The organism is Ramlibacter sp. (assembly GCF_028291745.1).
GTDB lineage: Bacteria > Pseudomonadota > Gammaproteobacteria > Burkholderiales > Burkholderiaceae_C > Ramlibacter.
Map to the genome: position 1 here is coordinate 1 of NZ_JAQGNQ010000066.1, position 56631 is coordinate 56631.

Consider the following 56631-nt stretch of genomic DNA (forward strand, 5'->3'; position numbering starts at 1 on the left):
GTCGTTCCGGGGCGAGAGCAGCGCAAGCTGCGAGCGAACCCGGCACCCCGAGATGGGACGATGAACATCTCTGGGTTCCGGGCCTGCACCAGCCGGCTTCGCCGTCTACCGCATCCCGGAACGACAGCGATTCAGTCCCGCCCCGTCGCTACCGGCTTCCACACCAGCAGCCGGCGCTCGGCCAAAGTCACCGCCAGATCGATCAGGATGACGAAGACCGACAGCACGATCATCCCGGCGAACACGCCAGCGACGTCGAAGGTCCCCTCGGCCTGCTGGATCAGGTAGCCCAGCCCTGCCGCGGAGCCGAGATATTCGCCGACCACCGCGCCGACCACCGCAAATCCCACTGCAGTGTGCAGCGAAGAAAACATCCACGACAGCGCCGATGGCCAATAGACGTGGCGCAGCTGCTGCCGCTCACCCATGCCGAGCATTTTCGCATTGTCGACCAGCGCCCGGCTGGTCTCCTTGACGCCCTGATAGACGTTGAAGAACACGATGAAGAACACCAGCGTGACGGCGAGTGCCACCTTGCTCCAGATACCCAGCCCGAACCACAGCGCGAAGATCGGCGCCAGGATCACCCGCGGCATCGAGTTCATCGCCTTGATGTAGGGATCGAAGACGGCACTCGCCGTCGGCGCCAGCGCCAACCACAGGCCCACGGCGAGTCCCAGCACGGTGCCGATGGCGAAGGCCAGCACCGTCTCGATCAGCGTCACGCCGAGGTGCCGGTAGATGTCCGCCCGCCCCGGCAAGCCCTCCGGAAAGAAGCGGTTGGCCGCCACGTCGACGGGCACGAACCACGACCAGATGCGGCCTGCGACGCCGACCGGATCGCCGAAGAAGAACGCGCCCTGGTCGGTTCGTGAGACGAGCTCCCAGGCCAGCAGCAGCAGCACCAGCACACCGAACTGCCAGGCGCGCAGGCCACGCCGGCTGAGGCCCCGGGCGCTCACTGGACTACCCTCCGCACTACGCGCTGCGGGACTATTCGCCTTGGGGCGGCCCGGCGGCTCATGCCGCCTTGCCCAGTTGCTGCGCGTAGCCCTTGAGGACTTCGTCGCGCAGCACCGCCCAGATGCGGGCATGCAGTTCGACGAAGCGCGGGTCGCTGCGCACTTCGGCGACGTCGCGCGGCCGCGGCAGGTCGATGGCGAACTCGCCGATCGGATGCGTGCCCGGCCCGGCGGACAGCACCACGACACGGTCGCTCATCGCGATGGCTTCGTCGAGATCATGCGTGATGAAGAGCACGGCCTTCTTCTTCGCGGCCCACAGATCCAGCACCTCGTTTTCCATCAGCTGCCGGGTCTGGACGTCCAGCGCGCTGAAGGGTTCGTCCATGAGGATGATGTCGGGATCGAGCGCCAGCACCTGCGCCAGTGCCGTGCGCTTGCGCATGCCGCCCGAGAGCTGGTGCGGGTAGCGGTCGCCGAAACCGGAGAGGCCCACGCGCGTGAGCCACGCCTGGGCCTGTTCGCGCGCCTGCGCCTCGGGCACGCCGCGGTACTGGAGGCCCACCATCACGTTGGCCAGCGCGCTGCGCCAGGGCATCAGCGCCTCGGTCTGGAACATGTAGCCCGCGCGCCGGTTGATGCCGCGCAGTGGCTCGCCGAACACCCGCACTTCGCCGGACGAGGGCTCGAGCAGGCCGGCACCGACGTTCAGCAGCGTCGACTTGCCGCAGCCCGTGGGCCCGACCACGGAGACGAATTCGCCGGCACCGACGGCCAGGCTGGTGTGGGCCACCGCCGTATAGCGCGCCTGCGCGTCGTCGCGCTCGCGGAAGGTGACGGCGATGTCGTCGAATTCGAGCGCTGATGACACGGTGCGTGTCATCAGGCCTTGTACTTCTCCTTGGCGCGCCGCGCGAAGTCGTTGGTGAACGTCTTCGCCAGGTCGATGCGCTCGGGTTTGATGGCGGGCTCGAAGCTGGCCAGCGCCTTCAGCGCCGTGCGCGCGCCCTCCTCCGGCATGATCCCGTCGAGCGCGATCGCCTCGCGCACCTTGTTGAACGAGGCGAGGTACAGCGCGCGGTCCCCGAGCAGATAACTTTCGGGCACCGTCTTGATGATGTCGCTGGGCCCCGCCGTCTGCAGCCACTTCAGGCCGCGCACGACCGCATTGGCCAGGCCCTGGCAGGTGTTGGGATTGTTCTTGAGGAACTCCGCGTGCGTGTAGAAGCAGGCCGCCGGCATGGGCCCGCCGAAGACCTCGTGGGTGCCCTTGAGCGTGCGGGTGTCGCTGATGATGCGCACCTCGCCCTTTTGCTCCAGCATGGTCATCACCGGGTCGATGTTGCAGATGGCATCGATCTGCCCCGAGCGCATCGCGCTGATCGCACCCGCCGACGTGCCCACGCCGACATAGCTGACGTCGCTGGGCTTCAGGCCGGCACGCGAGAGCAGCAGGTTGGCCACCATGTTGGTGGACGAGCCCGGCGCGGTGACGCCAATTTTCTTGCCCTTGAGATCGGCGAAACCCTTGTAGTGCGCGAGCGTCTTGGTCGACACGCCCATCGCTATCTGCGGTGCGCGCCCCATCAGCACGAAGGACTGGATGAACAGGTTCTTCGCCTGCATGTTGATGGTGTGCTCGTAGGCACCATTCACCACGTCGGCGGAGCCGCCCACCAGCGCCTGCAGCGCCTTGGCGCCGCCCGCGAAGTCGGAGATCTCGACGTCGAGACCTTCGGCCTTGAAGTAACCCAGTTGCTCGGAGATCGTGAGCGGCAGGTAGTAGAACGAGGCCTTGCCACCGACGGCGATGGCCAGCTTGGTCTTCTCGAGCTTGCCTTGTGCGTGCAGCGTGGGGGCGGCGATGGCCGCGGCAGCCAGCACGGTGAAACTGCGCCGGTTCAGGGATGGTGCGCTCATGGGAGCCTCTCTTCGCGTCTTCTTCTGGGGACGCGCGCAGCTTAGAAGCCATGCTGCACAGCCGCATCGGGGCGTACCCGTGCGGGTTTTCACGTAACGCGTTCAGGAGCTCGCGCAGGCCCGTTTCTCTGCCGCACAGACTGCCATCTCAGTGCCAGCCGCTCAGGAAGATGCCGATGTTGACCAGGAAGGCGAGCGCCCAGAAAGCCGAACGCGCCGTCGCCAGGTCCGCCACGTACATCGCGATGTAGATGATGCGCAGCGTGACGAACAGCACCGCCAGGATGTCGAGGCGCGTCTGCGGGGCGCCGAGCTGGTGGGCGATGATCACCGCGCCGATGAAGAAGGGCAGCGCCTCGAAGCTGTTGGTCTGCGCCGCGTTGGCGCGCGCGCTGAAGCCCTCCTGCCGCGCCAGCCAGCCGCGCGGGTCCGCGTTGTCGTAACCGCCTTCACCGCCCCGCTTGCGAAAGCCGTGCGCCTTGGCGATGTACGAGCAGATGTATGGCAGCAGCACCGCGATCAGCACGCACCAGTACGCCACGGTGAAGCGGAAGTAGATCGTCGTGGTTGTCATCTTGTTCTCCGATCCACCAGCGCGTGCGCGATGGTGCCCAGGTCCACGTATTCGAGTTCGCTGCCCGCCGGCACGCCGCGCGCGAGCCGAGTGACCTTCAGGCCTCTTTGCTTCAGGGCTTCGGCGATCACGTGCGCCGTGGCTTCGCCTTCGGCGGTGAAGTTGGTGGCGAGGATCACCTCCTGCACCTCGCCGTTGGTGGCCCGCTCGAACAGCTTGCCCAGCCCGATCTCCTTGGGGCCGATGCCGTCGAGGGGGCTGAGCTTGCCCATGAGGACGAAGTACAGGCCGTCGAAGGCCTGCGTGCGTTCGAGCGCGGCCTGGTCGGCCGGCGTCTCCACCACGCACAGCTTGCTGCGATCGCGCTGCGGGCTGCGGCAGGTGGCACAGACCTCGTCCTCGGTGAAGGTGTGGCACTCGCTGCAGTGGCGCACGTGGCTGGCCGCCTGCTCCAGCGCGCGCGCCAGCACGTGTGCGCCCTCGCGATCGTGCTGCAGCAGGTGGAAGGCCATGCGCGAGGCGGACTTCATGCCCACGCCGGGCAGGCGCCGCAGCGCCTCGACGAGACCCTGGAGGGAAGGCTCGGCCAAATCTTAGAACGGCAGCTTCATGCCGGCCGGCAGGCCGGCAGTGAGCTTGCCCATCTTCTCCTGCGTGGTCTCTTCGGCCTTGCGCACGGCGGCGTTGAAGGCGGCGGCCACGAGGTCTTCGAGCATGTCCTTGTCTTCGCCCAGCAGGCTGGGGTCGATAGTGACGCGCTTGACGTCGTGCTTGCATGTCATCACGACCTTCACGAGGCCGGCGCCCGACTCGCCGTTGACCTCGATGAGGGCCAGCTCGTCCTGCGCCTTCTTCATGTTGTCCTGCATTGCCTGCGCCTGCTTCATCAGGCCGGCCAGCTGTCCCTTGTTGAACATGGTTTCGCTCTCTAGTGTTTGGCTGTGGGTTTGATGCTGCCAGGGACGATTCTCGCCCCAAACTCGCGCTGCATCCGCTGCACGAAGGGATCGTTGTGGATGATCTCTTCGGCCGCCTGCTGGCGCTCGTGGGCGGCGACGGCCAGGCGGCGCGCCGGGCTGTCGCTGATGGGGCCGACCTCCACCGAGAGATCGACCGGGTGGCCGGCGGCCTGCAGCGCCGTCTTCAGGCGCTCGCGGCTCACCGGCTGGTTGAGTGATTCGCGCTCCACGCGCAGCATCCAGTGGCCCTCGTCGCGCGCGACCAGTTGCGCCTGCAGCGCGAGTTCGCGCACGAGCGCCGTGACCGCCTCGCGCTCGACGAGCTGCTGCACGGTCTGCTGCCAGAAGTCGCCATCGGGCGTGGGGACCACGCTGGGCACGCCGGTTGCCGTCTCGCGCAGCGGCTCGGGTTGCACGCGCACGGGGACGCCCATGACGTCGCCGGCGGGGCGCTCGGGGGCGGCGGTGCGCGGCGGCGTTTGGCGCGGTTCGATGACGGGCAGGACGTGGCCGGGAGGGGCGGCGGGGCGTTGGGGTGCAGCGGGGATGGTGGAGTCGCTGCGCGATTCCACCCTGCGTTCGGGGGCAGATTGCCCGGTGACGGGCGCGGTGGGGTCGCTGCGCGATCCCACCCTACTCTCGGGAACGGGTTGTCGCGTAGGGTGGGATGGCGCAGCCACCCCACCGGGATCATTCAGAGTTTTTTTTTCCCCTGAAGGCTTGAACGCCAGCAGCCGCAGCAGCACCATCGTCAGCCCCGCGTATTCGTCGGGGGCGAGGCCCAGCTCCGCGCGGCCATGCAGGCAGATGCTGTAAAGCAGCTGCGTCTCGTCCGCCGGCATCATGGCGGCCAGGCGGGCGATCGCCGCCGCTTCCTCGTCGCTGCCAGCGTCCGCCTGCGGCACGGCCTGCAGCACCGCCATGCGCTGCAGCACCATGCTCATTTCCTCGAGCGCGGCGCCGGCGGACAGGCCATGCAGGCGCAGCGCCTCGGAGGTGTCGATCACCGTCTTGCCGTCGCCCTGCGCCAGCGCCTGGATCAGGCGGAACACGTGGCTGCGGTCGACGCTTCCGAGCATCGTCCGCACCGCCGCTTCCTGCAGCTGGCCACCGCCAAAGGCAATGGCCTGGTCGGTCAGCGACAGCGCGTCGCGCATCGAGCCGCGGGCGGCGCGCGAGAGCAGTCGCAGGGCCTGCGCATCGGCGGGCACGGCCTCGGCCTCGAGCACGGATGCAAGGTGTTCCTGCACCGTCTCCGGCGCCATCGGCCGCAGGTTGAACTGCAGGCAGCGTGACAGCACCGTGACCGGCACCTTCTGCGGATCGGTCGTGGCCAGCACGAACTTCAGGTACTCGGGCGGCTCTTCCAGCGTCTTCAACATCGCGTTGAACGCATGCCCCGTGAGCATGTGCACCTCGTCGATCATGAAGACCTTGAAGCGCCCTTGCACCGGCTTGTAGACGGCCTGTTCCAGCAGCGACTGCACTTCGTCGACGCCGCGGTTGGAGGCCGCATCGAGCTCGGTGTAATCGACGAAGCGGCCGGAATCGATGTCGGTACACGCCTGGCACACGCCGCAGGGCGCGGCGGTGATGCCGCCCTGCCCGTCCGGCCCCTGGCAGTTGAGCGACTTGGCGAGGATGCGCGAGACGGTGGTCTTGCCGACGCCGCGGGTGCCCGTGAAGAGGTAAGCATGGTGCAGCCTTTGCTGCTGCAAGGCGTTCGTCAGTGCCTGCACCACGTGCTCCTGGCCCACCATCTGGGTGAAGGTCCGGGGCCGGTATTTCCGGGCGAGCACGAGATACGACATGCAGCGATTCTAAAGGTCGCCTCCCCCCGAACTCGGCCTTGCATCGCGGCTACAATGACCCCTGACGGGCCTCCCCGCATGGTGAAGCGGCCAACCGGGTCAGGTGGGGAACCAAGCAGCCCTAACTGTGGAGCCAGTGCCGGGGGTAAGGCTCGTCAACTTCTTCTTGCAGGTCCCTTGCGGATCAACCAGTGGCTACGGCACTGTGACGGGTTCGGGAGATTTGTAGCACCTGGGGTGCCACGTACACAACGTGGAGCCTCCGCATGTCGCGCCTGTCCGGCCCTTTCTCCCGAGACGCGCTACTACCTACGCGCAGTCCAGACTGCTGACGCCCTGCAAAGCCGACATACCGCAACGGGTGCGCGGTGCTGTCCGTGGGAGGTGCGGCAAGTGCGAGACGATCAGCAAAGGCACGATCCTGCGCGCCGAGCATCCTCTACGTACGTGGCGCTTATGAGTCATGCGGAAGGAACGACTACGTGCGAATCTGCGCCATGTCCGAAATAGTGACAAGCATGGTTTCGGACGTGGTCACCGGCTGGGGTCCTTATCCGGTCGGTTTCGTACCGGGTACATCCGTCCACCCCTCATCGATGAAAGGAAAGCAGCACACAAGCCGCTACCATCAGGCAACGGTAAGTTCGGCTCCAGCCGTGCTTGCTGCCAAAGCTACTACAAGGGGTAGAGGTATGCAGCGCAATGAGGCTGAAATCCGAGATGCTTTAAGCTCCCGGCTAGAGTTGCTTGAGCCGGGACTTCAACTCGTTGAGATAGAGAAGTACCTCCCGAACCCGCAGGGAACCCGTGGATTCATTGACCTATTTGCGCGGGATGCAGCCGGTAGGTTCGTCCTGATCGAGCTAAAGAGAAGCGACGCGGCAAGCCGCGAGGCACTTCATGAAGTGATGAAGTACCTGGAGGCGGTGAAGGCCGCGCTAAGCGCCCGGGACTCGGAGATCCGCATTCTCGTTGTCTCGACAGAATGGCGCGAGTTGCTCGTTCCCTTCTCATCATTTGTGAGGCGAGTCACTTGTCAGGTCGAGGGCTTCAGGCTCACGGTAGACGAAAACAACATCCCAGTGTCTGCCGAGAAGGTCGCGCCCGTAGACCTCGTCGCCGACCGCCTCTTTGCCCCATGGCACGAGGTGAATCTCTACGAAGACCGTCCGGCGCTTGACGGCGGCGTTGCGGGATACGAGGCAAGTTGCGCCGCGAAGGGGATCGACAACTACGTCCTCATTGTCATGGAAGCGCAGGCGGGCTTCCATGAAGCAAGCGCTGCCAGTATCAAAGCGGCGCTTGACGCCATTTGCGGGGACGAAGAACGAAGTGCGCTGGGGATGCGCAACTCTACGGAGATTGTGGAGTGGCTTCCGGAGCACAGGTTCCTCTTGTATTTTGCAACTCTGCAAATGAGCGAAGAGGATTGTTGGGCCGGCATTCGTGCGGGCGCGGAATCTGAAGACTTAGCCGAGTTCGAGTCTTACGTTGAGGAGATGACCGGAGAGGAACGGCTATGCACACTGCACGAGAAGCTGTACGAGGTAGAACCGTCACCTCCACGAGACTACTATGAGATCGGTTACCCCGCGAAATTCGGCACCAAGTTGCTCGACACTGAAGGGTGGCAGATCTTAGAGGTGCGGCGTTACGGCACCCTTCGCTCGAATTCGCTTCTGGCCGACGACGCGATCGTCAGCGATCTTCGGGGCACCGACGGGAATAGCGCTCAGAAGTTCTCCCGAGACTTCATGCTGTCGTCGAAGGCTGAAGTTGCAGAGGTTCGCGCGGGGATCCAACGCTGTTTACGTGACAACGCGCCTTGGCGACTACAACTCCTTCGCATGATTGACGAGCTGTCGGCGAACCGACCAGAGTTGCATGCGAGGTTGCGGGTGTTCAATCCAAGCAACTTCTGCCTGACACTCTATTTGGTTGCAAGCCGTCCAGACGGAGAGAGTTACGTCCCTGACTACACGCTCGCATTGTTTGAGCCGGGAAGTGAGGAACCCGACGAAATCATTTTCGGCGCGATGCAGCCGAACGACGCCTCGCCATCGTTTACGAAGCTCCTACATGACTACTATGAAGGGGATGGGTTCAGGTTCCTCTTAAATCTAAATTGGGGAGGCTACGAATCACGGGATCCGGAGATTGCCAGAAGCTTAGGCATGAGCTACAAGACGTTCAAACTCGTCACTGCTAATGGGCAGCAGCAATACGTCGAACTGGACGAATTGGGCTGGCAGCCCCGCGGCCAGGTCGTCGATGGATTTGCGCAGTACTTCGAGAGATTCCCGGACCTCTGCCATGATGTTTGCGAGTACTACGCCACTCATTGGAATGGCGTCATGACTATGCACGATCGAGACGAGGAGGGGAATTTTCGGACGTAGCAAGTTAAAGCTACAACCGGCAGCGCCTCTTCTTACATTGGTCGCGGCCCACGACGGCGTGAGACAGCAACCAATCACGCTCTAGGGCGCAGCTAGTGAATTGCACTGCGGGACTCGTCATCCCAGCGCTGCTCTTTCAGCCGCTCCCAAGCTTTGCGCAAGTGAGGCGCCTTCAAGAGTTCACTCTTTCTCCCGCTCCAGCGATGTACCGCCGCAATAGCGGCATCGCACGAATACCTTGCCTCAGGATCGTGGCACATCACCCAATGCATTGTGCTGAGTAGCTCCATGCCATAGGCGTCCTCGTAGCCGTCAATGAGCTTCGCAACCCGCTCCATCTGCTCCTGAACGTCAGGCCGCTTAGCGAGAAAGTCGTCTGACTCCTCGATCGCATCATTGATCAACAACAGGGGCTTCTTTGGCTGGTCTTCGCCGTCCCCGAACCCTTGCAGGTAGTGCTGCTCCATCCGGATTAGGACCTGTCGGAGGTTGGTCGCATAAGGCCCGTAGTGATGGGCCTTGTAGCTAAGCTTTAGGTTGAGTCCAGCCTCTTGCATGAAGTACATCAGCTTCTGCACTTCAAGGAGGCTCACAAAAGGATCGAGCAGTCCACGACGGTACTGGTTCATGAGAGCGATAAGCGTCGCCTGCGCCAAGGTCATCTTGGGCTTTGCCGTTGCATTCGGCATGTCTGCCGCCGCAGGCGCGTCGCCGGGGGCGTAAAGCAGCACCTTGACCTGTGGCAATGCTTCAAAAGCCTTCAAGATGCGCGGCTTTACCTCAGCCCAGTCTAAGCCCCCGTTTCCACAACCTAACGGAGGCACCGCGATCGAGCGAATTTGCAGCCGTTGGATGGTCTGTACGAGTGACTTCAGTCCTTCTTCGATGTCGGCAATCCTGCTCTTGGATCTCCAGTGACCCTTGGTAGGGAAGTTGATGATCCACCGGGGTCCATCACCGATGGCTCCCAAGTCATAAACGTGCATCTCTCCCAACATGATCCGGCCGGATTTGCAGGCGTCGAGATAATTCTGGTACATGGCGGGATAGCTGTTGCGAAACTGCAGCGCTATCCCTTTGCCCATCACGCCCTCGGTGTTGACGGTGTTCACCAATGCGTCAGCCGGAGCTAAAAGCAGGTTTCCCGATGTAGGTTCGATCATCCGTAGTACCAGTGGCGATTGACAGAGATTGGGGGACGGTGAGCTTGTGTGACAAGCATTTGAGTCACAGCTGCTTGAATCTCGGCGTTATGGCAGCCGATATGCGATATCGCCGTCCACGGAAAGAAGTCTGCGACCAAGAACTCGGCGGCCTTCTGGTGAGTACGCCCACCCCATGAATTTGCCTCGATAGCGGACCAATCGAGATGCTCTAAGGCAGAAGGATCAGGGCTAAAAGTCGCGTGAGCGGCACCCGCGTTTCCATCTGAGATGGCCCACGCACGTCCGAGCGAAATGCCGGTCGCTACAGTACTAACCAAGTGCACGACGGTCGTTTGGCACCCTTTGGGTAAGCCGGTGTTGCCCATGTTGATCGTGTACAGCATCACAGACCTAGGGCAATAGTAGAAGGGGACAAACTCTCCCACAAACCGATTTCCGCAACAGTCCACGCGGAGTTGAGTCATTCTTCGCTGCTTGATATGTCCGTAGCCGATCTGCTGCGCCGGCCCACCGACTGCTGTCAAGGCAACGTCCGAGTACAAACCTCCGGACTGCAAAATTCGAGGCAAGTTCGCCACGTCCGTGATGTGATAGATCGCAGTATTAGCGGGCGTTCTTGGCATTTAAGTCGGCATGAGTAATGCACAACCGCGACTTGCGCGTCTGTCTCTGCTGCTCTGGCACCCCTGCAAAAAACGCAAGGGCCTAGGCACGCTTGGGACGTGAGAGTCGGAACGGCACCACCGTACCACTCCCGCCACTCCCGCCACTCCCGTTCCCGGCACTAGGCTCAGTCGGCTGTCGAAGGGTCGCCATCTGTACGACGTTGTCCTTCCCCTCGAAGTAGCCATCCGGCAGACCAGCCAACATCTGCACATCCAAAGCCGAAAGACCAATCTGACGCGGAATAGATTCGAGCGTCAGCACACCCGACTCGATCAGGAGATCGAGAGTGCGCCTTAGAAGACGTGGCTGCTCTGGAGGACGATCGCCATCAAAGGGTTCGGATTTCGCTCCCCAACGAGCAGAGCGCCGCTTGAAGAGCACTTGCGCCCCTTCCTCGGAAAGGATCGATAGTGCCCGAAGCCGCATCACGATTGCGCCTACTGAAACACCCCAGCGACGCTTCAGCAGAAGCAGATCGTCCAAGGTGACGGGCATGCGGATTTCAGATGCGAACGTCTCTGCCGGGAGAAGTAGCGCTCCGGAGAAGTAGTGAGCCTGCTTCTCTAGCAACTTGTGTCGGTCCCGGTCAGATGGGTCCGTGATGTGCTTGTGAAGAATGAGGTGGCCCAATTCGTGAGCCAGATCAAACCTGCTTCTATAGCCGTTGTCTTTGTCGGCAGACAGAAGGATGAATGGGCGACTCATCGCCCCGCTCCAGGCGGACAGGCCTTCGATTTGGGCGATACCGGTCTCTTCCCTCAGCAGGATTACGCCTGCCCCTTCAACAGCGAGGGCGAGGTCAGGAACTGCCGTACGGCCAAGACCCCACATGTCTCTACATTCACACGCAGCGCGTTCGATCTCCTCCGCCGTGATTTCTTCTGGGTTCCGATGCTCCCGAAAGGGCAGAAGCACGTCAGGATAGTCGACGTACTCCTCTAACGCGGCCGCAAGCTCCTGGCCCCAAAGGAGCCTCTGTTCGAGCATCGCGCGTGCTGCGACATGAGCAGACGCATTACTTCTAAAAAGCGGGGGCGATACGGCGGGCGGTGGGGGCTTCCTGGTAAACCACTCGGGGGTAACGTTCACCACCGTTGCCAATCGCTCAAGGGCGTCTGCTTCCGGGGCCTGCTGGCCCGATCGCCACTTGCTGATCGTTGCCGGCGACACGCCAACGAGTGACGCAAGCTGCACCTGACTAAGACGACGGGCAGCAAGTGCCTGACTCAAACGAGCCGCCTCGAAGCCCTGAATACCATTCCTAGCCATGACCGGTGCCGTCCTGCTCGTTCTTCTTGATAACGTTGGTCTTCAGACGCGGCACAGCGCGATCTTCAGCAGCTGCACCCGGCACTTGATGCTCGTAATGCTCAAGGAACGCCGACAGCGGTTCACGATAGAGCCAGCCGGTCATCTGCGGATTCGGCACCGCGATCTGGACGGAAACTGGCCCTTCCGGCTGGACGTGAATGGAACCAGAAAAGCAGGCAACGAAGAATGCGACTGCATCCGAAGCGGGCGAGTAGGTGTGAAACAGGCCCGGCTGAACCAGAGGCTCGATCGCCCTGTTCGCCAGCGACATTTGGCGTCGCGTCTTGCTGCGCCTTCCGTTGACCCAGAATCCTTCCGGAATGTTGAAACGCGCCAGCGTCACAACACCGGTTCGCCCGGTCACCACACTGTTACCTCGAAGCGGCGTAGGTTGCGCCTCCGCGACCGCCAGCGCTTGATGGAACGCCTCATTCATGTGGAAGTGCCGAAGCTGCCCCACGACGTGCGGCAAATGTCCATCCTGCATGCCTTTCGCCCCGGCATACGCCCGTGCAGCACCTGCGGTCAGGGCCTCCTCCACAGCGAGGACTAGCGGACGCGGCACATTACGCGCCAGTAGCGACGGAACAGTCTCGATCGGTTTAGCCACGGCAGCCTCTGAGTTTCGTGTTGGCGGATTTTATGCCTGAAATGTTTCGTTCAGCACTAGGTGTTCAAAAATAGTTTCGTTTTGGCGACACTTCGGTTGCGCGAGGTGTTGGCTGGCTAAGATTGCGCGTGGCAGAAAGTGTCTGTCCACATTTTGTCCAACCAAGATGGACAAAGCGGCATCAGAGGCACCACCTCTAGCCTTATGAATCAGCGACTTAGTGTCGCCCTGCTCACGATCTACGACATGTGCAAGGCCCTGGAGCTCGCGGCGACACGCCCCCTGTCGCCTATTTGCCATCCCCTCCCCCGGCCGATTCCCATTCCCCTCCCCCTCCCGTAGAGTCGCCCCCACAATCAAAACGAGAGGGTAGTCGGTGAGTCAATCGAGGAGAGATCCAAGCTTGCGCCAGCCCGGGGACGCGGAGCGCGCGGTGGAGGTCGTCGAGAAGGACACCGACACGGCGTGGGCCCTGTTCGAAGCCCTGCGCCTGCAGCAGCAACACGGCGTCGAGACGACGCGGCCGGGACACCTGGAACCGGCGCCCCCGGCCAACGAGCCGTCCGCCGGCGTGAGCCTGGATGACGCCTTGCTCGAAGTGCGCCGCAACAACCGCGTATGCCCCCTGCCCGCCATCTGGAAGCAGGTCTGGGACTATCTTCCGAACAAGAGCAGCACCTTGTCGCCGGTGCCCATGACCGCGGCCGAATGGGCGCAGCTGCCGGCGCTGCAGCTGCGCAGTCGCCTGCGCGAGCACCTGGTATGGGCCGACGCGCAAGGCGTGCTGCCGCAGGTACTCGGGGCGCTGCGCAAGGTGCCGGAAAAACGCTGGCACCACATCGGGGCCTGACATGTAGGTGCTGTCTGGCGTCGGGCGGGGCAGCAACCATCCATGCGGTTTCCTGCCCAGCGCACGCGAAGGCGCCACAGCCCCAATCTGGCGCGTGTCCGCCGCCGCCGCTGCCTCTGCCATCCTCCTTCTTACAAGCTACTAACGCAACTTCCCACAAACTTCCCCTTATTGCCGCGCCTAGACTGGATCGCATCACTGGGAGGTGAGTCATGGAGAAGGTCGCAGTCACCGGCCACAGCGCCGGGAGTCGTTGCCAGAAACCGCTCGCGCCTTGCGCCGCATTCGCGCTGGTGGCCCTGGGCATCGGGTGCGGGTCGGTGCAGGCGCAACAACAGAAGACCGCGGATGCGGTGGTGGCCAATGCGCGCGCCGAGCAGTCGGTGCGCGTGCAGGTGCAGACCAGCGCGCTGCCCCGCCTGGAGGCGCAAGACTCGGGCTTCCAGGCACCCCGCATCGACCTGTCGCTGTTCCCCACGGCCAGCTCCAATCTCGGCGCCGTCGTCGGGGTCAGCGGCTTCAGCAACCGGTCGCCGCTGCTGGGCCTGCCGCCGCCGCGCACCAGCGTCGACTTCGGCCTGCGCTGGAGCCAGCGCGTGCAGAGCAGCCAGATCGACATCACCGCCTGGCGCCGCATGAGCTCCGACGAAGACGCATACACGCTGGCCCAGTCGCGCGAGCCGGTTTACGGCGCCCGCGTCGAATTGAACCTCTCTCCCAGCAAGGGCCCCCTCAGCCTCGACGGCGGCTTCATCGGCATGCAGCTGGAAAGCGGCGCCCGCATCTCGGTCAAGCGCAAGGACGGCGGGCCGATGCTTTACTACCGCACCAGCTTCTGACCACGCTTCAGGCCACCGGCACCACGGTGCCCTGCGCGGTGAGGAAAGCAGTGCGCACCACCGCGCCCGGATTCGCGGCGCTCACCGCCTCGCGGTAGCGCCGCATCTGGTCCAGCAGTTGCGGCTGCCGCTGCGGCTGTGCTGCCGACTTGAAATCCAGCACCCACCACTCGCCGCTGTCGCGCCGGCGCACCAGCCGGTCCAGCCGCAGCAGTTCGCCGGCGAAGTGCAGTTCCACCTCGTTGCCGTGCCAGTCCACCTGCGCGCCATCCCAGGCCCAAGCGCCCTCACCCGCACGGATGCGCGTCGCCATCGCCAGCGCCTGCTGCGCCGCCGCGGCATCCAGGGCAAAGCGGCGCTGCGCATCGCGCAGCTGCGCGGGCGTCGGCTCGCCGCGCGCGGGCCAGGTCTCCAGCAGCCGGTGCATCGCCTCACCGAGGCGTGAGGCGCTGCTGTCCTGCGGCGCCGCGGGGCGCAGCCATTCCAGCACGCTGGCCTCGGCGGGCGCCGGGACCACGCGCAGCGCGAACACGGCCTGGCGGCCGCGATCGTCGCCAGCGGCAACGGCCTCGGGCGCCGCGATCTGCGTCGCGCAAGGCAGCAGGCGCTGCCACCAGGTCGGCGCCGCCGGCGCGGTGAGGGGCACCACCGAGGAGATCACCAGTTGCCGCTCGGCCCGCGTCATGGCCACGTACAGCGCGTTCAGTTCCTCGCGGCCGCGCGCCGCCTGCTCCAGCGCCAGGGCATCGACGCTGCAGGCGGGCGGCCGGCTTTCGCTGGCCAGGAAGGCAAAGCGCCACGGCGCCGGCGCTTCCCCCGGCCACTCGCACAGCGCGCCCATGGTCTCGGGGCGCGAGGGCGCGCTGTCGGTATCGAGCATCACCACGATGGATGCTTCCAGGCCCTTGGCGCCGTGCACCGTCAGCAGGCGCACCACATCTTGCGCGGCCACCGCCGGCCCGCGGATGCCGCCGGCCTTGAGCGCGCGCACCAGCGCATAGGGCGTGAGATAGCGGCCGCCACCGACCTGCAGGGCCGCCCCCAGCAGCGCCTGCAGGTTGGCCAGCACCGAGGCACGCAGCGGCGCCGGCGCGCCACGCGCGAATTTCGCCAGCAGGTCGCCCTGGTCGTAGATCGCCTGCAGGGCATCGTGGGGCGGCAGCACCTGCACCCAGCGCTGCCACTGGCGCAAGGTCGCGGCGATCTGCGGCAGCGGCGCGGGCAGCTCCTGCTCCTGCTGCAGCAGGTCGAACCAGCTGCGCCCGGCGTTCTCCCTGGCCCGCAGCGCCAGTGCGACCAGCGCGTCGTCGCTGCATCCGAACAGGGGCGATTTCAGCGCGCGCGCCAGCGAGAGGTCGTGGCCCGGCGAGACCAGCACGTCGAGCAGCGCGGCGACGTCCTGCACCTCGGGCGCTTCGCACAGGTCGGTCTTCTCCGGCTGCTGCGCGGCGATGTGCAGCGTGCGCAGTTCGTCCTCCAGCACCGAGAGGCGCTCGCGCCGGCGGGCCAGCACCATCACGTCGGCGGGCCTTATGCCGTGCTGCAACTGACGCGCGATCCAGGCGGCGGCCTGACGGCATTCGAGCGTGACCAGGCGCTCCTCGGGCAGCTCGCGCGGCACCGTCAGGCTGTCGCGCCAGGCGGGGCCCTGGTCGACCGGCGTCTCCTTGGGCGGGCGCGGGATCGGCGGCAAGGCCAGCACCGATCCGGCATGGTGTGACTGCGTGGTGTGCGCGCGAAAGCCCGAATAGAGGGCCTCGCGCTCGGCGCCCTGCATCACCGCGTTCACGGCGGCCAGCACCTCCGGCGCGTTGCGATGCGTGTGGTCGCAACTGAGGCGGTCGCCGCCCAGGTCGCGGGCGATGAAATCCTGCGCGGCCAGGAAGACCTGCGGCTCCGCGCGACGGAAGCGGTAGATGCTTTGCTTGGGATCGCCGACGATGAAGATCGCCGGGCCGTCGCCGCCCGCGCCGGCATAGCTGGAGAGCCAGGCATGCAGCGCCTGCCACTGCAGCGCGTTGGTGTCCTGGAATTCGTCGATCAGCAGGTGGCGCACGCGCTGGTCCAGCCGCTCCTGCACGAAGCCGGCCAGCACCGGATCCGACAGCAGCACGTGCGCGGTCCGCTCGACGTCGCTCATGTCCACCCAGCCCTGCTCGCGCTTGAGCGCGGCATAGGCCTGCAACAGCAGGCGGGCCAGGCGCGCGATGCGGCCGTGATGCAGCCAGGCCTCGTGCTGCGCGCAGGCCGCGCAGAGCTGCTGCAGTTCTTCCTCCGCCTCCTGCGCCGCCGCGAACTTGGCAAGATTGGTCTTGAGCCGGTCCTCCCTGGCCACGAACAGCGCCTCGCGCAGCAGGCGCTGGCGCTGCGCCAGGTCCTCGCCCTCGAAGGCCAGCACGATGGCGTCGGCGGCGGCCTGCGGCGTCTTCGCCTTCTCGGCGCCAAGGGCGCGAGCGCGCTCCAGCCAGCGCCGGCGCGCGCCTTCGCTGGCCAGGCTTTCCTCGGGACGCGCGAGCCCGGCAAACTGCGCAAAGCGATCGGCAAACGGCCGCACCGAATCGTCCACGACGCCGTGTGCGTCGGCCATCGCGAATTCCACGCGCTTGGACAGTGCCGACTCCAGCGCTTTCAGCGTGTTGAAGCGACCATGCGCCGCCACCGAGCATTCGTAGTCGGCACGGGCTGCGGAGTCGCGCTCCACCTCCGCATGAAAGCTACGCCAGACGCGGGCCACCGCCTCCTTGTCGTCCTCCAGCAGCTCGAAGCGCGTGGGCAGCCCGAGCGACTGCAGCACCGCCACCGGCGCTTCGCGCAGCAGCGAGGCAAACCAGCTGTGGAAGGTGCGGATCTGCACCGGCCGCCCCGATTGCAGCAGCGATGCATAGAGGGCACGCAGCGATTCGCGCAGGTCGGCATCGGCGTGCGGCACGCCGCGGGCGCGCAGGGCCTCGGCGAGTTCGGCATCGGACGCGCCGCTCCACTGCGCCAGCCACTCCTGCAGGCGTTGCCGCATCTCGCCGGCCGCCTTGCGGGTGAAGGTGATCGCCAGGATCTCGTGCGGCTGCGCGCCGGCCAGCAGCGCGCGCACGATGCGCGACACCAGCATCCAGGTCTTGCCGGCGCCGGCGCAGGCCTCGACCGCCACGTGGCGGCGCGGGTCGCAGGCGATCGCATAGAACTGCTCGCGCCTGACCGTGCGGCCGTTGTGCTCATAGGCCGGTCCGGCCGGCAGCGTGCTCATGTCACTCACTCCAGCCATCCCTGCGGCACAGGCCGCGCGCGGCGCAGAAGTCGCACACGCGCCCTTCACCGAGCGCCGGCAGCGGCGCTCCCTCGTCGATGCGGCGCAGCTCGGAGGTGATGGCCTCCTGCAGCATGTGGGCACCCAGCGCCAGCTGTTCGTGCGGCACGGCCTTCACCTCGCCGCGCTCGCTGATGTTCAGGTAGGCCGCCTGCAGGTCGGCCTGCGGCAGCAGCGCCGCATAGAAGGCGAGCTGCGTGTCCTCCAGCGGCGTCTTCATGCGGTCGCGCGTGGCCTGCAGGCTCTCGGTCTTGTAGTCCATCACCAGCGTGCCGCCACCGGCGGTGCGGTCGATGCGGTCGATGCGTCCCTGCAGCGTCACGGCGCCGAGCTGCGCCTTGTGTTCGCTTTCCGCCGATTCGAATACCGCGCCCGCGGCCTCGTGCTGCGCCAGCCACGCGAGATAGCCCTCGCGCACCGCCGGCCAGCCCGCGGCAAAAGGCAGGAACTCGCCCTCGCCCAGGCGCTGGCTGGCTATGCCGGCGCGCGCATGCCGATCCAGCATGGCCGCGCGCTCCTCGTGGCCAAGCGCGCCGCGCTGCTGCAATTCCTCGTGGAAGGACTTGAGCACGCCGTGCAGCCAGGTGCCGAAATCGCGCTTGTCCACCTCGCCCTCGATCTCGTCGGCTTCCTTCAGGCCCAGCATGCGCAGGGCGAAGAAGCGATAGGGGCAGCGGCGCAAGTCCTCGTAGCTCGTGGCCGAGAGCTGCCTGGGCGCGAGCTGCGCCGCCTGCACCATGGGCGGTGCCACCGGCACGGCCTGCTCCTCGCGCAGGGCGCGGGGGTCGTCCGCGGGAGCGCCGACGCCTTGCACCACGAGCTGCTGCACCAGCGGACTGGCCAGCGTGCGCTCGCCGGTGTCGTCGCTCGCGCGCCAGAGGATGTCGACGCTGGGCGCCTGCAATGCGTGCTGCCAGGCCGCGCGCTGCACGGCTTCGAGGTCCTCGCGCAAGGGCAGCCCCAGCAGCCGGCGCTGCGCCTGCGACCACCCCGCCGCCGGCTCGGGCGACGCAGGGAGGGTGCGCTCGTCGCACCCGGGAAGCACCAGCGCGGCGAAGGGATGCCCGAGCAACTGGCTCAGGGGCAGCACCACGACCTGCTCGTCGCCCGCATGCGGCGGCACGAAGCTCACGCCCTCCAGCACCTCGTTGACCCAGGCGGTGAACTCGCGCAGGGGCAGGCGGCGCTGCGCCAGGGACCAGCCGCTCCAGTCGGTCGCTGCGCCGTCCTCGAGGCGCAAAGCCTCGATGATCTTCAGGCCGGCGGCATCGGCGCGCAACAAGTCCCATTGACCGGTCTGCTGCAGCAGCGCGCGCGTGGCGTCCAGCCATTGCGTGAGCGTGCGGGTGGACTGCAGCAGCTCGCGCCACCCGGCCACGCGCTGCACAGCGCCCAGTGCGGATTCGGAGCCGCCCCAGTCGCCCTCGCGCAGCATGCGCCATTCGCGCTGGCCGGTGCGGCGCACGCGCCGCTCCACGCCCTGCACGGTGCCGCCCGCCAGAGCAGGCACGTTTTTCAGCCAATCGAGCACGGCATCCGCCGTTGCATCCCAGGCGCAGGCGCGCAATGCGCCCATCACATGCGCGGAGGCACGCGTGGTGGAAAGTTTCCAGCCGGTTTCGTCGTGCACGCGCACGCCTCGCGTGAACAGCAGGGCGCCGATGCGGCGCGTGAGCACGCGATCGGTCGCGGCCAGGGCGACCGGCACTTCGCCGGAGTGCAGGCGCTGCAGCACGCAGGCCGCGGCACGCTCGGCTTCTTCGGTGGCGTCGGCCGCGGCATGCAGCGCGATGGTCCCCACTGGCGCTGGCGCGGGCAGCGGCCAGGCAAGCGCGCGCTCGCCCAGTTGCTCCACCAGCGCGCGCGGCACCGGCTCGGCCTGGAAACCCTGGAGCACGAGCAGCAGGTCGACCTCGCGCGTCAAGCGGCCATCGAGCAGTGCGTCGGTCGCATAACTGGAGGCGGCCGCCCATTCGAAGGCAATGCGCGCGATCGCCGCTTCGGTGGCCAGCGCCGGCGCCTCCATGCCCTGGGGTAGTTGCGGGCGCAAGCTTTCGGCCCACGCCGCGCGATCGGCGGGCGGCACGGCGCGCGCCGCCTCGGCGGCCTGCCAGGCGGCCTCGACCAGCAGGCCGGCCAGCGCATCGGCCTGCGCGCGCAAGCCGCCCTGCTCCAGCCAGCCGCGCGCGGCCAGCAGGTCGCGGCCGATCTCGAAGGAGAGATCCAGTTCGCCCGGCTCCCAGGCGCACTGGCGCGCCCAGTTCATCGTGGTCTCGAAGCGCGGCGCGAAACCGGTGGGCGCAAGCGCGGCCCAGAATTGCCGCGCCACGGGCATCAGCTGGGCGTACGGCAGCAGCACGACGGTACGCGCGGCATGGGCGCCGCGGGCCGTGATGGCGGCCGCCAGTCGTTGCATGAGTTCGCGCCAGTGGCGCGCGGATGGATGGGGAACTGCTATCGCATCCATAGCAAAGGCCCTCAGCTCCGCGCCCGGCGAGGGGACTTGGTTTCTGTCACAATGCCCTGACTGTAGCCGTAGCGGGCGTGAGTCCCGCACATCGAGAGGAAACCATGGCCAGCGACCTGATCAAGCACATCTCCGACGCCAGCTTCGAGTCCGACGTCCTGCAGGCCGACAAGCCGGTCCTGGTGGACTACTGGGCGGAGTGGTGCGGTCCCTGCAAGATGATCGCGCCCATCCTGGACGAGGTCTCGCAGTCGTACAAGGACAAGCTGCAGATCGCCAAGATGAACGTCGACGAGAACCGCGACATCCCGGCCAAGTTCGGCATCCGCGGCATTCCGACGCTCATGCTGTTCAAGGGCGGCCAGCTGGCCGCGACAAAGGTGGGCGCCATGAGCAAGGCGCAACTGACCGCCTTCATCGACCAGCAGCTCGCGTAAGGGATTCGCCTGACACGCGACGGGGCCGGCCGGCCCCGTTTTCTTTTTTTTTGCGGCATAATCCGCACCATCACTGGTCTGCCTACCCAAGCAGGCCAATCGAAACCGGTTCGCAGGGCAGCTCTCGCCCCGCAACGAACCTCCCCAGACCTTCAAGAACATCTGCCCCGAAGGGGTCATTCCATGCACCTGAACGAACTCAAGGCGCTGCACGTCTCCGAAGTCCTCAAGCAGGCCGAAGAGCTCGAGATCGAGAACACCGGCCGGATGCGCAAGCAGGAGCTGATGTTCGCCATCATCAAGAAGCGCGCGCGCGCCGGCGAACAGGTCTTCGCCGATGGCGTGCTGGAGATCCTGCCGGACGGCTTCGGCTTCCTGCGCAGCCCCGACACCAGCTACACGGCAAGCACCGACGACATCTACATCTCGCCTTCGCAGGTGCGCCGGTTCAACCTGCACACCGGCGACATGATCGAGGGCGAGGTGCGCACGCCGAAGGACGGCGAGCGCTACTTCGCGCTGACCAAGCTTGACAAGGTCAACGACGGGCTGCCCGAAGACAACAAGCACAAGGTGATGTTCGAGAACCTGACGCCGCTGTTCCCCCGCGAACAGATGCGCCTCGAACGCGACAACCTCAAGGGCGAGGAGAACGTCACCGGCCGCGTCATCGACATCATCGCGCCCATCGGCAAGGGCCAGCGCGCGCTGATCGTCGCGCCGCCCAAGAGCGGCAAGACGGTGATGATGCAGCACATGGCGCACGCCATTGCAGCCAACCACCCGGACGTGCACATGATGGTGCTGCTGGTGGACGAGCGCCCGGAAGAAGTGACGGACATGCAGCGCTCGGTCAAGGCCGAAGTGATCGCGTCCACCTTCGACGAACCGGCCGCGCGCCACGTGCACGTCGCCGAGATGGTGATCGAGCGCGCCAAGCGCCTGGTCGAACTGAAGAAGGACGTGGTGATCCTGCTCGACTCGATCACGCGCCTCGCCCGTGCCTACAACAACGTCGTGCCCTCTTCCGGCAAGGTGCTGACCGGCGGCGTCGACTCCAACGCGCTGCAGCGGCCCAAGCGCTTCCTGGGCGCGGCGCGCAATGTCGAAGAAGGCGGCTCGCTGACCATCATCGCCACCGCGCTGATCGACACCGGCTCGCGCATGGACGAAGTGATCTTCGAGGAGTTCAAGGGCACCGGCAACTGCGAACTCCACCTCGATCGCCGGCTGTACGAAAAGCGCGTATTCCCCTCGATCCAGCTCAATCGCTCGGGCACCCGCCGCGAAGAACTGCTGCTGGCCCCCGAGATCCTGCAGAAGACCCGCATCCTGCGCCAGTTCATGTACAACATGGACGAGATCGAAGCGATGGAAATGGTCCTGAAGTCGATGAAGGCCACGAAGACGAACGTGGAGTTCTTCGACATGATGCGGCGGGGGGGCTGAGCTTTAAAAGCCAATATCCGGACGCAGAAGGCGCAGAAGTAGCGCAGAAGTCGCAGAAAACTCGAATCCTTTTTTGATGGATTCTTCTGCGGCTTCTGCGTGACTTTCGCGCCTTCTGCGTCCGGTTGCTGGTCTTTCAACGGCCTTCCACCACCACGCTATAATTGAAGGCTTCACGGAAAGTACGCCAGATGTCCTGGCGCGGCTGCCGCAACGACTAGAGGACATCCCATGAAAGACGGCATTCACCCCGGCTACCGCGACGTGTGTTTCCAGGACCTGTCGAACGGTTTCAAGTTCGTCACGCGTTCCTGCGTTTCGGCGCGCGACAAGATCACCATGGAAGACGGCCGTGAACTGCCGCTCTTCAAGCTGGACACTTCCAGCGAATCGCACCCGTTCTACACGGGCACCCAGAAGTCCGTGAACGACATGGGCGGCCGGGTCGACAAGTTCTTCAAGAAGTTCGGCAAGCCCGCCGCCAAGTAAGAAGAACGGCTCACCCCGTCGAAAGGCAGCTCCGGCTGCCTTTTTCATTGGCGCGGCGCCCCACGGCGCTGTGACAAACTCCCGCGCGTGAACCAGCCCACCCCCGCCATCGTCGCCCAGAGCGCAGTGCGCCGCCTGCCCCGACCAGCCCTGCTGCTGTTCTGCGCGGCCTACGTGCTGACTGGCTTCATCGGCCGCGAGCCCTGGAAGAACCAGGACATGATGACGCTGGGCTACATGTTCGAGCTGGCGACCGGCCATAGCGCCTGGCTGCACCCCTCCCTGCTGGGGCAGCCGCCCGAGTTCGAAGCCCTGCTGCCTTACTGGCTTGGCGCCTGGTCGATGCGGCTCGCGCCCGCGTGGCTGGCCGTCGACTTCGCCGGGCGCATTCCCTTCATCGCCTTGCTGGTGGTCACGCTGCTGGCCACTTGGTACGGCGTGTACTACCTGGCGCGCACGCCCCGCGCGCAGCCCGTGCCGTTTGCCTTCGGCGGCGAAGCGCATCCGCCCGACTACGCACGCGCGATGGCCGACGGCGGCCTGCTGGCGCTGATCGCCTGCCTCGGCCTGATGCAGCTGTCGCACGAGACCACGCCGGCGCTCGCGCAACTGGGATTCACCGCCCTCACCTTCTACGGCCTCGCGGCACTGCCTTACCGGCTCGCGTGGCCCACGGCCAGCCTGGCGCTGGGCTTGATCGGCCTGGGGCTGAGCGGTGCGCCCACCATGGCTGCCCTGTTCGCCATCGGCGGCGCCGTGGTGCACACGGCCGACAGCCCCGACGACGCGAGCAGCGGGCTGCGCGGCTGGCGCGGCACCGCGGTGATCGTCGTGGTCGCAGCGGTCGCTGCCTTGATCGCCGCCCTGCTGGACATGTGGCAGTGGCGCCTCGATCCGCTGCCCTTCGACACCGCGCACGATGCGGCTTCCATCCTCCGCCTGCTCGCGTGGTTCACCTGGCCCGCGTGGCCGCTGGCCCTGTGGACCATCTGGCGCTGGCGCCGGCAACTGGGGCGCCGCCACGTCGCACTGCCGCTGTGGTTCGCGGTGGTCAGCCTGTTCACCGCGGTGCTGGCCCCGAACTCCGACCGCGCCCTGCTGCTCAGCCTGCCGGCCCTGGCCGCACTGGCGGCGTTCGCGCTGCCCACCCTGGAGCGCAGCGTGTCCGCCCTGATCGACTGGTTCACGCTGCTGTTCTTCAGCGGCTGCGCGCTGGTGATCTGGGTGATCTGGATTTCCCTGCAGACCGGCGTGCCGCCCAAGCCCGCGGCCAACGTCGCCAAGCTGGCGCCCGGCTTCACGCCCAGCTTCTCGCTGCTGCCTTTCCTGGTGGCGCTGGCAGCCACCATCGCCTGGGTCGCGCTGGTCCGTTGGCGCACCAAGCGCAATCGCCATGCGATCTGGAAGAGCCTCGTGTTGCCGGCGGGCGGCGCTGCCCTCGCCTGGTTGCTGGTGATGACGCTGTGGCTCCCGGTACTGGATTACGCCCGCAGCTATGCCGCCGTGGTGCACCGCGTGGCCACGCGCATCGACACTCCCGGATGCGTCGAGGTGTTCGGCCTCACGCGCGCGCAGATCGCCGCGCTGCGCTACCACGGGCGCCTGGACCTGCGCATGGCGGGCGAGCCGGAAACCTGCCCCTGGCTGGTGGTGGCCGAGGACCTGGAAAAGTCGGTGCCGATGGCCTTGAACAGCCACCGATGGCGGCTGGTCGCCAAGTTTCCGCGTCCCACCGACAAGAGCGAAAACCTGCTGCTGTACCAGAAGAAGCCTTGAGCGAACGCGGAATCATCGCGCGCCACGCCGGCACCGTGCTGGCCGGGCAGCTGGCCACCATGGCCTTCGGCATCACCGACACGATCGTCGCGGGGCGCTACTCGCAGCAGGCGCTGGCCGCGCTGTCGGTCGGCTCTGCCGTCTACATCACGGTGTTCGTCGCGCTGATGGGCGTGTTGCAGGCGCTGCTGCCCACGTGGGCCGAACTGCACGGTGCCGGCCGCCGGCTGGACGTCGGCCGCTCCGTGCGGCAGGCGCTCTATCTCGCCGTGCTCGCCGCCGTCGCCGGTGTCTTCGGCCTGCTGTTCCCCAATGCATTGCTGCAAGGCACGCAGGTGCCGGCCGCCTTGCAGAGCGACGTGCGGCACTACCTCGGCGTGCTGGCGCTTGCGCTGCCGCCGGCGCTGCTGTTTCGCATGTACAGCACGCTGAACCAGAGCCTGGGCAAGCCGCAGCTGGTGACCTGGCTGCAGCTCGGCTCGCTGGCCTGCAAGGTGCCGCTGACGATCTGGTTCGCCTTCGGCGGCGCCGGGCTGCCGGCACTGGGTGCCGTGGGCTGCGCGTGGGCCACCGTGGTGGTGAACTACGTCTTCCTCGGCATCGCGTTGTGGATGGTGCGCACCGATGGCCTCTATGCGCCGTACGCCATCTGGCGGCGCATGGAACGCCCGCACTGGCCGACCATCGCGCAGTTCGCGCGCCTGGGCATTCCCGCGGGCCTCTCGATCGTGGTGGAGGTCACCTCGTTCACGCTGATGTCGCTGTTCATCGCGCGGCAAGGCACCTTGTCGTCCGCCGCCCACCAGATCGCCGCCAACGTGACCGCCGTGATGTACATGGTGCCGCTGTCGATCGCCATCGCGACCAGCGCGCGCGTGAGTTTCTGGCTGGGCGCCGGCGAGCTGAAGCGGGCCCGCGGCAGCATCCGCACCGGCTTTCGCATGGGGCTGTCGCTGGCGCTGCTGCTCTCCGGCGTGGTGCTGGCCAGCCGCCATGGCATCGCGGCGCTCTACTCCGCCGATCCGCACGTGGCGGCCGTTGCCGCCGGCCTGCTGGCGCTGGTGGCGGCCTACCACTGCGGCGATGCCACCCAGGCGCTGTGCGTCTTCGTGCTGCGCTCCTATCGCGTGGCGGTGGCGCCCCTCATGGCCTATTGCCTCCTGCTGTGGGGCGTGGGCGTGATCGGCGGCTACCAGCTCGCCTATCGCGGCATCGGCTGCTGGCCGGCGCTGCGCAGCCCTTCGGCCTTCTGGATCGCCAGCAGCGTGGGGCTGGCGCTGCTCGCCGTCATCCTGCCGTTGATCCTGTGGCGGGCAGTGCGGCGCTTTCGGCCGGCGTGAGCGACTGCGCGCGCACGCGCGCTGCCGGCAGCACGATGGTGAAGGTGGATCCCGCGCCCGGCGTGCTCTCGATCTTCAGCTCGCCGCCGTGCCGTTGCACCACGTGCTTGACGATCGCCAGCCCGAGCCCGGTGCCGCCCGTCTCGCGCGAGCGGCTGCGATCGACGCGGTAGAAACGCTCGGTCAGCCGCGGCAGGTGCTCCGCGGCAATCCCGGGACCGGTGTCGTGCACAGCCACGGAATAGCGCCCCGCGTCGCCCGGCCGCACCTGCACATCGACCGAACCACCCGCCGGCGTGTAGCGCACCGCATTGCTCACCAGGTTGGAGAGCGCGCTTTGCCACTCGGTGCCGTTGCCACTGAGCGCCAGCGCGGGCGCCGGCGCGATGACGATCCGCATGGGCTTGCCCAGGCTCGCGGCCAGCGCACGCCCGTCCTGCTCGCATTGCGCCAGCAGGCTCGCCAGCGGCGTCCACTCGCCCTCACCGGGTGGCGGACTGCCCTCGAGCCGCGACAGGGTCAGCAGGTCGCTGACCAGCGTCTGCATGCGCTGCGATTGCTGCGCCATCAGTTGGAGGTAGCGCGCCCGCTCCTCGCGCGAGAGGTCCAGGGTCTGCAGCGTCTCGACGAAACCCGCCAGCACCGTCAGCGGCGTGCGGATCTCGTGCGACACGTTGGCGACGAAATCGCGCCGCATCCCTTCGGCCTGTTCCACCGCCGTGACGTCGCGCGAGAGCAGCAGGCGCCGTCCCTCGCCATAGGGATGCAGGTGCAGCGAGAGCTTGCGCGGGCGGCTGGCGGCGCTGCCGGGGGCGGTGACCGTCACGTCCTGCGCATAGTTGCCGCCATGGTAGAAGGCCGAGAAGCCGGGGTCGCGCAGCAGGTGCACGATCTGCTGCTTGAGGTCGCGTTCGGGGTCGAGCCCCAGGTGCACGGCGGCGGTCTGGTTGCACCACTCGATACGGGCCTGCGGATCCAGCAGCACCACGCCGTTGGGCGAACCGCGGATGGCGTCGAGAAAGGCGTCGAGCCGACGCTCGGCGTCCTGAACCTGCTGCTCGCGCGCGGCCAGGGCGCGACGGGCGCGATCCGCGGCCTCGCCCCACCAGCCGCCGTGGATCGGCGCGCCGCGCAATTGCGCCGTGCGCAGCCAGCGCAGCACCCGCGCGGCGCGAAAGGTATCGATCGCAAACCAGAGTGCGGCGCCCGCTGCGATGCCGACGACAGCCCCCCGCTCTCCCTGCAGCAGCGCCCCCGCCACCAGGCCCGCAAGGAGCGCCAGCGCGAACAGCAGGACGCGTCCCGTCATTCGGAAGCCTTCGTGCTACGAACTGCGGTATTCGCCTTGGCAGCGGCCCGGCGGCTCATCGGGTCTCGGCCGTGATGCGATAGCCCGCACCGCGCACGGTTTCCACCAGCACCCCCGCGGTGCCGAGCGCCTCGCGCAGGCGCTTGACGTGCACGTCCACCGTGCGCTCCTCGATGAAGACGTGGTCGCCCCACACGCGATCCAGCAGCTGCGCGCGGCTGTGCACGCGCTCGGGATTCTTCATCAGGTAGTGCAGCAGCTTGAACTCGGTGGGGCCCAGCTTCAGCGGCTCGCCGCGCCAGCTCACGCGATGCGTGCCGGGGTCCAGCAGCAGCTGGCCCACCTGCACGGCTTCGTCGGTCTTCTCGGGGGCGCGCCGGCGCAGCACGGCGCGGATGCGCGCCAGCAGTTCCTGGGTGGAGAACGGCTTGGTGATGTAGTCGTCGGCGCCGGCGTCCAGGCCGGCCACCTTGTCGGGCTCGTCGCCGCGGGCGGTGAGCATCAGGATGGGAACGGCGCGCGTGCGGGCATCGCCCCGCCAGCGGCGCGCCAGCTCCAGGCCGCTGCGCCCGGGCAGCATCCAGTCCAGGAGGATCAGGTCCGGCAGCATGGCGTCGATCTCGCGCTGCGCGGCCTCGCCGTCGTCCACCCACACCGGCGTGAAGCCGTTGTGGCGCAGGTTGACGCACACCAGTTCGGCGATGGCGGGCTCGTCCTCGACGACCAGCACGCGGGGCAGGTGCTTCATGGTGCGCCCCTTACCGGATCGCGGATTCGATGTGCTCCATCGAGCTGTGGCGCACGTCCGCGCCCTTGACCACGTAGATGATGAACTCCGCGATGTTGGTGGCATGGTCGCCGATGCGCTCGATGGCCTTGGCCACGAACAGCAGGTCGAGGCTGCTGGAAATGGTACGCGGGTCTTCCATCATGTAGGTGATCAGCTTGCGCACGAAACCGTCGAACTCGCGATCGAGCAGGTCGTCCTCCTTCATGATCGCCACGGCGGCGGCGGTGTCGAGCCGGGCGAACGCATCCAGCACCTTACGCAATTGCGCCGAGGCCAGGTCGGCGGCCACGCCCAGCTCGCTGGCCGGCAGGTTGCGCACCATGCCGCTCTTCTCCAGGATCGACTGCACCATGCGGGCGATGCGCCGCGCCTCGTCGCCCACGCGCTCGAGGTTCGCCGTCGTCTTGGAAATGGCCATCAACAGGCGCAGGTCGCGCGCGGTCGGCTGGCGCCGCGCGATCACGCTGGACAGCTCGCGGTCGATCTCCACTTCCATCTGGTTGACGCGGTCCTCGGTGGCGATCACCTGGCGCGCCACCTCGCCGTCGAAGTGCGACAGGGCCAGGATCGCCTGCCGGATCTGCGACTCCACCAGCCCGCCCATCTGCATGACGCGGGCGGAGAGCGCATTGAGTTCGCTGTCGAACTGGGTTGAAAGATGCTTGTCTGCCATCGCGAATTCCTCAGCCGAAACGGCCCGTGATGTAGTCCTCGGTCTCCTGGCGCCGCGGCTTGAAGAAGATCTGCTCGGTCTCCCCCACCTCGATCAGATCGCCCAGGTACATGTAGGCGGTGTAGTCGGACACGCGCGCCGCCTGCTGCATGTTGTGGGTGACGATCACCACCGTGACGTCCTTCTTCAGCTCGATGATCAGCTCCTCGATCTTGCCGGTGGAAATCGGGTCGAGCGCGGAACAGGGTTCGTCGAGCAGCAGCACCTCGGGCTTGATCGCGATGCCGCGGGCGATGCACAGGCGCTGCTGCTGGCCCCCGGAAAGCCCGGCGCCGCTCTGGCGCAACTTGTCCTTGACCTCGTCCCAGAGGGCTGCCTTGCCCAGCGCCCATTCGACGCGTTCGTCCATGTCGGCGTCACCGAGCTTCTCGAACAGGCGCACGCCGAAGGCGATGTTGTCGTAGATCGACATCGGAAAGGGCGTGGGCTTCTGGAACACCATGCCCACCTTGGCGCGGATCAGGGCGACGTCCTTCTTCGAGCTCAGCAGGTCCTCGCCATCGAGGACGATCCGGCCCTCGGCCCGCTGGTCGGGGTACAGCTCGTACATGCGGTTGAAGGTGCGCAGCAGCGTCGACTTGCCGCAGCCGGACGGGCCGATGAAGGCCGTGACCTTGTGCTCGGGGATGTCGAGGTCGATGTTCTTCAGCGCGTGGAACTTGCCGTAGTAGAAGTTCAGGTCGCGCACCGCCAGCTTGGCAGCCGCGGCTTGGGGAACGGAGGTGGCTTGCATCAAGGCGTTCAGAGCTTGCTGCGCGTGAACACGCGCGCCGCGATGTTGAGGCCGAGGACGGCCAGGGTGATGAGGAACACGCCGGCCCAGGCCAGCTGCTGCCAGTTCTCGTAGGGGCTCATGGCGAACTTGAAGATGGTGACCGGCAGGCTGGCCATGGGCTGGCCCAGGTCGGAGGTGAAGAACTGGTTGTTCAGGGCGGTGAACAGCAGCGGCGCGGTTTCACCGGCGATCCGCGCCACGGCCAGCAGCACGCCGGTGACCACGCCGGCGCGGGCCGAGCGCAGCGTGATCTTCAGGATGACCTTCCACTTGGGGGCGCCCAGCGCATAAGCCGCTTCGCGCAGGCCGGAGGGCACCAGCAGCAGCATGTTCTCGGTGATGCGGATCACGATGGGAATCACGATCAGCGCCAGCGCGATCGCACCGGCCCAGGCCGAGAACTGGTGGAAGCGCGCGACCAGCACCGCGTAGACGAACAGGCCGATCACGATCGAGGGCGCCGACAGCAGGATGTCGTTGACGAAGCGCGTGCTGTTGCCCAGCCAGCCCTTGGCGTCGTACTCGGCGAGGTAGATGCCGGCCATCACGCCGATGGGCGTGCCGACGAAGGTGGCCAGCAGCACCATCAGCAGCGAACCCCAGATGGCATTGAGCAGGCCGCCGGCGTCATTGGGCGCCGGGGTCGACTGGCTCAGGGTCGCCCAGGTCAGGCCGGCGAAGCCCAGTCGCACCGTGTCCCACAAGATCCAGACCAGCCAGAACACGCCGAAGGCCATGGCGCCGAGCGACAGCGTCAGGGCGATGCGGTTGACGCGCTTGCGGCGCAGGTACATGCGCTCCTGCTGCTGCGCGCGGTCGGCAGCGCGCAGCAGGCCTTGCGACGTACTGGTGATGGTCATGACCGTGCGCCCTCGTTGCGGCGCAGGCGCGCCAGCAGCAGCTTGGACAGCGACAGCACGACGAAGGTGATGAAGAACAGCACCAGGCCCAGGTAGATCAGCGCCGCCTGGTGCATGCCCTCGCCCGCTTCGGCGAATTCGTTGGCGAGCGCCGAGGTGATGCTGTTGGCGGGCGCGAACAGGCTGAAGGGTTGGAGCTGGTTGAAATTGCCGATCACGAAGGTGACCGCCATGGTCTCGCCCAGTGCGCGGCCCAGGCCCAGCATGATCCCGCCGATGACGCCGCCCTTGGTATAGGGCAGCACCACCCGCGACACGACCTCCCAGGTCGTCGATCCCAGTGCGTACGCGGACTCCTTCAGCATCGGCGGGGTGACGTCGAACACGTCGCGCATCACCGCGGAAATGAAGGGAATGATCATGATCGCCAGGATGATTCCGGCGCACAGCATGCCGATGCCCACCGGCGGGCCCGAAAACAGCGCCCCGAGCACGGGCACCTTGCCGAAAGCCGATTGCAGCGGCTGTTGCACCCAGCTGGCCAGCACCGGCCCGAACACCAGCAGGCCCCACATGCCGTAGACGATGGAGGGCACGGCGGCCAGCAGCTCGATCGCGGTGCCGAGCGGGCGCTTCAGCCACGAGGGTGACAGCTCGGTGAGGAACACCGCGATGCCGAAGCTGACCGGCACGGCGATCACCAGGGCGATCAGCGATGTGACGAGCGTGCCGACGATCATCACGCCGCCGCCGAAGTTTTCGCTGACCGGGTCCCACACGCTGTTCGTGAGGAAGCTCAGGCCGTACTTCTCGATGGCGGGCCACGCGCCGATGAACAGCGAGACCAGGATGCCGGCCAGCAAGGCCAGCGTGAGCAGCGCCGCGGCGCATGCGGCCCAGCCGAACAGGCGGTCGACGAACGCGCTGACGCCAGCGCGCAGGTTCTGCGCGATGGAGGGGCCGACACGCGTCGGGGTCGACAGGCTGCGCTGGCCTGCGGGGGCTGTGGAGGACACTCGCTCGCTTTCGTCGATTGCGCGGCGTCGGGCCGCGCGGCAAGCGTCACTCTATGGCGGTGGGATGACAGTTCTGTGACACTGTCATCGATTCGCGCGGCAGCCAGGGCCAGCGCCCGTGAACGGGCCCTAGAAGCGCACCCCGGCCGAGAAGCGCAGGCTGTCGTGGGCGCCGGGGCTGCGCATCGGCTGCTCGTACGACAGCCGCAGGAAACTGCTGTGCAGGTCGTAGCGCAGTGCCAGCCCCAGGCGTTCCTGCCCGAGCTGGCGGGTGAAGTGCATGGACAGCGCATTGCCGTCACCGAAGCGGTAGCCGCCCCCGAGACTCATGACGTCGTTGTCCAGGCTGCGGCCGATGCCGCCGCGGGCGAACCACCGCTCGCCCGCTTCCAGCGACAGGCCGCTGCCGCTGAAGGAACTGGCCGTGGCCAGGCGCATGCCGCCCCAGGCCAGCAGCGGCGCAGCGGGCGTCAGCTCGGGCTCGCCCCGCCAGGCGGGCGCGGTGAGCGTGTAGTTGGCCGGGGCCAGTTGCGCGAATGCGGCGCCCGCGCCCAGCAGCAGGCCGGCCCAGAAGACCGGCATGAGGAGGCGGGAGTGAAGGCGGCGCATGGATTCACTCTAGACGCAGCCCGGGAATTGCGCATCTCCACTTGGTGCTTTTGTGGTGGCTGCGCGACGGGTCGGGACTGGCTCCTTCCCCCTTTGGGGGAGGGTTGGGGTGGGGGCGCTCGGGGAGTCGCCCTCACCCCAGCCCTCTCCCGCAAGCGGGAGAGGGAGCAAGTCCATGCAAGAAAGGCTCAGCCGGCGCGCACGGCCTCGACCAGGCGTTCGGCGCTGCGCTGCGCGACGGCTGCCTCGCTGGCTTCGACCATCACCCGCAGCACCGGCTCGGTGCCGCTGGCGCGGATCAGGATGCGGCCGGAGCCGGCCAGTTCCTTTTGCAGGCGATCGCACTCGGCGGCGAGCCGGTCGTTCTTCTTCCAGTCCTGCCCGGGCGCCAGGCGCACGTTGATCAGCGTCTGCGGGAACAGGGTCACGCCCTCGAGCAGTTGCGCCAGCGACTTGCCGCTGCGCACGCACGCCTGCAGCACCTGCAAGGCGCTGATCAGGCCGTCGCCCGTGGTGTGCTTGTCCAGGCAAAGCAGGTGGCCGGAGCCCTCGCCGCCCAGCAGCCAGCGGCGCTTCTCGAGTTCTTCCAGCACGTAGCGGTCACCCACCTTGGCGCGCACGAACTCCACGTCGCGCTGCTTGAGCGCGAGCTCCACCGCCATGTTGGTCATGAGCGTGCCGACCGCCCCCGGCACCCGCTCGCCGCGCTGCAGCCGGTCGATCACCATCAGGAACAGCAGTTCGTCACCGTTGAACAGGCGCCCCTGCGCATCGACCACCTGCAGCCGGTCGGCGTCGCCGTCCAGGGCGATGCCGAAGTCGGCGCGATTGGCACGCACCGCGCTGACCAGTGCCTCGGGGTGGGTGGCGCCGACGCGGTCGTTGATGTTCAGGCCGTCGGGCGAACAGCCGATGCAGAACACCTCGGCGCCCAGCTCGTGGAAGACCTTGGGCGCGATGTGATACGCGGCGCCATGCGCCGAATCCACCGCGATCTTCATGCCCTTGAGGGTGAGATCGTGGGCGAAGGTGCTCTTGCAGAATTCGATGTAGCGGCCCGCCGCATCGTCCAGGCGGCGCGTCTTGCCCAGGTTGCCGGAGTTCGCCCACTGCGGCGGCTCCAGGAGCGCGGCCTCGACGTCGATCTCCCACTGGTCCGGCAGCTTGGTGCCTTGCTCGCTGAAAAACTTGATGCCGTTGTCCGGATACGGGTTGTGGCTGGCGCTGATCACCACGCCCAGGCTCGCCCGTTGCGCCCGCGTGAGATAGGCCACGCCCGGGGTCGGCAGCGGCCCGAGCAACACCACGTCGACGCCGGCGGAGTTGAAGCCCGACTCCAGCGCGCTTTCCAGCATGTAGCCGGAGATCCGCGTGTCCTTGCCGATCAGGACGGTGGGGCGCTCCTCGGTGCGTTTGAGCACGCGGCCGACGGCGTGCGCCAGGCGCAGCACGAAATCCGGAGTGATGGGTGCTTCGCCGACCGTGCCACGGATGCCGTCGGTGCCGAAAAACTTTCTGGTCATGTCCTGCCTTCTGCCGGCCCGGCCAGGGCCTCCTGCGTCGCGCTCCATACCTTGAGCGCGGCCGCTGTCTCGCGCACATCGTGCACCCGCACGATGCGCGCTCCCTTTTCGACGGCCAGCACCGCCGCCGCCACGCTCGCCGCCATGCGGTGCTGCACCGACTCGCCCGTGATCGTTCCGAGCGAGGACTTGCGCGACCAGCCCGCCAGCAGCGGATAGCCCTCGTGCAGCAGCTCGCGCTGGCGCGCCAGCAGCGCGAAGTTCTGTTCGACCGTCTTGCCGAAGCCGATGCCCGGGTCCCAGGCGATGCGCCCCACCGAGACCCCGCGCAGCCGCAGGGCCGCGCTGCGCTCGCGCAGGAACTCGCGCACCTGCGGCACGGCATCGCCCAGCATCGGCGAGCGTTGCATGGTCTGCGGCTCGCCGTGCATGTGCATCAGGCAGATGCCGCAGGAGGCATGGACAGCGATCGCATCCAGCGCGCCCGGCCGCTGCAGCGCCCAGATGTCGTTGATGATGTCGGCGCCCAGATCCAGCGCATCGCGCATCAGCTCCGGCTTGTAGGTGTCCACCGAGATCGGCACCTGCAGGCGCACCGCCTCGCGCAGCACCGGCAGCACCCGCGCGCGCTCTTCCTCGAGCGTCACCGGCGCCACGCCGGGCCGGCTCGATTCGCCGCCGATGTCCAGGATGTGCGCGCCTTCGCGCAGCAACTGCTCGCAGTGGTCCAGCGCCGTGCGCGTGCTCACGAAGCAGCCGCCGTCGGAGAACGAATCCGGCGTGACGTTGACGATCCCCATCACCAGCGGACCGGACAGGTCGAGGGCGAAACGGGTGGTCTGCCACTGCATGGCCGGATTGTGCGTCAGCAAGGAAAGCGAAAGGGCCCGCGAGGGGCCCTTATGCACGGATCGCGGAAGTTTTACGCCGCGTTCGGCGCGGGGTCGGCGGTGACCGAAGGACCGCCCGTGCCGCCGGAATTGCCGGCGCGCGGCGTGAAGTCCTTGGGCGGGCGCGGCTCCTTGCCGGCCATGATGTCGTCGATCTGCTCGGCGTCGATGGTTTCCCACTCCAGCAGAGCCTGCGCCATGCGGTGCATCTTCTCGCTGTTGTCCTCGATCAGCTTGCGCGCCAGGGCGTACTGCTCGTCGATGATGCGCCGCACTTCGCCGTCGACCTTCTGCATGGTCTGCTCGGAGATGTTGGTGGTCTTGGTGATCGAGCGGCCGAGGAAGACCTCGCCCTCGTTTTCCGCGTAGACCATCGGGCCCAGCGCATCGGTCATGCCGTAGCGCATCACCATGTCGCGCGCCAGGTGGGTGGCCCGCTCGAAGTCGTTGGAAGCGCCGGTGGTCATCTGGTGCATGAACACTTCTTCGGCGATCCGGCCGCCGAACAGCATGCTGATCTGGTTCAGCATGTAGTCGCGGTCGTAGCTGTAGCGGTCCTTCTCGGGCAGGCTCATGGTCACGCCCAGGGCGCGGCCGCGCGGGATGATGGTGACCTTGTGCACCGGGTCGCACTTGGGCAGCAGCTTGCCGATGATGGCGTGGCCGGACTCGTGGTAGGCCGTGTTGCGCCGCTCTTCTTCCGGCATCACCATGGACTTGCGCTCCGGGCCCATGATGATCTTGTCCTTGGCCTTCTCGAAGTCCTGCATCTCCACCACGCGCGCGGTGCGGCGGGCGGCCATGAGGGCGGCCTCGTTGCACAGGTTGGCGAGGTCGGCGCCGGACATGCCGGGCGTGCCGCGGGCGATGATGCCGGGGTTGACGTCCTGCCCGATCGGGATCTTGCGCATGTGCACGTTCAGGATCTGCTCGCGGCCGCGGATGTCCGGCAGCGTCACGTAGACCTGGCGGTCGAAGCGGCCCGGGCGCAGCAGCGCGGCATCGAGGATGTCCGGTCGGTTGGTCGCGGCGATCACGATCACGCCCAGGTTGGTCTCGAAGCCGTCCATCTCGACCAGCATCTGGTTCAGGGTCTGCTCGCGCTCGTCGTTGCCGCCGCCGAGACCGGCGCCACGCTGGCGGCCGACCGCGTCGATTTCGTCGACGAAGATGATGCAGGGGGCGTTCTTCTTGGCGTTCTCGAACATGTCGCGCACGCGGGCCGCGCCCACGCCGACGAACATCTCGACGAAGTCGGAGCCGGAAATCGAGAAGAACGGCACCTTGGCTTCGCCGGCGATGGCCTTGGCCAGCAGCGTCTTGCCGGTGCCCGGAGGACCGACCAGCAGCAGGCCGCGCGGGATGCGGCCACCCAGCTTCTGGAATTTCTGCGGGTCCTTGAGGAAGTCGACGACTTCCTTGGTTTCTTCCTTGGCCTCGTCGCAGCCGGCGACGTCGCTGAAGGTGATCTGGTTGCTGCTCTCGTCGAGCATGCGCGCCTTGCTCTTGCCGAAGCTGAAGGCGCCGCCCTTGCCGCCGCCCTGCATCTGCCGCATGAAGTAGATCCACACGCCTATGAGCAGGAGCATCGGCCCCCAGCTCACGAGCAGCGTCATGAGGAGCGAGCCCTCTTCGCGCGGCTTGACGTCGAACTTGACGCCGTTGTTGATCAGATCGCCGACCAGGCCGCGATCGAGGTAGGTGGCAGTGGTGCGCACCTTGCGGTCATCGGTGGTGACGGCCACGATCTCGGTGCCGCCCTGGCCCTCCTGGATGACGGCGTTCTTGATCTGCTTGTTGCGGACCTGTTCGAGGAAATCCGAGTAGCCGACGACGGAAGCTCCGGCACCGCCACGCGTATCGAATTGCTTGAATACGGTGAATAGCACCAGTGCGATCACCAGCCAGACGGCGATCTTGGAAAACCACTGATTGTTCAAACTGAGTCTCCGAGGGCGATATGGCCCATCTCTAGCGGCAAGTGACGCCCATTCTAGGGGTTTCAAGCAGGCGGCCGGTCTATTTTTGGCCGGCGCTCCATAGGAAGAAACGCGCGCGTGATGCCGGACAAGACGCCGCGTGACGAATTATTCCGGGTTCGCGGCCTGGTCGGCTTTGGCGGGCTTCAAACCCATGCCGACCAGGAAGGTCTCCGAGGACTTGTCGCGCGACGCCTTGGGCTTGATCGGCTTGGCCATGCGGAACCGGTCCTTGAAGGCCTTCACCAGCTGACTGTAGCCGCTGCCGTGAAAAACCTTGCACACCAGGGCACCCTCCGGCTTCAGGTGCGCGCCGGCGAAGTCGAGCGCCAGTTCGACCAGGTGCGCGATGCGCGCCGAATCCGAGGACGGGATGCCTGAGAGATTGGGCGCCATGTCCGAGACCACCACGTCGGCCTTGCGGCCGGCAAGCAGCTTCTCGAGTTCCGCCGCGGGCCCGGGCTCCCCGAAGTCGCCCAGCACGAAGGTCACGCCTTCCACCGGTTCCATCGGCAGGATGTCGACGGCCAGGATCTGTCCGGCCAGCACGCCCGCGGCGGCCCCCTGGGGCGCCAGCTTGCGCCGCACGTACTGGCTCCAGGCGCCCGGCGCGGAGCCGAGATCGACCACCAGGTACCCGGGCTTGATCAGGCCGAGCGTCTCGTCGATCTCCTTGAGCTTGTAGGCGGCACGGGCGCGGTAGCCCTCTTTCTGGGCGAGCTGGACGTAGGGGTCGCGGACGTGGTCGTTCAACCACGCCTTGTTGACCTTCTTGCTCTTGGTTTTGACTTTCATGTTCGTGTGCGCCGGAAGCCGATAATACGGGCATGCCAGCAATCCAATTGAGTGTGGCCGAGCGCAAGGCGCATCGGGCCGAAGCCCATCACCTGGTCCCCGTGGTGATGATCGGCAATGACGGTCTCACCGCCGCCGTGAAGAAGGAGACCGACGCCGCCCTCAGTGCCCATGGCCTGATCAAGGTGCGGGTGCTCGGCGACGACCGCGAACAGCGCGAAGCCATCTACCAGCAACTGTGCGACGGTCTCAACGCCGCCCCGATCCAGCATATCGGCAAGCTGCTGGTCCTGTGGCGCCCGAAACCGGTGAAGACCAAGGCCGAGGACGAAGACCGCAAGGCGGGTCCGCGCGAATTCAAGGTCGTGAAGAACTCCAGCCGCGGCGGCCAGCGCCCCGAGGTGAAGCGCGTGCGCGTGCTGGGCAACCAGCGGCTGACCAGCGGCGGCAACGTGCGCAAGGCCAAGCCCAAGCAGAAGTCGGTCAAGAAGACACGGGCCGGGTAAGGCCGCTCAGGCGCCAGAGCACCACCAGCGCGCACAGCCACTGCACCGCGTACAGCACGGTGCCGGCACCGTGCCAGAAAGCCAGGTCCTGGCGCGCGACGATGCGCGGCGCCACTGCGAATTCCTGCAGCAGGGCGGCCAGCATGCCGAGCAGCACATAGGCGATGGCGCCCCCGGCCCAGTGCATGCTGGGCTGGCCCTCGTCGTCACGCGCGGTGGCCAGCAGCAGCAATCCGCAGACGATCCCGACCCAGGTCTCGCCGCGGAACAGGTGCGCCGCCAGGCCGCCGGCCACCGCCGGCGACGAGGCGTTCGCGAACAGCAAGGGCACGGCCAGGAAGCCGATCGCACCCAGGCTGCCCCACCAGAGGGCGGCCGCCAGCAAGGTCAGTCGCGCCTTCCAGTGCATCGATGTCAGAGGTAGTGGACGGCCACGATTTCGTAGCGCTTGGTGCCGCCGGGCGCCTGCACTTCGGCCGTGTCGCCCTCTTCCTTGCCGATCAGGGCCCGGGCGATCGGGCTGGACACGTTGATCAGGCCCTGCTTCAGGTCGGCCTCGTCCTCGCCCACGATCTGGTACTTCACGGTCTCGCCGGAGGTCACTTCCTCCAGCTCGACGGTGGCGCCGAACACGACCTTGCCACCGGCGTCGAGCGACGACGGGTCGATGATCTGGGCGGCAGCCAGCTTGCTTTCGACTTCGCGAATGCGCCCTTCGATGAAGCCCTGGCGGTCCTTGGCGGCATCGTATTCGGCGTTTTCCGACAGGTCGCCCTGGGCGCGCGCTTCGGCGATCGCCTGGATCACGCCCGGGCGATCGACGGTCTTCAGGCGGTGCAGCTCGGTCTTGAGCTTTTCCGCGCCGCGCTTGGTGATGGGAATGGTGGCCATCGAAAGTCTCCGGATCCAAAATGAAAACCGCCGAACGAGGACGCCCGGCGGTGATGCAGGGAATTATGCCCGCGAAAGCCGCGGGGCCCCCTCAGATGAGCGGATGCCCTGCCAGCCGGGTCAGGATCGCCAGCGGGCTGGCCGCCGGCGCGTACTGCCGCTCGACCGGCAGGTGGAAAGTCTGCTCCAGCATGTGCTGGCCGGACATCGCCGCATGCACGGTGTGATCCGAAAAACAGATCCAGGTGCTGCCCGACGGGAAGGCGACGGTCTGCTGCGGCGACTCGCGCTGATAGCCCTCGTCGGCCTTCATGCGGTCGTGCATCTGCAGCATCAGGTGGTCGTACTCGCTACGCAGGCTCTTGGTGACGTGCAGCGAGCGCAGCAGCTTCGCCTGCCAGGGCGAATACGCAGTGGCCTGCGGGAGGTAGCGCTTCGCCACGTCCTCGAAGGGCTCGCCCACGCGCCAGATGCGCGGCTGCCCCTGCGGGTTGATGTTGCTGAAGACCCGCAGGATGCGCTCGCCGCGATTCGGCCGCGAAGGAAAGGCATCGACGTGCAGGCGACGGTCGTCGGCCCGCACCGACTGCTTGCGCGTGGAGACATCGGTCGGTCGCAGGCTGGTGGGTGCCGGCCGCAGGTGCGCGTCGTAGGCCGGGAACAGGCCGTGGATGAGCGCGCGCGCCTGGCCAGCGAAGCGACCCATCATGCCGCTCACCCGGGCGCGCGCTGCCTCGTCGCCGGCGACGCCCTTGAGCGCGCCGCGCGCATCCAGGCTGATGTTGCGCGCATCCTGGGCCAGCAGCGCCGGGGACAGCAAGGCCGTCTCGGCCGGCTCCATGCGGAAGGCCAGGCCCGGGAAGAACAGCACCCGCCCGGCCTCGACCGCCTCGACCCAGCCGGGCTCGCTGACCGCGCCCGACCACTCGGTCAGGGGCACGGTGACGATGGCCTCGGTCATTGGCTCAGGGCGCCAGTTGCGCGTGCATTTCCTGCACCGAGATCACGTCGAGGTTGTCCATGCACTTCATGCCCTCGACGGCGGCCTGCGCCCCGGCGATGGTGGTGAAGGTGGTGACCCGTGCCAGCAGCGAGGACGTGCGGATGGCGCGCGAGTCGGCGATCGCGTTGCGGCGCTCCTCGACCGTGTTGACCACCATGACGATCTCGTTGTTCTTGATCATGTCGACCACGTGCGGCCGGCCTTCGGTGACCTTGTTCACGGTCTCGCAAGGCACGCCCGCGGCGGTGATCGCCGCCGACGTGCCCTTGGTGGCGATCACCTTGAAGCCCATGGCCACCAGCTCGCGCGCGACCTCGACGGCGCGCGGCTTGTCGCTGTTCTTCACGGTGAGGAACACCTTGCCGGCCGGCTTGCCGTCGGCATCGGTCGGGCGCGGCAGCTTGGTGCCCGCGCCGAGCTGGCTCTTGACGAAGGCCTCGCCGAAGGTCTTGCCCACACCCATCACCTCGCCGGTGGACTTCATCTCGGGGCCGAGGATGGTGTCGACGCCGGGGAACTTGACGAAGGGGAACACGGCCTCCTTCACGCTGAAGTAAGGCGGGGTCACTTCCTTCAGGATCCCCTGCTGCTCCAGCGTCTGGCCGACCATGCAGCGCGCCGCCACCTTGGCCAGCTGGATGCCCGTGGCCTTGCTCACGTAAGGCACGGTGCGCGAGGCGCGCGGATTCACTTCCAGCACGAAGATGACGTCCTGGCCGTCCTTTTCCTGGATCGCGAACTGCACGTTCATCAGGCCGATGACGTTCAGCCCGCGCGCCATTTCGGCGGTCTGGCGCTTCAGCTCGTCGACCGTCGCTGCCGACAGCGAGTACGGCGGCAGCGAGCACGCGGAGTCGCCCGAGTGCACGCCGGCCTGCTCGATGTGCTCCATCACGCCGCCGATGAACACGCGGCCGGTGCCGTCGGCGATGCAATCGACGTCGCATTCGATCGCGTCGTTCAGGAAGCGATCGAGCAGCACGGGCGAATCGTTCGAGACCTTCACGGCCTCGCGCATGTAGCGCTCGAGGTCGCGCTGCTCGTGCACGATCTCCATCGCCCGGCCACCCAGGACATACGAGGGACGGACCACCAGCGGGTAGCCCAGGGCCTGCGCCTTTTCCAGCGCTTCCGGTTCGGTGCGTGCGGTGGCGTTGGGCGGCTGGCGCAGCTTCAAGTGCACCAGCAGCTGCTGGAAGCGCTCGCGGTCTTCGGCGGCATCGATCATGTCGGGCGAGGTGCCGATGATGGGCACGCCCTCGGCCTCCAGGCCCAGCGCCAGCTTCAGCGGCGTCTGGCCGCCGTACTGCACGATCACGCCGGTGGGCTTTTCCTTGTCGACGATCTCCAGCACGTCTTCCAGCGTCAGCGGCTCAAAGTACAGGCGGTCGGAGGTGTCGTAGTCGGTCGAGACCGTCTCCGGGTTGCAGTTGACCATGATGGTCTCGTAGCCGTCCTCCCGCAGCGCCAATGCCGCATGCACGCAGCAGTAGTCGAACTCGATGCCCTGGCCGATGCGGTTGGGACCGCCGCCCAGCACCATGATCTTCTTCTTGTCCGTGGGCTCGGCCTCGCACTCGTCCTCGTAGGTCGAGTACATGTAGGCCGTGTTGGTCGCGAATTCGGCCGCGCAGGTATCCACGCGCTTGTAGACCGGGCGCACATTCAGCGCCTTGCGCCGCTCGCGCACCGCCTTGTCGGTGGTCTTGAGCAGCTTGGCCAGGCGCCGGTCGGAGAAGCCCTTGCGCTTCAACTTGCGCAGCGTGGCGGCGTCGAGCGCGGCCAGCGCCTGCTCGCCCTGGCTTTCGGCCAACTGGTCGAGTTCGAGCTCGATCTTCACGATCTCCTCGATCTGCACCAGGAACCACTTGTCGATCTTGGTCAGGTCATGGACCTCGGCCACCGACAGGCCCATGCCGAAGGCATCGCCCACGTACCAGATGCGCTCGGGACCGGGCTCGCCCAGTTCCTTTTCCAGCACCTCGCGATCGAGCGTCTTCTGGTTCAGGCCGTCGACGCCCACTTCCAGCCCGCGCAGCGCCTTCTGGAACGACTCCTGGAAGGTGCGGCCCATGGCCATCACCTCGCCCACCGACTTCATCTGCGTGGTCAGGCGATCGTTGGCGTCCTTGAATTTCTCGAAGGCAAAGCGCGGGATCTTGGTGACGACGTAGTCGATCGAGGGCTCGAACGACGCGGGCGTGGCGCCGCCGGTGATGTCGTTGCGCAGTTCGTCCAGCGTGTAGCCCACCGCCAGCTTGGCCGCGACCTTGGCGATCGGGAAGCCGGTGGCCTTGGAAGCCAGCGCGGAGGAGCGCGACACGCGCGGATTCATCTCGATGACGATCATGCGACCGTCCTGCGGATTGATCGAGAACTGCACGTTCGAGCCGCCCGTGTCGACGCCGATCTCGCGCAGCACCGCCAGCGAGGCGTTGCGCATGATCTGGTATTCCTTGTCGGTCAGCGTCTGGGCCGGCGCGACGGTGATCGAGTCGCCGGTGTGCACGCCCATCGGGTCGAGGTTCTCGATCGAGCAGACGATGATGCAGTTGTCCTTCTTGTCGCGGACCACCTCCATCTCGTATTCCTTCCACCCCAGCAGCGACTCCTCGATCAGCAGTTCGCTGGTCGGCGAGGCTTCGAGGCCGCGCTTGCAGATCGTCTCGAATTCTTCCGAGTTGTAGGCGATGCCGCCGCCGGTGCCGCCGAGCGTGAAACTGGGGCGGATCACGGTGGGGAAGCCGAGGGTCTTCTGCACCACCCATGCCTCTTCCATCGTGTGGGCGATGCCCGAGCGCGCCGAGCCCAGGCCGATGCGCGTCATCGCTTCCTTGAACTTCAGGCGGTCTTCGGCCTTGTCGATCGCCTCCGGCGTCGCGCCGATCAGTTCGCACTTGTACTTGTGCAGCACGCCGTTGCGCCACAGGTCGAGCGCGCAGTTCAGCGCGGTCTGGCCTCCCATGGTGGGAAGGATGGCGTCGGGCCGCTCCTTGGCGATGATCTTCTCGACCGTCTGCCAGGTGATCGGCTCGATGTAGGTGACGTCGGCGGTCGCCGGGTCCGTCATGATCGTCGCCGGGTTGGAGTTGATCAGGACGACCTTGTAGCCCTCCTCGCGCAGCGCCTTGCAGGCCTGCACGCCGGAGTAGTCGAACTCGCAGGCCTGGCCGATGATGATCGGGCCGGCACCGATGATGAGGATGCTCTTGATGTCTTGGCGCTTGGGCATGATTACTTCTTCTTCGCGTCCATCAGGCCGGTGAAGCGGTCGAACAGGTAGCCGATATCGTGCGGGCCGGGGGATGCTTCCGGGTGACCCTGAAAGCAGAACGCGGGCTGGTCCGTGCGGGCCAGGCCCTGCAGCGTGCCGTCGAACAGGCTGATGTGCGTGGCCCGCAGGTTCCCGGGCAGCGTCTTCTCGTCCACCGCAAAGCCGTGGTTCTGGCTGGTGATGCTCACGCGGCCAGAGTCGAGATCCTTCACCGGATGGTTGGCACCGTGGTGGCCGAACTTCATCTTGAAGGTCTTGGCGCCGGAGGCCAGCGCCATGATCTGGTGGCCCAGGCAGATGCCGAAGGTGGGATAGCCCGCGTCGATCAGTTCACGGGTGGCGGCGATCGCGTAGTCGCAAGGCTCCGGGTCGCCGGGGCCGTTGGAGAGGAACACGCCATCCGGGTTGAGCTTGCGCACCTCGGCCGCCGGCGTCTGCGCCGGCACCACGGTCACCTTGCAGCCGCGTTCGGCCAGCATGCGCAGGATGTTCTTCTTCACGCCGTAGTCGAAGGCGACGACGTGGTATTTCGCGTTTTCCAGCCGGCCGTAGCCGGTGCCGAGTTGCCACTCGGTCTGGTCCCAGCCGTAGCTTTTGGCGACCGATACTTCCCGGGCCAGGTCGAGGCCGGCCATCGACTTCTCGGCGCGGGCCCTGGCGATGGCTTGGTCGATCCGTGCGGGGGTGACCTCCTGCCCCTTGGCCAGCGCGACGATGCAGCCGTTCTGCGCGCCCTTGCTGCGCAGGATGCGGGTGAGCTTGCGGGTGTCGATGTCGGCGATGCCGACGGTGTTCTCGCGCTGCAGGTATTGCTGCAGGGTCATGTCGGCGCGGAAGCTGGAGGCGATCAGCGGCAGGTCGCGGATGATCAGGCCGGCGGCGTGCACCTTGCCGGCTTCGACATCTTCGGCGTTGACGCCGTAGTTGCCGATGTGCGGATAGGTGAGCGTGACGATCTGGTGCGCGTAGCTCGGGTCCGTCAGGATTTCCTGGTAGCCGGTGAGCGCCGTGTTGAACACGACCTCCCCGGTGCTGGAACCGGCGGCGCCGATGGAGCTGCCGACAAAGACGGTGCCGTCTGCGAGCGCCAGGATGGCGGGCGGGAAAGCTCCCTGAAGCGACGAAAGCACTGGGTTCTCCGGATGATTACGGTACGCCCAGAAACGCGACCAAGAGCGGAACTCTCGATGTTGCTTTTTTTCGGGGGAGAGGCTGGATGCGCTACGGGCGTAGGGTTGGGGGAAAAGCCTCTGATTATAGCGCGAGGAGGGGTTTTCCCTCGGGCGTGGTCGGGTTGGCCGATTCGGGGCTCGGGGCTCGGGGCTCGGGGCTTCGTAGGCTGGGCTTCGCGCAGCGAACCCCAGCAACGGAGCATCGCTGGGGTGCGGCTTCGCCGCAGCCCAGCCTACGAATGGCGCGAATGCGGCGCCCGGGTCACGGCGCCCGCCCCGCCGCACTGGCGTGCAGGCAAATCGCCGCCGCCGCGCCGACATTGAGCGACTCCTCGCCCCCGGGCTGCACGATGCGCACGAACCGCGTTGCCCGCTCGGCCAGCGCCGCGCTCACGCCCTGCCCTTCATGCCCCAGCACCCACGCGCAGGGCCAGGGCAGCGCCGCGCGGTGCAGGTACTCGCCCTGATGTGAACTGGTCGCGAGCAATGGCACTTGCAAGCCGGAAAGCGCTTCCAGCGTGAGCCCCTCGATGAGGCACAGCCCGAAATGTGCGCCCATCCCCGCGCGCAGCACTTTCGGACTCCACAGCGCCGCGGTGCCCTTCATGGCCAGCACCTGGCGGAACCCGAAGGCCCCGGCGCTGCGCAGGATCGTGCCGACGTTGCCGGCATCCTGCAGGCCGTCGAGGATCACGCTCGCCACATCGCCCTGCACTTGCGGCTGCGAAGGCAGCGGCAGCACGAAGCCCATGGGCGCCGGCGACTCCAGTCCGCTGACCGTCGCGAACAGCGCGTCGTCGACAACCACCACCTTGCCACCGGCAGCCACCCACTGGTGGCCGGCGAGGTCGAAATAGGAAGCCTGGAACACCGCATGCGAGGGCTGCAGCCCCCGCTGCAAGGCGGCACGGCACAGATGCTCGCCCTCGAGCCAGACCCGCTCCTGCTTGCGGTAAGCCGTGCTGTCCTGGGCCAGCCGCCGCAGCTCTTTCAGCAGCGCGTTGTCGCGCGAGGCGATGTGCTGCGGACCCGTGGAGGTCACGAGAGCTGGACGGAGACCGTCACGCCCTCGCGGGTGGCGAACTGCGCCGCCACCGGTGCGAAGTGGCGGCGATGGTGCACGCACGGGCCGTGCTTGCGCAGCGCCTCGAGGTGTTCCGGCGTGCTGTAGCCCTTGTGGGCCGCGAAGCCGTATTGCGGGAACTGCTGGTGCAGTTCCACCAGCATGCGGTCGCGCGTGACCTTGGCGATGATGGAAGCAGCGGAGATCGACTTGATCTTGGCATCGCCATCGACGATGGCCTCGGAGAGGATCTCCCACTTGGGCAGGCGATTGCCATCGACCAGCACCTTGACAGGTTTGAGCCGCAGCCCTTCGACGGCGCGTTTCATGGCCAGCATGGTCGCGTGGAAGATGTTGATCTCGTCGATCTCCAGCACGCTGGCCATGCCCACCGAGCAGCACAGGGCCTTCTCGCGGATCTTGTCGTACAGCCGGTCGCGTTGCAGCGGCGTCAAGACCTTGGAGTCGTTGACGCCCAGGATGCGTTTCTTGTCATCCAGGATCACCGCGGCGGCCACCACCGGGCCGGCCAAGGGGCCGCGGCCCGCTTCGTCCACGCCCGCGATCAGCCCGATCGGGTCGGGAAAGAGCAGCGGCTTCTGCACCGCCTTGGCCTGCTTCGTCCGGATCGTCGAGGTGACGATGGGCCGCACCGGCTCAGGAGGCGAGGACTTTTTCGATGGCATCGGTGGCGAGAGTGGCGGTGTCGCGCTTCAGGTCGGCATGCAGGGCGCGAAATTTCTCCTGCACGGAGCGCATTCTGTCAGGGCTCGCCAGCCACTCGCCGAGCGCCCGGGCCAGCAAGTCGGGTTTTGCGTTGGACTGCAGCAACTCGGGCACCACGAAATCCCGGCACAGGATGTTGGGCAGGCCCACCCAGGGCAGCAGGTGGCGCGGCTTCATCAGCGCGTACGTGAGCCAGCTGGTGCGGTAGGAGATCACCATCGGCCGCTTGAACAGCGCCGTCTCCAGGGTCGCGGTGCCGCTGGCCACCAGCGCCACGTCGCAGGCGGCCAGCGCCGCATGCGACTGGCCGGTGACGATGGTCAGGTGCCGCGGCGCCGGTCCGCGTCGCGCGATCTCGCCGATGCGCGCCTGCAGCGCCGGCACCGCCGGCAGCACGAACCAGGTGTCGCCACGCTGCTTCTCCAGCATCGCCGCGGCCTTGAGGAAGCGGGCGGTGTGCGCCTCGATCTCCGAGGCGCGACTGCCCGGTAGCACCGCAACCACCTTGGCATCGGCGGGCAGCCCCAGCTTGCGGCGCGCGCCCGCCTGGTCGGGCTCCATGGGGATCACGCTGGCCAGCGGATGGCCGACATAGGTCGAAGCCACGCCATGGCGCGCCAGCAGTTCCGGCTCGAACGGGAAGATGCACAGCACGTGGTCGCAGGCGCGCTTCAGCTTTTCCACGCGCTTCATGCGCCAGGCCCAGATCGAGGGGCACACGAAGTGCACGGTCTTGATGCCGGCGGCACGCAGCTGGGATTCCAGGCCCAGGTTGAAGTCGGGTGCGTCGACGCCGATGAAGACATCGGGGCGGTCGGCCAGCAGGCGGTGGCGCAGGTCGTCGCGGATGCGCAGGATCTCGCGCAGGTGCCTGAGCACTTCCGCATAGCCGCTGACGGCGAGCTTCTCCGCGGGCCACCAGGACAGGAAGTGGCGCGCGTCCATCTGCGCGCCGCCGATGCCGCCGGCGCCCAGCTCCGGCCAGCGCGCGCGCATGGCGTCCAGGACGTGGCCGGCCAGCAAGTCGCCGGAGGCCTCACCGGCGACCATCGCGAAGCGTGGATGTGGCATCTAGCGGGCAATGCCGCGGGTGGCACCCGCGAGGAATTCACTCATGAGCGCTACTTCGCCCGCCGCCTGCGGCATCGGCCCGGCGAGCGCCGCGATGGCCGCCATCGCATCCTGCAGCGTGCGCCCTTCGCGATAGAGCAGCTTGTGCATCTGCTTGACCGCGGCGATTCGCCCCTCGCTGAAGTCACGCCGCCGCAGGCCCACGGTGTTGACGCCGCGCACCGCCAGCGGATTGCCGTCGACCAGCATGAAGGGCGGGACGTCCTGCGAGACCGCGCTGGCGAAGCCCACCATGGCATGCGCGCCGACCTTCACGAACTGGTGGATGCCGGTGAGGCCGCCCACCGTCACCCAGTCGCCCAGCTCGACGTGGCCGCCCAGCGTGGTGTTGTTGGCCAGGGTCGTGCGGTTGCCCACCACGCAATCGTGCGCGATGTGCGTGTACGCCATGATCCAGTTGTCGTCGCCGATGCGCGTGACGCCCTTGTCCTGCACCGTGCCGATGTGCAGCGTGGCGAATTCGCGGATCGTGTTGCGCTCGCCGATCACCAGCTCGCAGGGCTCGCCCTGGTACTTCTTGTCCTGGTTGATCGCGCCGACCGAGCAGAACTGGAAGATCCGGTTGTCACGACCGATCGTGGTGTGGCCCTCGACCACCACGTGCGGTCCCACCGTGGTGCCGGCAGCGATCTTCACGTGCGGGCCGATCACCGTGTACGGGCCGACCGTGACGCCCGCATCCAGCTGCGCCTTGGGATCGATGATGGCGGTGGGATGGATGCCGGGCATCGCTGCGTTCACGGCTTGCTCAGGCGATGCTGCGCATCGTGCACATCAGCTCGGCCTCGCAGGCGACCTCGTCGCCCACGCGCGCCGTGCCCTTGAACTTGTAGATGCCGGCCCGGGCGCGCTCGAGCGTCACGTCCATGATCAGCTGGTCGCCCGGCTCCACCGGCCGCTTGAAGCGCGCACCGTCGATCCCGGCGAAGTAGATGACCGAGTTGCTGTCGGGCGCCGCGCCTTCGTTGGCGAAGGCCAGCAGGGCCGCGGACTGCGCCATCGCCTCGAGGATCAGCACGCCCGGCATCACCGGCCGATGCGGGAAGTGGCCGGCGAAGAACGGCTCGTTGATCGTGACGTTCTTCAGGGCCTTGATGCTCTTGCCGCCATCGACGGCCAGCACACGGTCCACCAGCAGGATCGGATAACGGTGCGGCAGTTTCTTCAGGATCTGGTGGATGTCGAGCGTGGTGGTCATGATTGAGTTGCCGCCGGGCCGAGCGTGGGCCTCAGGTTCTTTTTTCCAGGGCCTTGATCCGGTCGCGCAGCGTGTGCAGCTGCTTGAGCGTGGCGGCGTTCTTTTCCCAGGCCGCATTGTCGTCGATGGGGAAGATGCCGGTGTACAGCCCGGGCTTCGCGATCGAGCGTGCGACGAAAGAACCGGCGGAGATGTGCACGCCGTCCGCGATCGTGAGGTGGCCCAGGATCATCGCGGCGCCCCCGATCATGCAGTGCGCGCCGATGGTGGCGCTGCCGGCAATGCCGGTGCAGCCGGAGACGACGGTGTGGCGGCCGATGCGGCAGTTGTGGCCCACCTGGATCTGGTTGTCGAGCTTGACGCCGTCCTCGATCACCGTGTCGGCCAGCGCGCCGCGGTCGATGCAGGTGTTGGCGCCGATCTCGACGTCGTCGCCGATGCGCACCGCCCCCAGCTGCTCGATCTTCTCGTAGCGGCCGCCCGGCGCCGGCGCGAAGCCGAAGCCGTCGGCGCCGATCACCACGCCCGGATGCACGATGCAGCGCGCGCCCAGCACGCAGTCCTCGCTGATGGTCACGCGCGACTTCAGCACCGTGCCCTCACCGATGCGCGCGCCCCGCTCCACCACGCAATGCGCGCCTATGCGCACGCCCGCGCCGATCACCGCGTCGGCATCGATCACCGCCGTCGGATGGATCGCCGGGCCGCTGGCGCGCGCATGGCTGCGCTTCCACAGCTGGGTCAGGCGCGCGAAATAGAGGTAGGGGTCGTCGGCGACGATGCAGGCGCCGCGCACCAGCGCCGGCTCGCGCATAGCCGGGCCGACGATGACGCAGCCGGCGCGCGAGGCGTCCAGCTGCTGGCGGTACTTCGGGTTGCTCAGGAAGGAGAGCTGGTCGGGCTGTGCCGACTCCAGCGGCGCGACGCCGGCCATGCGCAGTTGTGGGTCGCCGTGCAGTTCGCCCCCGAGGGCGGCAACGATCTCACCAAGCTGCAAGGACACGGAACGCGCCTCGCCTTACTTGGTGGAGTTCAGCGCCTTGATCACCTTGTCGGTGATGTCGTGCTTGGGATTGATGTAGACCGCTTCCTGCAGGATCAGGTCGTACTTCTCCTGCTCGGCCACCTGCTTGACCACGCGGTTGGCGCGATCGAGCACGGCCTGCAGTTCCTCGTTCTTGCGCGCGTTCAGGTCTTCCTGGAACTCGCGGCGCTTGCGCTGGAACTCGCGGTCCTGGTCGATCAGGCCCTTCTGCCGCTGCGAGCGCTGCGCCTCGGTGAGCGTGGGGGCCTCGCGCTCGAACTTGTCCGAGGCGGCCTTGAGCGAGGCGCCGAGGTCGTTCAGGTCCTTTTCGCGGCGGGCGAATTCCTGCTCCAGCTTGATCTGGGCGACCTTGGCGGAATTCGCCTCGCGGAACACGCGGTCGGTGTTGACGAAGCCCACGCGGAAATCCTCTGCCTGCGCCCGGGCGACCAGCGCCAGCACGCCCAGCAGCAAAGCCAGGCAGAAACGTGGGAGGGTCTGCTGCATCAGAAGGAGGTTCCGATCTGGAATTGGACTCGCTGGATTCTATCCCCAGGCTCCTTGCGGATCGCCTGGGCGATGGCAATGCGCAGCGGCCCGATGGGCGACAGCCAGGACAGGCCGAAGCCGGTCGAGGCGCGCAGCGTGGAGAAGGTGATCGGCTCGTTTGCGCCGTACACGTTGCCCACGTCGAAGAAGCCGAACAGGCGCAGCGTGCGGTCGTTGCCGGCGCCCGGGAAGGGCGTGATGGCTTCGGCGTTGAAGGTGATCTTGCGCGGGCCGCCGATGGAGGCGCCGGTCACGTCGCGCGGGCCCAGCGTGCCCTGCTGGAAACCGCGCACCGAACCCAGGCCGCCGGAGAAGAAGTTCTTGAACACCGGGTAGGGTTGGCCCTGCAGGCCCTCGCCCCAGCCCAGTTCGCCGTTGAAGGCCAGGGTGTACTGCTTGTTCAGCGGCACGTACTGCTGGTACTGGTAGTTGGCGCGCAGGTAGCGGGCGTCGCCGGCCACCCCCCACTCGCCCGAGAAGCGCTGGAAGCGGCCGTGCGTGGGCGTCAGCGCGCTGTCGCGGTCGTCGCGCGACCAGCCTATCGTCAGCGGCACCGACGTGCTGGTGAAGCCGAACTGCTCGGCATACGCCAGGTAGGCGGCCGGGATCGCGGTGCCCGGCTTGATCTGGGTGCGCTCGAGGCCGGCGCCGAAGAACACGGTGTCGGTCTCGCTGAAGGGCACGCCGAAGCGCAGGCCCACCCCCGAAGTCACCAGCGAGTAATTGCCGCCCTGGTCGTCGTAGGGACGCGAGGTGCGGTGGTAGACGTCGATGGTGCGCGAGATGCCGTCGGCCGTGAAATACGGGTTGACCGAGTTGAAGGCGATCGTGCGGTTGAACTTGCTGGTGTTCACCTCCACGCCCAGGAAGTTGCCGGTCCCGAACGCGTTCTCCTGCTTGATGGAGAAGGACAGCGCCAGCCTTTCCGCGCTGGAGAAGCCAGCACCGAGTTGCAGGCTGCCGGTGGGACGCTCGGTCACCGTGAGGTTCAGGTCGACCTGGTCGGGCGCGCCCGGCACGTCGCTGGTCTCGACGTTCACTTCCTTGAAGTAGCCCAGGCGGTCGAGGCGGTCGCGCGAGAGCTTGATCTTGTCGGCGTCGTACCAGCTCGATTCGAACTGGCGGAACTCGCGGCGGATCACTTCGTCGCGCGTGCGGTTGTTGCCCGCGATGTTGATGCGGCGCACGTAGGCGCGGCGCGAGGGCTCGGCCACCAACCTGAAGTACACCCGGTTGTTCGCGCGGTCGATGTCCGGCCGCGCCTCGACCTGCGCGAACGCATAGCCGAAGTTGCCGAAATAGTCGGTGAAGGCCTTGGTGGTCTCGGTCACCTGGTCGGCGTTGTACGGTTCGCCGGCCTTGATCTTGATCAGGGTCTTGAACTCTTCTTCCTTGCCCAGGTAGTCGCCTTCCAGCTTCACGCCGGACACCACGTAGCGCTCGCCTTCCGTGATGTTGATCGTGATGCTGATGTCCTGCTTGTCCGGCGAGATCGCCACCTGCGTGGAGTCGATGCGGAACTCGAGGTAGCCGCGCTGCAGGTAGTACGACTTCAGCGCTTCCAGGTCGGCATTGAGCTTGGTGCGCGAATAGCGGTCGTTCTTGCTGTACCAGGAGAGCCAGCCGCCGGTGTCCAGCTCCATCAGGCCCTTGAGCGTGCCCTCGTCGAACGCGTGGTTGCCGACGATGTGCATCTCGCGGATGCGCGTGGGCGAGCCCTCGGTCACCGTGAAGGTGAGGTTCACGCGGTTGCGCTCGATCGGCGTCACGGTGGTCACCACCTCGGCCCCATACAGGCTGTGGTTGATGTACTGGCGCTTGAGCTCCTGCTCGGCGCGGTCGGCCAGGGCCTGGTCGTAGGGGCGGCCCTCGGTCAGGCCGATGTCGCGCAGCGCCTTCTTCAGCGTGTCCTTGTCGAATTCGTGCGTCCCGACGAAATCGACGTCGGCCACGCTGGGCCGCTCTTCGACCACCACGACCAGCACGTCGCCCTGGGTCTCGAGGCGCACGTCCTTGAACAGGCCGAGGGCGAACAGCGCGCGAATCGCGGCCGAGCCCTTGTCGTCGTTGTAGGTGTCGCCGACACGAAAGGGCAGCGAGCCGAACACCGTGCCGGGCTCGATGCGCTGCAGGCCTTCGACGCGGATGTCGCGCACCGTGAAAGGCTCGACCGCCCAGGTGTTCGCCGCGAAGGCGAGGCCGCAAACGGCCGTAACGGTACGCACGCGAAAGCGCTTGAAATGTTTCTTCATTGGATCTGGAAAGGCGCCGGCGGGGACCTGCAAGGCCCCCTTGGCGGCAGCTGCAACGTTGTTCTATCCAAAGAGCCGGGCGACGTCGTTGAAGAGTGCAATCGACATCATCACCAGCAGCACCGCCACGCCACCGCGCTGCAGGCGCTCCATCCAGGCGTCGGAGACGCTCCTGCCCGTGACGGCCTCCCAAAGATAATACATCAGGTGCCCACCGTCCAAGACAGGCAGCGGCAGCAGGTTCAGCACCCCGAGGCTCACCGAAATGAGGGCCAGGAACAGCAGGTACTGAGTGAGGCCGAGGCTTGCGGACTTGCCGGCATAGTCGGCAATCGTGAGCGGACCGGAGAGGTTTTTTACCGAAGCTTCACCAACGACCATCCGGCCCATCATGCGCAGCGTGAGCGAGGAGACGTCCCAGGTGCGGGTGACGCCGTTCCACAGACCCTCCACGGGGCCGCGGCGCACCGTCAGCATCGCCGGCGGCGCGCCGACGTAGGCCGAGATGCGCGCCACCTGCTGGCCGGCCGCCTCCTTGACCAGGTCGGGGGTCACGGCCACCTGCACGGAACGGCCCTGGCGATCGAGCTCCCAGGTGGACGACACCGCCTGCTTGTCCTTGACCTGCGCGCGAATCAGGTCGCGCAGCTGCTGCGCGTCGCCGACGGGCTGGCCGGCCACGCGCTTGACCGTATCGCCCTTGCGCAGGCCGGCGCGCTCGGCGGCACCGCCGGGCATCACCTCGCCCAGCACCGGCGGGCTCCAGGGCATGAGGACGCCGATCTTGCGCAGCAGTTGCGCATCGGCGTCGCGCGAGTTCAGGCCGGAGAGCGGCAGCAGCACCTCGCGCTTGCCGCCGGCGCCTTCGGGCGCGAGCACCAGGCGCAGGTCGCGGCCGTCGAGCGCGCCGCGCGTGAGCAGCCAGCGCAGGTCTTCGAAGGAACGCACCGGCGCGACCTCGTCGCCCTCCAGCGCGGCGCGCTCGACCCGCTCGCCGCCATGCAGGCCGGCATCGGCCGCCAGCGAACCGGCCACCGGGCTGCCCAGGATGGCTTGCGGCTCCTGCACGCCCATCCAGTTGACCAGCGTATAGAGCACCACGGCCAGCAGCAGGTTGGCGATCGGGCCGGCGGCGACGATCGCCGCGCGCGCAGGCAGGGGCTGGACGTTGAAGGCGCGATGGCGTTCGGCCGGCTCCACCGGTCCCTCGCGCTCGTCCAGCATCTTCACGTAGCCGCCCAGGGGAAACATGCCGATCACGAATTCGGTGTCCTGGCCCGGTCGCGGCTTGCGGGGCTTCCAGGTAAAGATCGTCTTGCCAAAGCCGATCGAGAAGCGCAGCACCTTCACGTTGCACGCGACGGCCACGCGGTAGTGGCCGAATTCGTGCACGGCGATCAGGAGCCCGAGGGCGACGAGGAAGGCAAGGACGGTCAGCATGGTGCGTGCTCCGTCAGGACCCCAGGCTCCGGATGGCGTCGTGCGCGCCGCGGCGCGCACGTGCATCCAGGTCCAGCAGGTCCTGCAGGGTTGCGGGATTGGAGGGCGTCACCCGCTCCAGAGTTGCCAGGTTTACCGAATGGATCTGGTCGAAGCGGATCCGCTGCTCCAGGAACGCGGAGACGGCGACCTCGTTGGCGGCATTGAGCACCGCCGGCGTGCCGGGCGCGGCGGCCAGGCTGTCCCAGGCAAGCTGCAGGCCGGGGAAGCGCTGGCGATGGCCGCGCGTCTCCAGCGACTCGAAGCTCATGTCCGCCAATGCGCCAAAGTCGAGCGCCTGGGCGCCGGAGGTCACGCGGTCCGGCCATGCAAGGCCGTAGGCGATGGGCACGCGCATGTCGGGCGTGCCCAGTTGCGCCACCACCGAGGTGTCGCGGTACTGCACCATCGAGTGGATCACGCTTTGCGGGTGGATCACCACCTGCAGGCGCTCGGGCGCCAGGCCGAACAGGTAGCGGGCCTCGATCACCTCGAGCGCCTTGTTCATCATGGTCGCCGAGTCGACCGAGATCTTGCGGCCCATCACCCAGTTGGGATGGGCGCAGGCCTGGTCCGGCGTCACGTCGCGCAGGCTTGCGGGTTCACGCGTGCGAAACGGCCCGCCCGATGCGGTGAGGATGATCTTCTCGACCCGCGCCGACCAGGTCGCGGCGTCTTCGGGCAAGGACTGGAAGATCGCCGAATGCTCGCTGTCGATCGGCAGCAGCGTGGCGCCGCCGCGCCGGACCGCCGCCATGAAGAAGTCGCCGCCGACCACCAGGGCTTCCTTGTTGGCCAGCAGCAGTTTCTTGCCCGCCCGTGCCGCGGCGATGCAGGAGGAGAGACCCGCGGCGCCAACGATGGCGGCCATCACCGTGTCGACCTGTTCGTGCGCGGCGACGGCATCGAGCGCCTGCGCGCCCCACGCCACGCGCGTGGCCAGGCCGCTGGATTCCATGCGGGCGGCGAGCGCGCGCCCCGCCTCTTCGTGCGCCATCACGGCGATCGCCGGGCGGAACCGCAGGCATTGCTGCAGCATCAGGTCGACCTGCGTGGCGGCGCTCAGCGCGAACACCTCGAAGCGGTCCGGATGCCGCGCGATCACGGCGAGCGTGTTCGCACCGATGGAACCGGTGGAGCCGAGGACGGCGATGCGCTGTTTCATCGTTGGGCCAGCCCGCTGAATGACTGGAAGGGCGCCCGAGGGGCGCCCGAGACGGGATGCGATGCAAGGCGCAAAGCACAGCGATGCCCATTGGCATCGCGAGCATTTGCAACGCGGCAGCGCGCCCGTATCGGGTGAACAGCGGGTGTCATTTCAGTCATTCAGCGGGCCAATGTCGCCAGCATCATGGCCAGGGGCAGTGTCGGCAGGAGCGCATCGACGCGATCGAGCACGCCGCCGTGCCCCGGCAGCAACTGGCTGGAATCCTTCATGCCGACACTACGCTTGACGAGGGACTCCGACAAGTCACCGACCACGCTCATGGCCGCGAGAAAAATCACGGCCAGCACCTGCACGGCCCAGCCGAAGGACGTGGCCAGCCGGGCGTAGAGGCTCGGCACCTGGGCCTGCGTCGCGCCATCGGCCAGGGTCCAGGCGATGGCCAGGACGATCACGCCCAGCATGCCGCCCCACACGCCTTCCCAGCTCTTCTTGGGGCTGATCGTGGCCGCCAGCTTGCGTTGCGTGATCTTGCCGCCCATCGCCCGGCCGGTGAAATAAGCGAACACGTCGGCCACCCACACCAGCACCAGGATCGACAGCAGGAAATTGACGCCGATCACGCGCGCCTGCGCCATGGCCAGCCACGCCAATGCCAGGGCCAGCACACCGGCCGGCACGCGCAGCGCGCGCGGAATCTTCGGCCAGCCGGCCACGCCGCCACGCACGAGGGCAAACCCGGCGAGCACCCACACCCCGCCGACGATGGTCCACAGCAGCGACGAGGGCCGCTGCGGCCATCCCAGCGCCCAGGCCGCGGCGCACAGCACGAGCGTGACCCCGCCCAGTGCGAGGCTCGCGCCCGCGGGCAAGGCATTGAGGCGGCCCCACTCCCAGCCGCCGGCGGCAATCAGCAGCAGCGTGATGGCAAGGAACGGTTCCGGCGTATGCCAGAACAGGGCCGGCAACAGGATCGCCAGCAGGACGACGGCGGTGATGACGCGCTGCTTCAGCATCGCGGGACCGGCAAGGCTGAAGAGCCCCCGCTCATGCCGCCTTCCTGCGCGCGCGCAGCGGGGACGGCGTGAGCTGCTCGGAAGTGCGGCCGAAGCGGCGCTCGCGCCCGGCGTAGTCGGCGATCGCCGCGTCGATGGCCGCGGCGTCGAATTCGGGCCACAGCTTGTCGGTGAAATAGAGCTCGCTGTACGCCCCCTGCCAGAGCAGGAAGTTGCTGATGCGCTGCTCGCCGCCGGTGCGGATCAGCAGGTCCGGATCCGGCACGTGCGCCAGCGCCATGGCGCGGTCGAGACTGGCCTCGGTGATCGCTTCGCCGCGCGCGGCCAGCTGTGCCGCCGCCTGCGCGATGTCCCAGCGGCCACCGTAGTTGAAGCAGATGTTGAAGACCAGGCGCGTGTTGCCGGCCGTCATGGACTCGGCCTGCGTCAGGCCGTTGCGCACCTTGTCCGACAGCTTGGAGCGGTCGCCGATGAAATGGATGCGCACGCCCTCGGCCTGCAACTGCGGCACCTCGCGCGTGAGCGCCATGGCCAGCAGTTCCATCAGCCCCGAGACCTCGTCGGGCGGCCGGTTCCAGTTCTCCGAGGAGAAGGCGAACACGGTCAGCACCTTCACGCCGATGTCGCCGCAATAACGGACGCAGGCACGCAGGGCATCGACGCCCTTCTTGTGCCCCGCCACCCGCGGCAGGAAGCGCTTGGTGGCCCAACGCCCGTTGCCATCCATGACGATGGCGATGTGGTTCGGAACGACGCGCTGCGTCATGCGCTCATGGTGGTCCTCAGACCTCCATGATCTCCTTTTCCTTCGAGGCGACCAGCTGGTCGATCTCGGCGATGTGCTTGTCGGTGACCTTCTGCACATCGGCCTCGGCGCGCTTGTGTTCGTCCTCGGTCGCGATCTTGTCCTTCACCAGCTTCTTCACGTGCTCGTTGGCATCGCGGCGCAGGTTGCGGATGGCGATCTTGGCGTTCTCGGCCTCGGTGCGGACCAGCTTGGTCATTTCGCGGCGGCGCTCTTCCGACATCGGCGGCATCGGCACGCGGATCAGGTCGCCCATCGAGGCGGGGTTCAGGCCCAGGTCGCTTTCGCGGATGGCCTTCTCGATCTTGGCGCCCATGCCCTTTTCCCAGGGCTGCACGCTGATCGTGCGGGCGTCCAGCAGCGACACGTTGGCCACCTGCGAGAGCGGCACGGAACTGCCGTAGTAGTCGACGTGCACCGTGTCCAGCAGGCCGGGGCTGGCGCGGCCGGTGCGGATCTTGGTCAGCGTGTTCTTGAAGGCGGCGATGGAGGAATCCATCTTGCCTTGCGTGGTCTGCTTGATTTCAGCGATCGTTGTCATCGGGGACTCCCTTGGTCAGGCGTACACCAGGGTACCTTCGTCCTCGCCCAGCACCACGCGCTTCAAGGCGTTGTGCTTGAGGATCGAGAACACCTTGATCGGCAGCTTCTGGTCGCGGCACAGCGCGAACGCCGTGGCATCCATGATGCCCAGGTTCTGGGCCATGGCCTCGTCGAAGCTGATGCGCGAATAGCGCTTGGCGTCGGGAAACTTGGCGGGGTCGGCGGAATA

52 protein-coding genes, 1 other RNA gene and 1 pseudogene (1 of these 54 only partly in view) are annotated in these 56631 nt (G+C 67.0%); 10 read left to right on the top strand and 44 right to left on the bottom strand.

Annotated features, from left to right (window positions below):
• Positions 1–131 precede the first annotated feature (131 nt).
• The 7 genes from JWP60_RS11500 to dnaX form a co-directional block, all read right to left on the bottom strand.
• On the bottom strand, positions 132–962 hold the full coding sequence (locus tag JWP60_RS11500) for an ABC transporter permease (protein ID WP_299790857.1): 831 nt from the start codon (positions 960–962) through the stop codon (positions 132–134).
• Positions 963–1020: 58 nt separating this feature from the next.
• Positions 1021–1845: an ABC transporter ATP-binding protein gene (locus JWP60_RS11505; protein WP_299790859.1), complete on the bottom strand. Its 825-nt coding sequence runs from the start codon at positions 1843–1845 to the stop codon at positions 1021–1023.
• Positions 1845–2882, bottom strand: a complete 1038-nt coding sequence (locus JWP60_RS11510) for an ABC transporter substrate-binding protein (protein WP_299790861.1) — start codon at positions 2880–2882, stop codon at positions 1845–1847. Before JWP60_RS11510 ends, JWP60_RS11505 begins: the two co-directional genes overlap by 1 nt.
• A gap of 148 nt (positions 2883–3030) precedes the next feature.
• Entirely contained in the window at positions 3031–3456 is a 426-nt protein-coding gene (locus JWP60_RS11515) for an MAPEG family protein (protein ID WP_299790864.1), read from the bottom strand.
• A complete protein-coding gene (gene recR, locus JWP60_RS11520) occupies positions 3453–4046 on the bottom strand; it encodes a recombination mediator RecR (protein WP_299790867.1) in 594 nt (197 codons plus the stop codon). The genes JWP60_RS11515 and recR overlap by 4 nt, the downstream gene beginning before the upstream one ends.
• Positions 4047–4049: 3 nt before the next feature.
• Complete coding sequence (locus tag JWP60_RS11525) at positions 4050–4373, bottom strand: YbaB/EbfC family nucleoid-associated protein (RefSeq protein ID WP_299790870.1); 324 nt, start codon at positions 4371–4373, stop codon at positions 4050–4052.
• Between the two features lie 11 nt (positions 4374–4384).
• Positions 4385–6226: a DNA polymerase III subunit gamma/tau gene (gene dnaX, locus JWP60_RS11530; RefSeq protein WP_299790873.1), complete on the bottom strand. Its 1842-nt coding sequence runs from the start codon at positions 6224–6226 to the stop codon at positions 4385–4387.
• A 63-nt stretch (positions 6227–6289) separates the two neighbouring features.
• Between dnaX and ffs the strand changes: the two genes are divergently transcribed.
• Both ffs and JWP60_RS11540 read left to right on the top strand, forming a co-directional pair.
• An RNA gene (gene ffs / locus JWP60_RS11535) (signal recognition particle sRNA small type) lies at positions 6290–6386 on the top strand.
• Positions 6387–6723: 337 nt separating this feature from the next.
• Positions 6724–8625 carry an endonuclease NucS domain-containing protein gene (locus JWP60_RS11540; RefSeq protein WP_299790875.1) on the top strand — a complete coding sequence of 634 codons (1902 nt, stop codon included), beginning with the start codon at positions 6724–6726 and terminating at the stop codon, positions 8623–8625.
• 92 nt (positions 8626–8717) lie between these two features.
• Here the strand turns inward: JWP60_RS11540 and JWP60_RS11545 are convergent, their stop codons facing one another.
• The 5 genes and pseudogenes from JWP60_RS11545 to JWP60_RS11560 form a co-directional block, all read right to left on the bottom strand.
• Positions 8718–9737, bottom strand: a complete 1020-nt coding sequence (locus JWP60_RS11545; RefSeq protein WP_299790878.1) for a macro domain-containing protein — start codon at positions 9735–9737, stop codon at positions 8718–8720.
• A 47-nt stretch (positions 9738–9784) separates the two neighbouring features.
• On the bottom strand, positions 9785–10414 hold the full coding sequence (locus JWP60_RS26760) for a DUF4433 domain-containing protein (protein WP_363320841.1): 630 nt from the start codon (positions 10412–10414) through the stop codon (positions 9785–9787).
• An 82-nt stretch (positions 10415–10496) separates the two neighbouring features.
• On the bottom strand, positions 10497–11444 hold the full coding sequence (locus tag JWP60_RS11550; protein WP_299791206.1) for an ImmA/IrrE family metallo-endopeptidase: 948 nt from the start codon (positions 11442–11444) through the stop codon (positions 10497–10499).
• Between the two features lie 90 nt (positions 11445–11534).
• A pseudogene (locus JWP60_RS11555) lies at positions 11535–11726 on the bottom strand (helix-turn-helix transcriptional regulator); the annotation flags it as partial.
• Positions 11719–12378: an alpha/beta hydrolase gene (locus JWP60_RS11560; protein ID WP_299790881.1), complete on the bottom strand. Its 660-nt coding sequence runs from the start codon at positions 12376–12378 to the stop codon at positions 11719–11721. The pseudogene JWP60_RS11555 and the gene JWP60_RS11560, both read right to left, overlap by 8 nt.
• A 403-nt stretch (positions 12379–12781) precedes the next feature.
• On the opposite strand from JWP60_RS11560, the gene JWP60_RS11565 reads away from it, so the two are divergent.
• Both JWP60_RS11565 and JWP60_RS11570 read left to right on the top strand, forming a co-directional pair.
• The gene (locus tag JWP60_RS11565; RefSeq protein ID WP_299790884.1) at positions 12782–13228 is read left to right on the top strand and encodes a hypothetical protein; all 447 of its coding nucleotides are present in this window, start codon (positions 12782–12784) and stop codon (positions 13226–13228) included.
• A gap of 212 nt (positions 13229–13440) precedes the next feature.
• Positions 13441–14067 carry a hypothetical protein gene (locus JWP60_RS11570; protein WP_299790887.1) on the top strand — a complete coding sequence of 209 codons (627 nt, stop codon included), beginning with the start codon at positions 13441–13443 and terminating at the stop codon, positions 14065–14067.
• A 7-nt stretch (positions 14068–14074) separates the two neighbouring features.
• Here JWP60_RS11570 and JWP60_RS11575 read toward each other — a convergent pair whose 3' ends face one another.
• Both JWP60_RS11575 and JWP60_RS11580 read right to left on the bottom strand, forming a co-directional pair.
• Positions 14075–17308 carry a UvrD-helicase domain-containing protein gene (locus JWP60_RS11575; protein WP_299790890.1) on the bottom strand — a complete coding sequence of 1078 codons (3234 nt, stop codon included), beginning with the start codon at positions 17306–17308 and terminating at the stop codon, positions 14075–14077.
• A 1-nt stretch (position 17309) separates the two neighbouring features.
• Positions 17310–19784: a PD-(D/E)XK nuclease family protein gene (locus JWP60_RS11580; RefSeq protein ID WP_299790893.1), complete on the bottom strand. Its 2475-nt coding sequence runs from the start codon at positions 19782–19784 to the stop codon at positions 17310–17312.
• A 155-nt stretch (positions 19785–19939) separates the two neighbouring features.
• Between JWP60_RS11580 and trxA the strand changes: the two genes are divergently transcribed.
• The 5 genes from trxA (at position 19940) to JWP60_RS11605 (ending at position 25326) form a co-directional block, all read left to right on the top strand.
• A complete protein-coding gene (trxA, locus tag JWP60_RS11585; RefSeq protein ID WP_299790898.1) occupies positions 19940–20272 on the top strand; it encodes a thioredoxin TrxA in 333 nt (110 codons plus the stop codon).
• A 183-nt stretch (positions 20273–20455) separates the two neighbouring features.
• Positions 20456–21721, top strand: coding sequence for a transcription termination factor Rho (rho, locus tag JWP60_RS11590; RefSeq protein WP_299790901.1), 1266 nt, complete (start codon positions 20456–20458; stop codon positions 21719–21721).
• 231 nt (positions 21722–21952) lie between these two features.
• Positions 21953–22210 carry a type B 50S ribosomal protein L31 gene (locus JWP60_RS11595; RefSeq protein ID WP_299790904.1) on the top strand — a complete coding sequence of 86 codons (258 nt, stop codon included), beginning with the start codon at positions 21953–21955 and terminating at the stop codon, positions 22208–22210.
• 87 nt (positions 22211–22297) lie between these two features.
• Positions 22298–23986, top strand: coding sequence for a hypothetical protein (locus JWP60_RS11600; protein ID WP_299790907.1), 1689 nt, complete (start codon positions 22298–22300; stop codon positions 23984–23986).
• A complete protein-coding gene (locus tag JWP60_RS11605) occupies positions 23983–25326 on the top strand; it encodes an MATE family efflux transporter (protein ID WP_299790910.1) in 1344 nt (447 codons plus the stop codon). Before JWP60_RS11600 ends, JWP60_RS11605 begins: the two co-directional genes overlap by 4 nt.
• Here JWP60_RS11605 and phoR read toward each other — a convergent pair.
• The 11 genes from phoR to JWP60_RS11660 all read right to left on the bottom strand — a co-directional run bounded on the left by phoR (position 25274) and on the right by JWP60_RS11660 (position 36605).
• Entirely contained in the window at positions 25274–26635 is a 1362-nt protein-coding gene (gene phoR / locus JWP60_RS11610) for a phosphate regulon sensor histidine kinase PhoR (RefSeq protein WP_299790913.1), read from the bottom strand. The genes JWP60_RS11605 and phoR overlap by 53 nt on opposite strands.
• 55 nt (positions 26636–26690) lie before the next feature.
• Positions 26691–27383 (bottom strand): phosphate regulon transcriptional regulator PhoB, encoded by a 693-nt coding sequence (phoB, locus tag JWP60_RS11615; RefSeq protein ID WP_299790916.1) that lies wholly within the window; start codon positions 27381–27383, stop codon positions 26691–26693.
• Between the two features lie 10 nt (positions 27384–27393).
• Entirely contained in the window at positions 27394–28098 is a 705-nt protein-coding gene (gene phoU / locus JWP60_RS11620; protein ID WP_299790919.1) for a phosphate signaling complex protein PhoU, read from the bottom strand.
• A gap of 10 nt (positions 28099–28108) precedes the next feature.
• Positions 28109–28891, bottom strand: a complete 783-nt coding sequence (gene pstB, locus JWP60_RS11625) for a phosphate ABC transporter ATP-binding protein PstB (protein WP_299790921.1) — start codon at positions 28889–28891, stop codon at positions 28109–28111.
• 8 nt (positions 28892–28899) lie between these two features.
• Positions 28900–29793: a phosphate ABC transporter permease PstA gene (gene pstA, locus JWP60_RS11630; protein WP_299790924.1), complete on the bottom strand. Its 894-nt coding sequence runs from the start codon at positions 29791–29793 to the stop codon at positions 28900–28902.
• Positions 29790–30746, bottom strand: coding sequence for a phosphate ABC transporter permease subunit PstC (pstC, locus tag JWP60_RS11635; RefSeq protein WP_299791209.1), 957 nt, complete (start codon positions 30744–30746; stop codon positions 29790–29792). Before pstC ends, pstA begins: the two co-directional genes overlap by 4 nt.
• Positions 30747–30938: 192 nt before the next feature.
• The gene (locus JWP60_RS11640) at positions 30939–31418 is read right to left on the bottom strand and encodes a hypothetical protein (RefSeq protein WP_299790927.1); all 480 of its coding nucleotides are present in this window, start codon (positions 31416–31418) and stop codon (positions 30939–30941) included.
• Between the two features lie 188 nt (positions 31419–31606).
• Positions 31607–32941, bottom strand: coding sequence for a phosphoglucosamine mutase (glmM, locus tag JWP60_RS11645; RefSeq protein WP_299790930.1), 1335 nt, complete (start codon positions 32939–32941; stop codon positions 31607–31609).
• Positions 32938–33792 carry a dihydropteroate synthase gene (gene folP / locus JWP60_RS11650; protein WP_299790933.1) on the bottom strand — a complete coding sequence of 285 codons (855 nt, stop codon included), beginning with the start codon at positions 33790–33792 and terminating at the stop codon, positions 32938–32940. Before folP ends, glmM begins: the two co-directional genes overlap by 4 nt.
• Positions 33793–33863: 71 nt before the next feature.
• Positions 33864–35771 carry an ATP-dependent zinc metalloprotease FtsH gene (ftsH, locus tag JWP60_RS11655; RefSeq protein ID WP_299790936.1) on the bottom strand — a complete coding sequence of 636 codons (1908 nt, stop codon included), beginning with the start codon at positions 35769–35771 and terminating at the stop codon, positions 33864–33866.
• A 147-nt stretch (positions 35772–35918) separates the two neighbouring features.
• Positions 35919–36605, bottom strand: coding sequence for an RlmE family RNA methyltransferase (locus JWP60_RS11660; protein ID WP_299790938.1), 687 nt, complete (start codon positions 36603–36605; stop codon positions 35919–35921).
• Between the two features lie 32 nt (positions 36606–36637).
• On the opposite strand from JWP60_RS11660, the gene JWP60_RS11665 reads away from it, so the two are divergent.
• Entirely contained in the window at positions 36638–37111 is a 474-nt protein-coding gene (locus JWP60_RS11665; RefSeq protein ID WP_299790941.1) for a YhbY family RNA-binding protein, read from the top strand.
• Here JWP60_RS11665 and JWP60_RS11670 read toward each other — a convergent pair.
• From JWP60_RS11670 to pyrH, 19 genes are all read right to left on the bottom strand, one after another.
• Entirely contained in the window at positions 37089–37520 is a 432-nt protein-coding gene (locus JWP60_RS11670; protein ID WP_299790944.1) for a DUF4149 domain-containing protein, read from the bottom strand. The genes JWP60_RS11665 and JWP60_RS11670 overlap by 23 nt on opposite strands.
• Before the next feature lie 5 nt (positions 37521–37525).
• Positions 37526–38002, bottom strand: coding sequence for a transcription elongation factor GreA (gene greA, locus JWP60_RS11675; protein WP_299790947.1), 477 nt, complete (start codon positions 38000–38002; stop codon positions 37526–37528).
• Between the two features lie 91 nt (positions 38003–38093).
• Entirely contained in the window at positions 38094–38963 is an 870-nt protein-coding gene (locus tag JWP60_RS11680; RefSeq protein WP_299790949.1) for a Kdo hydroxylase family protein, read from the bottom strand.
• A gap of 4 nt (positions 38964–38967) precedes the next feature.
• The gene (carB, locus tag JWP60_RS11685; protein WP_299790952.1) at positions 38968–42237 is read right to left on the bottom strand and encodes a carbamoyl-phosphate synthase large subunit; all 3270 of its coding nucleotides are present in this window, start codon (positions 42235–42237) and stop codon (positions 38968–38970) included.
• Between the two features lie 2 nt (positions 42238–42239).
• A complete protein-coding gene (gene carA / locus JWP60_RS11690; protein WP_299790955.1) occupies positions 42240–43409 on the bottom strand; it encodes a glutamine-hydrolyzing carbamoyl-phosphate synthase small subunit in 1170 nt (389 codons plus the stop codon).
• Positions 43410–43713: 304 nt separating this feature from the next.
• On the bottom strand, positions 43714–44493 hold the full coding sequence (locus JWP60_RS11695; protein WP_299790958.1) for an RNA methyltransferase: 780 nt from the start codon (positions 44491–44493) through the stop codon (positions 43714–43716).
• Complete coding sequence (rnhB, locus tag JWP60_RS11700) at positions 44490–45200, bottom strand: ribonuclease HII (protein ID WP_299790961.1); 711 nt, start codon at positions 45198–45200, stop codon at positions 44490–44492. Before rnhB ends, JWP60_RS11695 begins: the two co-directional genes overlap by 4 nt.
• Positions 45172–46311, bottom strand: a complete 1140-nt coding sequence (gene lpxB, locus JWP60_RS11705) for a lipid-A-disaccharide synthase (RefSeq protein WP_299790964.1) — start codon at positions 46309–46311, stop codon at positions 45172–45174. The genes rnhB and lpxB overlap by 29 nt, the downstream gene beginning before the upstream one ends.
• A complete protein-coding gene (gene lpxA / locus JWP60_RS11710; protein WP_299791212.1) occupies positions 46312–47100 on the bottom strand; it encodes an acyl-ACP--UDP-N-acetylglucosamine O-acyltransferase in 789 nt (262 codons plus the stop codon).
• Between the two features lie 19 nt (positions 47101–47119).
• A complete protein-coding gene (fabZ, locus tag JWP60_RS11715) occupies positions 47120–47569 on the bottom strand; it encodes a 3-hydroxyacyl-ACP dehydratase FabZ (RefSeq protein ID WP_299790967.1) in 450 nt (149 codons plus the stop codon).
• A 31-nt stretch (positions 47570–47600) separates the two neighbouring features.
• Positions 47601–48572, bottom strand: coding sequence for a UDP-3-O-(3-hydroxymyristoyl)glucosamine N-acyltransferase (gene lpxD / locus JWP60_RS11720; RefSeq protein ID WP_299790970.1), 972 nt, complete (start codon positions 48570–48572; stop codon positions 47601–47603).
• 15 nt (positions 48573–48587) lie between these two features.
• The gene (locus JWP60_RS11725; protein WP_299790973.1) at positions 48588–49100 is read right to left on the bottom strand and encodes an OmpH family outer membrane protein; all 513 of its coding nucleotides are present in this window, start codon (positions 49098–49100) and stop codon (positions 48588–48590) included.
• Positions 49100–51394, bottom strand: coding sequence for an outer membrane protein assembly factor BamA (bamA, locus tag JWP60_RS11730; protein ID WP_299790976.1), 2295 nt, complete (start codon positions 51392–51394; stop codon positions 49100–49102). Before bamA ends, JWP60_RS11725 begins: the two co-directional genes overlap by 1 nt.
• Positions 51395–51457: 63 nt before the next feature.
• Positions 51458–52834: an RIP metalloprotease RseP gene (gene rseP, locus JWP60_RS11735; protein ID WP_299790979.1), complete on the bottom strand. Its 1377-nt coding sequence runs from the start codon at positions 52832–52834 to the stop codon at positions 51458–51460.
• Positions 52835–52847: 13 nt separating this feature from the next.
• Complete coding sequence (gene ispC / locus JWP60_RS11740) at positions 52848–54038, bottom strand: 1-deoxy-D-xylulose-5-phosphate reductoisomerase (protein WP_299790982.1); 1191 nt, start codon at positions 54036–54038, stop codon at positions 52848–52850.
• A 161-nt stretch (positions 54039–54199) separates the two neighbouring features.
• A complete protein-coding gene (locus tag JWP60_RS11745; protein WP_299790985.1) occupies positions 54200–55054 on the bottom strand; it encodes a phosphatidate cytidylyltransferase in 855 nt (284 codons plus the stop codon).
• 31 nt (positions 55055–55085) lie between these two features.
• On the bottom strand, positions 55086–55820 hold the full coding sequence (gene uppS / locus JWP60_RS11750; RefSeq protein ID WP_299790988.1) for a polyprenyl diphosphate synthase: 735 nt from the start codon (positions 55818–55820) through the stop codon (positions 55086–55088).
• Positions 55821–55836: 16 nt separating this feature from the next.
• Positions 55837–56400, bottom strand: coding sequence for a ribosome recycling factor (frr, locus tag JWP60_RS11755; RefSeq protein WP_299790991.1), 564 nt, complete (start codon positions 56398–56400; stop codon positions 55837–55839).
• Positions 56401–56415: 15 nt separating this feature from the next.
• Positions 56416–56631, bottom strand: partial view of a UMP kinase gene (gene pyrH, locus JWP60_RS11760; protein WP_299790994.1) — the 3' portion only. 504 nt of this gene lie beyond the right edge of the window; 216 of the gene's 720 nt are visible here — the last part of the coding sequence; the start codon falls outside the window, past its right edge; the stop codon is at positions 56416–56418.

Excerpts from the sequence above, each read along its gene's own strand:
- lpxB (WP_299790964.1), bottom strand. The coding sequence starts at position 46,311 with ATGCCACATCCACGCTTCGCGATGGTCGCCGGTGAGGCCTCCGGCGAC.
- uppS (WP_299790988.1), bottom strand. The coding sequence starts at position 55,820 with ATGACGCAGCGCGTCGTTCCGAACCACATCGCCATCGTCATGGATGGC.
- pstA (WP_299790924.1), bottom strand. The coding sequence starts at position 29,793 with ATGACCATCACCAGTACGTCGCAAGGCCTGCTGCGCGCTGCCGACCGC.
- carB (WP_299790952.1), bottom strand. The coding sequence starts at position 42,237 with ATGCCCAAGCGCCAAGACATCAAGAGCATCCTCATCATCGGTGCCGGC.
- glmM (WP_299790930.1), bottom strand. The coding sequence starts at position 32,941 with ATGACCAGAAAGTTTTTCGGCACCGACGGCATCCGTGGCACGGTCGGC.
- JWP60_RS11570 (WP_299790887.1), top strand. The coding sequence starts at position 13,441 with ATGGAGAAGGTCGCAGTCACCGGCCACAGCGCCGGGAGTCGTTGCCAG.
- folP (WP_299790933.1), bottom strand. The coding sequence starts at position 33,792 with ATGCAGTGGCAGACCACCCGTTTCGCCCTCGACCTGTCCGGTCCGCTG.
- JWP60_RS11580 (WP_299790893.1), bottom strand. The coding sequence starts at position 19,784 with ATGCAACGACTGGCGGCCGCCATCACGGCCCGCGGCGCCCATGCCGCG.
- JWP60_RS11665 (WP_299790941.1), top strand. The coding sequence starts at position 36,638 with ATGCCAGCAATCCAATTGAGTGTGGCCGAGCGCAAGGCGCATCGGGCC.
- phoU (WP_299790919.1), bottom strand. The coding sequence starts at position 28,098 with ATGGCAGACAAGCATCTTTCAACCCAGTTCGACAGCGAACTCAATGCG.
- JWP60_RS11575 (WP_299790890.1), bottom strand. The coding sequence starts at position 17,308 with ATGAGCACGCTGCCGGCCGGACCGGCCTATGAGCACAACGGCCGCACG.
- dnaX (WP_299790873.1), bottom strand. The coding sequence starts at position 6,226 with ATGTCGTATCTCGTGCTCGCCCGGAAATACCGGCCCCGGACCTTCACC.
- JWP60_RS11510 (WP_299790861.1), bottom strand. The coding sequence starts at position 2,882 with ATGAGCGCACCATCCCTGAACCGGCGCAGTTTCACCGTGCTGGCTGCC.
- JWP60_RS11540 (WP_299790875.1), top strand. The coding sequence starts at position 6,724 with ATGTCCGAAATAGTGACAAGCATGGTTTCGGACGTGGTCACCGGCTGG.
- phoR (WP_299790913.1), bottom strand. The coding sequence starts at position 26,635 with ATGACGGGACGCGTCCTGCTGTTCGCGCTGGCGCTCCTTGCGGGCCTG.
- JWP60_RS11725 (WP_299790973.1), bottom strand. The coding sequence starts at position 49,100 with ATGCAGCAGACCCTCCCACGTTTCTGCCTGGCTTTGCTGCTGGGCGTG.
- JWP60_RS11525 (WP_299790870.1), bottom strand. The coding sequence starts at position 4,373 with ATGTTCAACAAGGGACAGCTGGCCGGCCTGATGAAGCAGGCGCAGGCA.
- JWP60_RS11505 (WP_299790859.1), bottom strand. The coding sequence starts at position 1,845 with ATGACACGCACCGTGTCATCAGCGCTCGAATTCGACGACATCGCCGTC.
- JWP60_RS11670 (WP_299790944.1), bottom strand. The coding sequence starts at position 37,520 with ATGCACTGGAAGGCGCGACTGACCTTGCTGGCGGCCGCCCTCTGGTGG.
- pstB (WP_299790921.1), bottom strand. The coding sequence starts at position 28,891 with ATGCAAGCCACCTCCGTTCCCCAAGCCGCGGCTGCCAAGCTGGCGGTG.
- frr (WP_299790991.1), bottom strand. The coding sequence starts at position 56,400 with ATGACAACGATCGCTGAAATCAAGCAGACCACGCAAGGCAAGATGGAT.
- rho (WP_299790901.1), top strand. The coding sequence starts at position 20,456 with ATGCACCTGAACGAACTCAAGGCGCTGCACGTCTCCGAAGTCCTCAAG.
- rnhB (WP_299790961.1), bottom strand. The coding sequence starts at position 45,200 with ATGCCATCGAAAAAGTCCTCGCCTCCTGAGCCGGTGCGGCCCATCGTC.
- JWP60_RS11745 (WP_299790985.1), bottom strand. The coding sequence starts at position 55,054 with ATGCTGAAGCAGCGCGTCATCACCGCCGTCGTCCTGCTGGCGATCCTG.
- fabZ (WP_299790967.1), bottom strand. The coding sequence starts at position 47,569 with ATGACCACCACGCTCGACATCCACCAGATCCTGAAGAAACTGCCGCAC.
- JWP60_RS11550 (WP_299791206.1), bottom strand. The coding sequence starts at position 11,444 with ATGCTCGAACAGAGGCTCCTTTGGGGCCAGGAGCTTGCGGCCGCGTTA.
- greA (WP_299790947.1), bottom strand. The coding sequence starts at position 38,002 with ATGGCCACCATTCCCATCACCAAGCGCGGCGCGGAAAAGCTCAAGACC.
- lpxA (WP_299791212.1), bottom strand. The coding sequence starts at position 47,100 with ATGCCCGGCATCCATCCCACCGCCATCATCGATCCCAAGGCGCAGCTG.
- bamA (WP_299790976.1), bottom strand. The coding sequence starts at position 51,394 with ATGAAGAAACATTTCAAGCGCTTTCGCGTGCGTACCGTTACGGCCGTT.
- JWP60_RS26760 (WP_363320841.1), bottom strand. The coding sequence starts at position 10,414 with ATGCCAAGAACGCCCGCTAATACTGCGATCTATCACATCACGGACGTG.
- JWP60_RS11515 (WP_299790864.1), bottom strand. The coding sequence starts at position 3,456 with ATGACAACCACGACGATCTACTTCCGCTTCACCGTGGCGTACTGGTGC.
- JWP60_RS11595 (WP_299790904.1), top strand. The coding sequence starts at position 21,953 with ATGAAAGACGGCATTCACCCCGGCTACCGCGACGTGTGTTTCCAGGAC.
- phoB (WP_299790916.1), bottom strand. The coding sequence starts at position 27,383 with ATGAAGCACCTGCCCCGCGTGCTGGTCGTCGAGGACGAGCCCGCCATC.
- rseP (WP_299790979.1), bottom strand. The coding sequence starts at position 52,834 with ATGCTGACCGTCCTTGCCTTCCTCGTCGCCCTCGGGCTCCTGATCGCC.
- JWP60_RS11660 (WP_299790938.1), bottom strand. The coding sequence starts at position 36,605 with ATGAAAGTCAAAACCAAGAGCAAGAAGGTCAACAAGGCGTGGTTGAAC.
- ispC (WP_299790982.1), bottom strand. The coding sequence starts at position 54,038 with ATGAAACAGCGCATCGCCGTCCTCGGCTCCACCGGTTCCATCGGTGCG.
- JWP60_RS11640 (WP_299790927.1), bottom strand. The coding sequence starts at position 31,418 with ATGCGCCGCCTTCACTCCCGCCTCCTCATGCCGGTCTTCTGGGCCGGC.
- JWP60_RS11680 (WP_299790949.1), bottom strand. The coding sequence starts at position 38,963 with ATGACCGAGGCCATCGTCACCGTGCCCCTGACCGAGTGGTCGGGCGCG.
- trxA (WP_299790898.1), top strand. The coding sequence starts at position 19,940 with ATGGCCAGCGACCTGATCAAGCACATCTCCGACGCCAGCTTCGAGTCC.